This is a genomic window from Gilliamella sp. X-60 (assembly GCF_057063585.1).
Map to the genome: position 1 here is coordinate 1 of NZ_JBXSQJ010000001.1, position 57671 is coordinate 57671.

The following is a 57671-nucleotide window of genomic DNA, read 5'->3' on the forward strand; positions in this document are numbered from 1 at the left end:
TTATTCCTAAAATTCATACCGTTTATTTTTATTATGCTATTGGTTTATCGCGATATCATTGTTTTTATGCTGACTATTTTCAATATAAGCGATAATGCAAACAGAGTATAAACGATTTTAACGCAAAGTTTAACTTTTTTAATCAATATCTTTGTTTAATATGAATAATTTTAGTTAGTTAAAACGGTAAGTGATAGCGGCTTAACGCCTTTGTTGAACAAGGGATTTAAGCAATCTTATTTTTTATCAAAAATAATTTATTAAATGCTTGCATTTAAAAACACCTTTATTGAACAAGCAATGTAAGCAACTTTATTCTTTCTCAATAAAATTTATTAAATCATTAAATTTAAAATAATTTCACGCTGAAACGGTATAGAATCCTGAATATTTTTAACAAGAATTACGCCTTTTTTAATTTAGAAAGCCGTTCATGTCAATTAAAACAACTAATTAGATAAAAAATAAGGCACTCATTATTTGTGCCTTATTTTTAGTTATTTAATCTATTTTCAACACTGAAAGTTTTAACGGCTTATAGCTCATTTAACACTTCCCCCTCAAATAGCTTATCAAGCTCTTCGATAAACGCCTGCTCAGGTAGATGGTAAAAGATGCCATGCTCTGGCATACCACGCAAAAAGAGATAGTAAACACCCCCAAAATGGGTTTGATATTGGTAATTGGTTAAACGACCTTTTAAAAAGCGATGCAAGGCTAAACAGTAAAGTTGGTATTGTAGGTCGTAGCGATGTTCACACATCACTTTTTCTAGTGCTTCTTGATTATAAGAGTCAACGCATTCACCTAACCAATTTGATTTATAATCAACCACATAATATTTCCCTTCAAATTTAAACACTAAATCAATAAATCCCCTTAGCATGCCTTGTACCGAATCAAAATCTAATTTAGGGCATAATCTTGATAAACGATCATATTGTTTGCAAAGATTATCTAACTGCTGGCTAGTTACGGTTTTTCGTATAGGAAGATAAAATTGTAATTCGTTAATATGTTGCCCCATTAACACTTGCGATAATATTAAATTTGGAGCATGCAGTTGTGTAGTCAATACTTGTTGCATCCAATTCGTTACTACACCACTCCATGCTGGCTCTAAATTGAGTTTTTTTACCATTTGATTACATAATTCATCAAGGTTATCTGGTGTGATATCTTCCATAATGCTGTGCATTAATGTACCCACATATGCCCCTTTCGGAAAGTGGTGGATATCATATTGTATATCGGTTGACGGAGCACTAGCAGATTCAAGTTGGAGCTCATCCCAATCATTAATAATATCGGGATTGTAAGCCAATATGGTATGATTATGTTTTTGTAATTCAGTATAACTTGTGACTCGCCAACTGCTTGATAGCTTACGCGAAAACTCATTTGCCGATAATGATTGGCTTGGTAAAATTTGAGAAATATACTGTTCGTTCTCTATCGGTAATTGTACTTCAACTAAATTGGCCATATTGGCAATTGATCTTAGTTCATTTTTTAATAAATGATTAATCGCTGATTGACTTTTCTTCAACGACGCAAGCCCAATACTGCAATGATAAACCGATCGGGTCATTGCTACATATAATAACCGCAAATCTTCAGCAAGGCGTTCATTTTCTATCTGTTGTTTAATCTCGTCGGTCAGTAACCATGCATAGGTTGTTTGATAGTCATTGTCTTTATCATGATAAAATTGACTATCCGCCTCACGATACATCGAAATAAATGGCAACCACACAATTGGGAATTCTAGCCCTTTGGATTTATGAATAGTAATTATTTTGACAAGGTTTTCGTCACTTTCAAGGCGTTGCTGGTGATTTTCTAAATTAGGATCGGGGCTAACTATTTGTTTTGTCAACCAACGAATTAACGCATGCGGACTATCTAATTCATTTGATGCTTCTTGGAGTAACTCGCCTAAATGCATTAAATTGGTTAACGTTCGTTCACCATCTTGGCGAGCTAATATGTTTTCAGCTAAATGACGTTTTTTCATCATTCGGCGTAACATCACTAATACACCATAATATTGCCAAATTGCTTGGTATTGTTTGAATTCTTCAACTAAACTTTCCCATCTGTCTTGATCATCAGTGATTTGTTCAAGTTCAGTCATGCTTTGCCCTAATAATGATGTCATTAATGCTAGCCTTAATGTTGTTTCGTTTTCAGGCATTAAGACGGCTTGCAATAAACTCAATACATCATTGGCCTCAATTGAAGAAAAAACACTACTATTATTTGATAAATAGACGCTTTTAACACCGTAATTGGACAATTTTTGTTGAATAATTTCGGCTTCACGCCCTGTGCGCACTAAGATCGCAATATCAGCTGTAGTTACAGGACGTTGTTTTTCTTCATTATCAATTAATATTGAAGAATTAGACAATAAAGACACAATTTGATTAGCACAACAACTTGCTATATGTTCTTGATAATCTGTATTGGTTGCAATGCCATCAGGCAGTAAATAAGCTGTGAGTGCGGCAACTTCTTGGTTATTCACTTGCAAAGACTTTTGTTGATTCCTTTTTGCCGCATCCATGGGTAAAAACGGAATATCTTCAAATATAAATGGATTATTACAATTAGCGAACAATTGATTAACCGCTTTAACCATCGAAACCGATGAACGATGGTTGACATCCATAGTAAAATAATTTTCTCCAGTCGATTGTTTAGCTTTTAAATAAGTGAATATATCAGCACCCCGAAAGCTGTAAATCGCTTGCTTGGGATCGCCAATAAAGAGTAAACCTCGATCTGGCTGTTGGTTATCGTAAATACGGTTAAAAATTTGATACTGCGTGGGATCGGTATCTTGAAATTCGTCAATCAAAGCAACGCGGTATTTTGACGCTATAGATTGCGCTAATCGTTTACCTGTTTTTGCTTGTAACGCGCGATTAAGTTGCCCAATAAGATCATCAAAGCTCATTTCACCATGTTTGAGCTTTTCGTCATAAAGCCCTTTTTGAATCACGCTAACAATATCCATTAAGATTTGGCTACGCAAGTCCAACGACTGTGTATATAGATCGTCAATTTGTTCAAAAACAAAATGACATGGCGCATTCTTTCCTTCTTTTGTCTTTTCGATTAATACCGATTGCTTAAATTTTTTAAGTTCATCTGGTAATTCAAACGTTTGAGTTGCGCTGTTAGCCCATGCTGATACTTTAATGACCCAATTGGGTAAATGTCGGCTATTATAAGATTGTTTGCTGACACCTGATTGAGTAATGATATTGACTAATTCATCAGATAAATCTAACCAAGACTTTTTAACATTTTCAATTATTTCATAATTTTTTAGATAAAACGCCTTAATTGTTGTACCGATATCTGGATTTAGTTTGTTAGTATTGTTAAGATTTAAACCTAAATAAGGTGTGATATCTTTTAATAATGCGGCTGGATCTTGCCATGTAGCAAGTACCAAATAAGCAAGCTGTTTATCAAGTGGTGTAAAATAGTGACGCCAAAACTCTTGTGTTACCCTTAATTTCAGTTGAGATTCATCAGAAATTAGCTTTTGTTCAAATAAAACACCTGACTCAAACGCATGGCTAGTTAATATACGCTGACAAAAACTATGAATAGTATAAATTGCCGCGTCATCCATTGATTGTTGAGCTACAGTAAGTTGTTGTATTGCTAATTTGTGATCATCGATTAACTCAATGAGTTGTTGATAAATCGGATCTTTATGCTGCTGTTGTAATAGTCCAATTCGTAATTCTTGAATATTTTGTCTTATCCGTGAACGTAGCTCTTGAGTTGCAGCTTTAGTAAAAGTAACAACCAAAATTTCATTAACGTCTAAAGGTCTTGGGTAACTATTTTGACCAATACCAAGCAATAATCTTAAATAAATAAAGGCGAGCGAATAAGTTTTACCTGTTCCTGCCGATGCTTCAATTAAGGTTCGACCAGTTAAAGGTAAATCAAAAAGATTGAGTTTTTTTACTCTGCTTGATGAAACCATTCAAGTTTTCCTGCAGAGTCTGGCAATAAATTAACACAAGCAATTGCAGCAGTAGGAAACATAGGCGGAGAAACATGTGGACAAAGTTCATTAACTAAATATCCTACTAATGGCAAATGTGATACCACAATCACATTTTCAATCCCATCGGCTAACAATAATGTTAATATGTCAACAATATGAGATGGGCTACCACTAGGTACTAAAAATCGATTAGTTTCAACTTTGTCGACACGAACGTGCGATGATAATTCTGTCAATGTTTGTTGTGCTCGTAGATAAGGACTCACTAAACCAAAATCAAATTGATAATTTTGCTGTTTAAGCCATATTCCAGCTTGATTTGACTGAATAATACCATAATCTGTTAATGTTCGACTTGAATCTGATGAAGCAGAAAATCCTGCTTCACCATGTCTCATAATACAAACTTTCATCAATATTTAATTAACGTAATTTTAATTGGAAAATCATGGATTCTGCACCACAGCAAAAAGTGAATTTTACTGATAATTTAAAGCCATCATTAATTTTTTCAATATTACTCTCAATTTTGCAAGGCTCAGTTTCAACATCTTTGGCAGCTTGTGTTAATGATGCCAACTTTTGTTGAGCTTCAGATTCTGTCGCAAAAACACGCTCATATTCAGCGCTACAATCCTCGTTGTCAATTATTGTACCCACATCCACGCAACAACATGCTGCTGTTTCGTTTGCTTTACATTTGTTTAAAGAATCTGTCATGCTCTACACCTCTATTTACCAGTTTATATGGTCAATAGTATACTCTCAATCATAACTTAGGGCAAAGTGCTAACTCTGTTTTGTTTTAGTTATTTAAAATAACTCGATAGCTAACCGCTTTAACAAATTTTGATTGAGTTTGTAAGTCATATATCGGAATTATTCGCGTTGTTTAACGTAAGTTGAAAAACGACTGTATAACGCGTCTCCCAAACAAGCGATACGGCGCTTATCTCATAAAAAAATCACCGTCACCGATTTGGCTAACTGCTTTATGGTCAATCGTCCAACTATTTATCGCACTGAAAGACCTCATTAAACATTCAATAACATGACTCACATTGAATATTAAACAAGAAAACAGATAGCATCATTTTCTAGGTGAGTTGTGTGCTCAATATCGGATATTTATCCAACTATTCATCTTTTGGGTTATATTTTTTGTAAAAAATATTCAGGATTCTATACCGTTTCAGGATAAATTGAGGCTTTGCCATCTCTCATTTGTTCAAACGTGTGCTCGCATCGTATCCATTAGAAATTCACAAAACCAGCTAGCCCTAAAATAACTGGGTAAGTCAAAAGATAGAAAACGAAAAGTTTCAGCGATTGCAGGTAAAACGTTTTATGAGCTTTTTGGATGATTCATCATAAAGTGTAAACAACCCATTGTTTTCCTAGCTGTCATATAATTAGTTTTCTAAAGAAATGTTGGCAGAATATAACAATAAACTACTTTGACAATAGTTGTGCAAATAAGATGAAATGAACAAACCTCTGCCAGACGGCAGAGGTTACATTATTAAAATTTAGGCGCTGAAGGACGACCACGTTTTTTAGCAAATCCTTTATCTGATGTTTCAGATTTGCTACCTTTACGACTTCGCTTAGATTCAGACATGGTGCCATTAACCAAACTCATTTTCATTGGCTGATTAAGAACTCTTACTTTTTCAAAGTGTTTTAACATGTCTTTTGGCATGCCTTTTGGTAATTCAACAGTTGAATAAGTATCATAAAGTTTAATATTACCAATATAACGGCTACTAATATCGGCCTCATTGGCAATTGCACCAACGATATGCCGCACTTCAACACCGTTTTCTTTACCAAGTTCGATACGGTACATATCCATATCACCCACATCGCGACGCTCACGACGTTTTGGTGTTTCGCGATTATCTCCTCGTAGACGACGCTCACCACCACGGTTATCTCGATCACGAGTGTCACGAGATGGTTTAAATACCGGATCAGGTGGAAGAATCAGTGGACGTTCACCTTGCGCTAATTTGAGCAATGCAGTGGCAATTGTTTCAAGATCAGTACCACTTTCGGCTTGTATTTGCGCTAATAAATTTTGGTATTGATCTAAATCACTACTTTCTAACTGTTTTTGGACTTGCTCCGTAAATTTAGCTAAACGACGTTTTTCGAGCAACTCTTTAGATGGCAATCCAACTTCTGGAATTGGTTTTTTTATGGTATGTTCGATATTTTTAAGCAAGCGACGTTCACGACTATCAACGAATAAAATAGCACGACCTGCTCGGCCAGCTCGGCCAGTACGTCCGATACGGTGAACATAAGATTCTGAATCTAACGTAATATCATAATTGATAACTAAGCTGATGCGCTCAACATCTAAACCACGAGCCGCAACATCTGTTGCAATTAAGATATCTAATCGACCATTACGTAAACGATCTAATGTTTGTTCACGCAGTTGTTGTGTCATATCGCCATTTAAAGCGGCACAACTATAACCGTGTTTTTCAAGCACTTCTGCCACATCTAAAGTAGCCGATTTTGTTCGAACAAAAATAATCGCTGCATCAAAATCTTCAGCTTCTAAAAAGCGAACAATCGCTTCATTTTTACGCATACCTCGAACAAGCCAATAACTTTGGTCAATATCAGGCGCTGTTTGATTAGTACCTTTAATTTGAACTTCTTTTGGATTATGCATAAATCGTTTAGTAATACGACGAATTGGCGCTGGCATCGTTGCTGAAAATAATGCTGTTTGATGATTTTCGGGAATGGTTGCCATGATGCTTTCAACATCATCAATAAAGCCCATTCTTAACATTTCGTCAGCTTCATCAAGCACTAAACCTTTCAAATTAGAAAGATCTAATGTTTTACGATTTAAGTGATCAAGCAAACGCCCTGGTGTACCAACCACTATTTGTGGCCCTTGTTTTAACGCACGTAATTGCACGTCATAACGCTGCCCGCCATATAAAGCTAGTACTTTTACGCCTTTCATGTATTTTGAATATTCAGAACAAGCATCTGCAACTTGCATAGCTAGCTCGCGTGTTGGAGCTAGAACTAAAAGTTGTGGTGCTTTTAAGTTTGCATCAATATTCATTAAAAAAGGGATTGAAAATGCGGCAGTTTTACCACTACCAGTTTGCGCCATTCCCAATACATCGTTACCTTCTAATAATAGAGGTATACATTCAGATTGAATAGGTGATGGTTTGCTAAAACCAAGATCATTTAATGCATTAAGGATATCCTCGGATAAACCAAGGTCAATAAAAGAAACATCTTTTGTCATGTAAACTCGCTTATAAACTTTGAATATATAAGCTTGCTTAATTAGTCAGCAAAAAATTGATAATGATTAACTAATATCAATTAAGATTTCTCTTATTTTTGCTAAACCAAATAAAGAAAGCAGATATAAATTTATGCCAGCTCACTAAATTGAAAATTTACAACTCACCCCAATAACTAACTGCCGATATTGACTCAACAACTATTCGATATAGAAACAACTTAAATTTAAAGCTAATTAATGCTTATATAATCTAAGATAAAGTTATCTGCATGACAAATGTTGAGAATATATTATTTGGCAAATCAGAACTACGCTATAACAATATTTTCACTTTTAAAACTGGCATGACCCTTGTTACTTTTCTTCAAGTAACTTCATTTCATAGAGTGCCTGTTGATGTTCAACATAGTTATAAATATTATTGGCTAAAGCATATTTAAATAACATTTTGGCACGCTCGTTGTCACCTTTACTTTGATAATACTTACCTAAGTAAAAATAGACTTCACAAAGGCGCTCGGCTAACTGCCGATTATTTTCAGCACCTTGTTGAAGGTTCTGCATTAATTTAGACTCACTTATTTTGTCTAAATAAAATGCAATAATATTGCCACTATAAATCGTTTTATCATTAATCAGATCATAACGTTTTTGTAGCTCATTTTGGGCAGCTTTATTGTTGATCTCCTTCTCAATCAGATAAAGCCATAAAATCCTGATAGGTTCATTCACATCATATTGATAAAACTGCAATGCATCGCGCTCAGCAGCTTGATAATGCCCTGTACGATATAACGCAATTGCACGATTTAAGTAAGCATAAGCATAAGTAGGATCAAGCTCTAACGTTGTATTAAACGATGTTAAAGCTTCATCAAAATTACCTTCTCTGAGCGCATAAGTCCCTAAAAAATTATAAACATCAGGGATTTCTGGATTAAAATTTAACAAATACGAAAAATCGCTTTGTGCAAAGGCTTTAAAACCTAATGAATCGTAAACAATACCACGCTCAAAGATAAGTTGCATTCGCGTTACAGAATCAAGATCTTTTCGTGATAACTGTTGGCTGATCTGAGCAATTTTTAATTCGTCATCATATGAAACCTGCTCAGGAACAGCCAGCAAAGGCTGAGAGTGAGAACAACCCGACAAAAGAATAACAGCTAGCAAAAAGCAGTATACAGTCCTCAGGCTGAATAATTTCACTTTTACCCCCTAGTGAAGTGAATCACAGTTTTATTCTGCTGTCGGAGCAACGTCTACTGCCGACTCAACAGCATCTTTCATGCTTAAACGGATTCTACCTTGGCGATCAATTTCGAGTACTTTCACATTCACTTCTTGACCTAATTTTAAATAATCAGCCACTTTTTCGACTCGATGATCAGCAATTTGAGAAACATGGACAAGTCCTTCTTTCCCACCAATAACAGATACGAAAGCACCAAAATCAACGATTCTAGTAACTTTTCCTGTATAAATTTTACCAATTTCGACATCAGCAACTAAATTAGTAATGCGTGCCATGGCATCTTTCGCTTTATTGCCATCTGAAGCTGCAATCTTGACTGTACCATCGTCAGTAATTTCAATAGTAGTCCCTGTTTCTTCAGTTAAAGCGCGAATAGTTGCCCCACCTTTACCGATAATATCGCGGATTTTATCAGGATTAACATTCATCGTATAAATACGCGGTGCAAATTCCGAAATTTCTTGACGAGGTTTATTAATTGCTTGCTCCATTACACCTAAAATATGTAAACGTGCACCTTTTGCTTGATTAAGCGCTACTTGCATAATCTCTTTAGTGATACCTTCAATTTTGATATCCATTTGTAATGCACTAACGCCTTCACGCGTACCTGCTACTTTAAAGTCCATATCACCAAGATGATCTTCATCACCAAGAATATCTGACAATACCACAAATTGATCGCCTTCTTTGACTAGGCCCATCGCAATACCAGCAACAGATGATTTAATTGGCACGCCAGCATCCATAAGCGCAAGTGAAGCACCACAAACAGAAGCCATTGAAGATGAACCATTTGATTCGGTAATTTCTGATACCACTCGGACAGTATATGGAAATTCTTCACGACTTGGCATTACTGCCGCAACGCCACGTTTAGCTAAGCGACCATGGCCGATTTCACGACGTTTTGGAGATCCAACCATACCTGTTTCGCCAACAGAATATGGAGGAAAATTGTAATGAAGTAAAAAACGTTCAGTATATTCACCCGTTAGTTCATCAATGATTTGTGCATCACGTTCTGTACCTAATGTTGCCGTGACTAATGCTTGGGTTTCGCCACGTGTAAACAGTGCACTACCATGTGTTCTTGGTAAAACACCCGTACGGATATCAAGTGCACGAATCATATCTTTTTCGCGACCATCAATACGAGGTTCACCCGCAATAACACGTTTACGAACAATTTGGCTTTCTAAATCGACGATAATATTAAGCACTTCGTTTTCATCAACTTCTTCATTTTGTTCTTTTAGTGCGGCTAATACTTCTTCTTTGATTAAATCGATTTGAGCATAACGTGCTTGTTTTTCGGTTATACGATAAGCTTCACCTAAACGTTCTTTAGCGAGTTCAACAATGGCATTATATAGCACTTCGTTTTTAGCCGGTGCAACCCAATCCCATTTTTCGCAATTGGCTTTTTTTGCAAATTCATTAATATTATCAATAACAACTTGTTGTTGTTCATGACCAAATACCACCGCTGCTAACATTTGATCTTCAGTAAGTAAATCAGCTTCAGATTCAACCATTAATACTGCACTTTTAGTTCCAGCAACTACTAAATCTAAACGACTTGTAGCCAGTTCTTTTACAGATGGATTTAAGACAAATTCATCATTAATAAAGCCTACACGCGCAGCACCGATAGGGCCATGGAATGGCACTCCTGATAAGCAAAGCGCAGCAGAAGCGCCAATCATAGCAACTAAGTCTGGGCTCACATCAGGATTTACTGAAACAACGGTTGCAATAATTTGGATTTCATTAACAAATCCTTCAGGGAATAATGGGCGAAGTGGACGGTCAATCAAACGTGCAATTAAGGTTTCGCCTTCACTTGGACGACCTTCTCGTTTAAAAAAACCACCGGGAATACGCCCTGCTGCATAGGTACGTTCTTGGTAATTAACTGTTAGCGGGAAGAAGTCTTGACCTTCTTTCACTTTTTTATTGGCAACAACGGTAACAAATACGGCGGTATCATCCATATTAACCATAACCGCAGCAGTTGCTTGACGAGCCATAATACCTGTTTCTAAAGTAACAGTATGACGACCATATTGGAATTTTTGATGAGTCGGATTAAACAAAATAATGTCCTCTTGTTATTTATTATGTTGAAGTGTGATATTTCGACAGGAAGCAACATTATGCTGCACTTATTGATACTCTCTTCAACAATGTGGGGGTAAATTCAACAAAAAGATTATTTCACTGTCACGACTAATGACAAATCTATAAATTATAGAGCTCTCATTAGTCGCGCGAAACATGAGATACAATCTTTACTTTGTTGACTTACATAAAATATTAATTTTTTCGAGCTCTGTATTATATCAGAGTGTCAATTTTTCACAACGAAAAAGAGGCCTAAGCCTCTTTTCAAGTAGATGATGAATTAGCGACGTAAACCTAGCTTTTTAATTAATTGGCTATAACGTTCAATATCTTTACGACGTAAATAATCTAATAATTTACGACGGCTAGACACCATACGTAATAGACCGCGACGGCTATGGTGATCTTTTTTGTGCTCAGAAAAATGACCTTGTAAATCATTAATACGTGCAGTTAAAAGAGCAACTTGAACTTCAGTTGAACCTGTATCGTTAGTACCACGACCATATTCAGCAACGATTTTCGCTTTAGCTTCTACAGTTAGAGACATAATAAACCTCTTTAAATAAATATAAAATATAGAATGACCGATCTCTAATTCAGACATTCCTCAATATTCATATAGGAATATATGAACTGCGTAATTATACTGAAATTTGTTAAAATAGCAATTTGATTTACCTAGTTAACCACAGGATTTACTTAAGTTGAAAACCATATTCTTCTTGAATAAGTTTTTTTAATGCCTCAATATAATTTTGGGCTGATAGACTCAATTGAGCTTTTTGTGATGTGATCCAACCAATTAGGATTTTTTCATCTACATCTAAAGGTATTGATAAAATATCAGAACCATTTAAATCCGTACTTAACACCCCTGTACTAATGGTATAACCATTAAGTCCATGCAATAGATTAAACAAAGTTGCCCTATCACTCACATGAATACTTTTTTTATGGTAAACCGTACTTAAAATCTCTTCTGAAAAATAAAACGAATTATACTCCCCCTGCTCGAAAGAGAGATAAGGATAATCCTCTAAATCATCTAATGTTAATGACTTCATTCCCGCTAATGGATGATGAGTACTAATAAATACATGAGGATGTGCTTCAAAAAGTGGATTAAAGGTCAATCGATGTTCCTTCAGTAGTCGCAAAATTACCTTTTGGTTAAAATCAGTCAAATATAAGATGCCAACTTCGCTGCGTAAATTGGCGACATCGGTGATAATATCATATGTTCTTGTTTCTCTGAGTGTAAACTCGTATTCATCCGTATGATTTTTTTTTATTAAATTAACAAAAGCATTGACTGCAAAAGCATAATGTTGGGTAGATATACTACATAGCTGCTTAGACGGTGCTTTTTTTGAATAGTGTTGTTCCAATAACTCAGCTTGATCTAAAACTTGTTTAGCATAACCTAAAAACTCAACACCATCGGTCGAAAGTGAAACGCCTTTGGAGGTACGTACAAAAATCTCAATACCAAATTCAGCTTCTAAATCTTTTACCGCCGTTGATAAACTCGGTTGTGTAATGTACAAATTTTTAGCTGCCTCATTAATTGAGCCTGAACGTGCAATTTCTAAAATATAACGTAGTTGTTGAAGTTTCATAATATCAGTTAATGTCTTAACACAAACTATCTTGCTTAACACAAATATATACTAAATCATATTTAAGTGAAGTAAATAATTGTTATCGTTTTTATACTCAAACACATACTTTCCTGAAAGTTTTTAACAACGATTTTGTTGTGCTATTGTAAAATAGTGATGAAAAATAAATATTAATGATTAAAATGGTGAGCAATTAAAAGAAGTTTTCGTAAATTAATTTTATACTCATAAGCGTTGAAACAGTAATTAGCATTGGTCTGATTAATTTGCGACCTTTAGCAATGACCATCTTAGCACCAAGTCTTGCACCTATAAATTGACCAACTAACATGATAAGTCCAATTGACCATATTACTTCGCCACCAACAATAAAAAACAGTAAACCGGCTAAATTTGAAGTGAAGTTTAATACTTTGGTATGTGCTGTTGCTTTAGTTAAATTAAAGCCAGCCAGTGTAATATAGGCTAACGCATAAAATGAACCCGCACCTGGTCCAAAAAATCCATCATAAAAACCAATTGCCAAAGCTGGTATGAGTGCAAATTGGATAAGTGAAAAGCGACTTTTACGATCGTTTTCACCAATGGTTGGAGAAAGCAAGAAATAAAGTCCCACGCCAATGGTTAAAATAGGCAGTAATAGCTTTAAAAAATCAGCTTGGACATGCATAACCGACAATGTTCCAACTGCCGATCCAACAAAAGCAAACATGATTGAACACTTTTGCTGGTTTAAGTCGACCATTCGCTGACGAATAAAATATAAACTAGCAGAAAATGAACCACCACAGCTTTGTAATTTATTAGTCGCCAAGGCACTGGCTGGCGGCAGTCCAACAGCAAGTAAAGCAGGCACAGTTAATAAACCACCACCACCTGCAATTGAATCAATAAAACCAGCTAAAATAGCAATAATAAACAGTAAGATAAGTATTTCACAACTCATAGCGAATTGACATCATTACATTGAGCTCGATAGCGAAGATAATGATCCATTAGCACTATAGCAACCATCGCTTCAGCGATGGGCACGGCTCGTATTCCTACACATGGATCATGTCGACCATGGGTCGATACTGCAACAGTTTCGCCATGGATATTAATCGATTGCCCTGCAATTTCAATGCTTGGTGTTGGCTTTAAGGCGATACTAGCTAATATAGTTTGTCCTGAGCTAATACCCCCTAAAATACCGCCAGCATGGTTAGATAAAAAACCTTGCTTGGTTATTTCATCTCGATTTTCACTGCCTCGTTTATTAACAACCGCATAACCATCACCAATTTCAACGCCTTTCACTGCATTAATACTCATTAACGCATGTGCAAGTTCAGCATCTAATTTGTCAAATACGGGTTCGCCAAGTCCTACAGGAACGTTTTCGGCAACAATACAGACTTTAGCACCAATTGAGTCACCCTCTTTTTTCAGTGTTCTGAGCAACTGATCAAGTGCCTCTAATTGGCTTTCGTCAGCGCAAAAAAATGGATTTTGTTCAACTTGTTGCCAATCTTTTAATTCACATTTTACATCGCCCATCTGAGCCAAATAACCACGAATGGTTATACCAAGCTTTTCTTGCAGATATTTTTTTGCAATCGCGCCAGCGGCAACACGCATGGCAGTTTCACGAGCAGAAGAACGACCGCCACCACGATAATCGCGTATGCCATATTTATTTTGATAAGTATAATCTGCATGGCTTGGTCTAAAGATATCTTTAATTTTGCTATAATCTTGAGAACGTTGATCGGTGTTTTCAATAAGTAATCCAATACTTGTACCTGTTGTCACACCCTCAAATACACCTGATAAGATTTTGACTCGATCGGCTTCTCGGCGTTGAGTAGTATAACGAGAAGATCCTGGCCTACGACGGTCAAGGTCATGTTGCATATCTGATTCAGTTAATGCAAGTCCTGGTGGAACGCCATCGACAATACACCCTAATGCTACGCCGTGTGATTCACCAAATGTGGATACTTTGAATAATTTTCCGATTGAGTTTCCAGCCATAATAAATTTATTCCAATTATTAAAGGTAGCTTATTTAAAACAGTAATGATATTGAATCAACTCTTCACGAGTGATCGCAAACACGCCCAGACCACCATTCTTAAATTCAATCCAATTAAATGGGACATCTGGATATTGTTGCTTTAGGCTAATCCAGCTATTGCCAACTTCACAGACTAATATGCCCGCAGGTGCTAAATAATCTATCGCATCTCGTAAAATTGTTTTTACCAAATCTAAACCATCAAAACCCGCCTCTAATGCTAATTTAGGTTCATATAAAAACTCATCTGGCAAATCACTCATATCTTCACTATCAACATAAGGTGGATTTGTGACAATGAGATCATATTGTTTTACAGGCACATCATTAAATAGATCAGACAAAATAGGGGTAACTCGAAAATCCATTTCGTGCATTTCAATATTTGTTTGTGCAATATCTAATGCTTCTAATGAAATATCGGTGATATCAACTTGAGCATCAGCAAACTCATAAGCACAAGCAATACCAATACAACCACTGCCTGTGCACAAATCTAAAATATTTTTAGGCTCAGCGAATATTAGCTGTTCAAAATGGCTATTGATGAGTTCACCAATAGGAGAACGAGGAATTAATACGCGTTCATCAACGTAAAAAGAGTGGCCACAAAACCAAGCTTGATTAGTTAAATAAGGGGTTGGTACACGATCTTTAATTCGTTTTTGAATAACATCAAAAAGTTGATTTTTTTCATCATTAGTCAGATTTGCAGAATAAAATTCTGTAGGAATAAACAACGATAGCCCTAATGTTGCTAAAATGAGTTGTTTAGATTCATCAATAGGATTATCCGTACCATGTCCTAAAAAGACATCTGATAGATTAAGTTGCGATGCTGTCCAGCGTATAAAGTCCTGAACTGTGCGTAAGTTTTCCATAATGACTCCAAATGCTTTAGGAGAGGAAGGCGTTATTTGTCATTCTAGGCGACTGCCTGCAATGGGGTTTTGCTAGAGTAATCTTGACAGTATGCTTCTAACAACAATGTTGAACCTAATGTTCCACCCTTTAATGACTAACTATTTATGGCGGTGAGGAAGGGATTCGAACCCTTGATACGTTGCCGTATACACACTTTCCAGGCGTGCTCCTTCAACCACTCGGACACCTCACCTAATTATTAGAACCTGCTTTTTCAAGCAGGCTGCATACTATAATGATCACAAGATAATTAATCAAGCTTTTTTAATTCATACAAACAATAATACCAAATGTGGCTAAAACAGCGAGTATACCAACCGTTGTGATCAAAGCATATTTTATATCTGAACACATTTTATTATCTCCAATTATTTTTTATTATTAATTAGTCTTCTCGATTGGCAAATCAAACGAAATAATGTTGTTAATAGAACCATTACTTTCAATTTTTGGATATTTAGCCGCAAAATCAAGAAGTATCTCGATTGATTCATCTAAGTAAGCATCGGGTTGTTTATAATCCTTAGGTAAATCATCTAATTTAGTAATTGATGGTAAACCAGCTTTCTTTAGACGTTCATTCATTCTTGTTAAATCACGATCATCATTAGTTTTTTGTTCTGCTTCTCGTTTTTTCTTATTAAGCGAAACAATATATTGACGATCTTTTTTATCATTAAACCGCTTAATATCTTCATCAATATAGATAAATTCAGGATTTTTTGAAATCCTAGTCAAATGTTTCGCTTCTAAATCAGGTAACAACGGCTTAATATTGGCAAGAGTCAAATAATTAGCTGATGGTATTTTATCCCAAGGTAACGCATTGTCTAAGAACCGTTCACCTGTCTCATCAACATATTTCACTCTATTCATTTCAATATCTGGCTCAACACCTTTCAATTGTGTACTACCGCCATTAATACGATAAAACTTCTGTATAGTGTATTGAGCACCGCCCAGTTCAGGCCAATTTGGATGTAACCTTGCATCAACTGGATAAGAAATGTTACGTGATGTTTGTACAGTTCCTTTACCATAAGTCGTTTCACCAACGATTAATGCACGTCCATAATCCTGCATAGCGGCAGAAAATATTTCTGATGCTGATGCACTATAGCGATTAATCATCACAACAAGTGGACCAGTATATTCGATACCTTTATTTTTATCATCATAAGTAATGACTTTTTGCAAATTATCTCGAACTTGAACAACAGGCCCGCTATCAATAAACAAACCAGTTAAAGTGATAACTTCTACTAATGAACCACCACCATTATCACGTAAATCAATAACCAAACCTTGTAAATTTTCTTTATTTGCTTTCGATAAAAGAGATTCTACTTTTTCGGTTAATCCCATGTAGAAACTCGGTATTTCAATAACCCCTACTTTACCGCGCTGATTATCAATGATCTTCAATTTCGCTTCACGATCTTCAAAATGAATTTTATCACGAGTAAGCTCGATGACTTTGGCTTTACTATTGTTACCTGCTGGTAAAATTTCTAACTTAACTACAGTCCCTTTTGGTCCACGAATTTTATCGACAATATCATCTAAACGCCAACCAATAACATCTTCAACGGCAGAATTGCTTTGACCTACGCCAATAATCTTATCCCCAACAGTAAGTAGCTTACTTTTTTCAGCGGGCCCGCCAGTGACAAAAGACATAATCACAGTATAGTCGTCTTGCTGACTTAATGTTGCACCAATGCCTTCGAATGATAAACTCATTTCAGAGTCAAAATCGCGTTTTTTACGTGGCGCTAAGTAACTAGTATGGGGATCGATCTCTCTTGCAAATGCATTCATAAACACTTGGAAAGCATCTTCATTATTTGATTGCATTATCGTTTTCAAAACACGTTTGTAACGTTTAGTTAATATTTCTCGGATCTGTTTTTCATTTTTTCCTGATAAGGATAAACTGAGCTCGTCATATTTAACGCGTTTGTCCCAATAGGTATTGAGTTCAGCTTCAGAAGTCGGCCATGCAATTTCTTCACGATTGAAATCAACTTCATCATTGGCAGAAAAATCCATAGGACGCCGTAAAACTTCAAGAGCATATTGATAACGGTTATAGCGCTTTAGTAAAAAAAGATTATAGATGTCATAAGCCGTTTTTAGATCGCCATCAATTAATTCCTGACCTAAAAACTCTTGTCTGTTTCGGAATTTATCAACATCACCTTGAATAAATATAGATTTATTTCCATCTAATAGTTTGAAATAGCGATCAAAAATCTGAGCAGAAAAAACGCCATCTAAGGCAAAATTGCGGTAATGTGATTGTGTAAAAAAATTGGTTACACGTTTAGCGACAACCTGATGAATCTCATCTTGCTTCAAAACGGGGATTTGTTCTTTAGCTTGTGGTTTTGCTTGAACGTTTTGGCTAACAATTCCGAAAACAAGACTAAGTGCAATAATACCTTTCAGTAATTTATTCATTCAAATTCTCTACTTATTGATAATGTGTTCAGGTTTAACCGTTAACTCCATACCTACACCAACCTTTACTTTAATTTGTTCTTTCTCAATATTAATAATTTGTACTTTTATAGGTTTATTGCCTACAATAACTTTAACAAAATCACCAATTTTTGGAGTTTTAGATTTTTTAAAAGGTGCACGTGTCGTTTTACGTTTTTCTTTTGCGCGTTCTTTAAAGCGCGCTTTAGCCTTTTCTTTGCTCTCTTTTAATTGTTGTTGAGCATGATCCATCTGTTCTTGGTTAATGACTTCATGAGGGTTGCCATCTAAGTCAACACGGTTAGCCCCTTCTTTTATACTATACAAGTAGCGCCAACTCATGGTGTATGCGCGCAATGCAGCACGAAGTTTAGTTTTACTAATTACGTCACTGTTATCCAGACGAGACAGGATATCTTGAAAAATACCAATTTTTAATGGTTTTGCTTCACCTTCAAGGGTAAAACAATTCGGGAATTGTTGAGCTAAATAAGCAATAATCTCTTTACTATTTGTTAATTGAAACTGACTTTCCATTATTATATTCCATAGCAACTAAATTTTACGGACGTTAAAGTATATCGCAGCTTATACAATAACACTAATCATCTTTTTTCTGTTTATTAATAAAAGTAATAAAATCTTTAATACCGTTTCGCATCAACCATGAGGAGACAATAGATTGTTCATCAGCGGATAACTGTTCAAATGCAGTTATCCAAAGTTGTAAAGGTTCGATCGGCGAAATGATATAGTTAGCACTTTCTTCTTCACTATATAATGCTTTTTTAACATTAAGTGGTAAGCTACCAATATGATATTCCAAAGCTTTACCTCGAACACCCGCTCTTTTTCGAGCAGTCCAATTTTCAGCTCTGGCTTTACGATTAACACCTTGTATCGTTGACGGCATCCCTGCAATACTTGATAGCTCTTTTGATGAAAACCACTCTTTCATTTTTACTATCCCATTTTAACACATTTAAGAAAAAGTTATAGAAATTAAAGAAACTTTGATACAATAAATAAGAAACGCTTTATTATTAACAATTTCAGTTCAATTGCAAACTTACTTGTTTTAGTAACTTTAGAGCATAACATAGATATATAAGGTTATAAACTAGGAGGAAATAAAAAATGAAAATAAAGTCTAATGATTGGCATCCAGCAGACATTATCGCCGCCCTAAAAAAGAAAGGTACAACGCTTGCAAATCTATCGCGTCAATCGGGTTTAAGCTCATCAACACTCAGAAATGCATTAGTTAGACCATGGACGAAAGGAGAGATCATTATTGCCAAAGCATTAAATTTAGAACCCCATAAAATATGGCCTAGCCGTTATATCGATTCGAAAACAAAGCAACCAATAAAGCGTGTAATACGAAAGAGCAAAGAATAAATTTTACAATAAGCTGTAGGCAAGAAATGAATTTAAACAAAAAAAATAGAAAATATGGAAACATATAGAAACAAAAATCGTTGTTTCCATGTTTCTAGCTTAATAACAATTTTACTATAATTGAATATCAGTTAATTTTTCCCAGAAATTATAAATATTTCTTCATATTGAACGTTGCCCAACATGTGCTATTATTAGCGATTATTAATAAAAGCATTACCACCTCAGGCAACAATATAATGAAAAATGTAACAAAATACCTTATCGCATTATTTTCAATAATAATATTATCAAGCTGTTCACAAAAGAATTTTGTAGAACAGGGAACTCCGCTAAATAAAGAAAAAGTAAAAAATATAGTGGAAGGTTCAACGACAGAATCCCAAATCATTAGTCTATTTGGTAAACCAATAAGCCAAAAGGAACTTAATTCAAATGAAACACAATGGACTTATCAATACACGAAAAAGAGTTCAACCAGCCATATGTTAATTGGTGAAACTCAATACGATATTATTGAAGGAAAACTCGATATTATTATCTCTAAAGGTGTGGTAATTTGGTTTAATTATGACGAACACCAAAAACAGAAAAAGTGGTAATTAAAATTATCCAGTTTTATAGCACATCGTCAAGGTGTGCTAATCGCTTAATGTTTGCTCTTTATTGAACATACTTACCTTAAAAAACGTTTAAACTTCATTCAACTATTTTCTACATGATATACAATTCTGGACAAAATTGCGCATTAGGTTATACTCATCCAAGAAATTAACCAGACAATCGCTGCTTTGTTGCTGTCCTTGTATTAAAGGAGACAAACAGAGGGGAGGAAAGTCCGGGCTCCATAGGGCAGAGTGCCAGGTAACGCCTGGGGAGTTTTGGCGAGAGCGAAAATTCACGACTAGTGCAACAGAAAGTAAACCGCCGATGGCTTATTTTATAAGATCAGGTAAGGGTGAAAGGGTGTGGTAAGAGCACACCGCGCAACTGGTAACAGTTGTGGCACGGTAAACTCCACTCGGAGCAAGGTCAAATAGGGATTCATTGGCGCGGCCCGCGTTGAATCCGGGTAGACTGCTTGAGCTAATGCGTGAGCATTAGCCTAGAGGAATGATTGTCCACGACAGAACCCGGCTTATCGGTTAATTTCGCTTTCTATTTTTTATTGTGGTTTGATGCCGCTTTAGATTGTCTTTTATTATTTATCGAGCGTTTGACAGCAAGAAAAACTGAAAATAGCAATCCTAATACCAATAAAAAAACAGGTATTAACATTAGCAAAGACATAATTTGCTTTTCATACTCTTTGAAAATTGGCGATAATCCAAATAAATAACCTAACGTCACAATCAAGAAAATCCATAATGTTGCACTGATCAAATTATAGATATGGAATTTTCGACTATGTAATCCTGATAATCCTGCCATCATTGGTAATAATGTACGTACGAAAGCAATAAATCGTCCAATAAATAGCGCCTGTAATCCATACTTATGGAATAATACTTCAGATTTATGATGATATTTTTCAGGTATATGCGCCATCCAACCTTGTACAAGCTTAGTATTGCCAAGCCACAAACCTTGTGCATAACCTAACCAAGTTCCTAAAGCTGCGCCAGCAATTAAAATAAGATTAATTAGACCAAAATGAAATACATTTTGACTAATTAATACACCCGTTAAGAATAATAGGCTGTCTCCAGGCAAAAAAGCTGCTGGTAAAACGCCATTTTCTAAAAGGATAATAACAAACAACATACCATATAGTGCCCATAGCACATTAGGATTTGAAAGCGTTGCAATATCCAAATTAACAAACGCATGATAAAGTGTCATTATTGTTTCCATCTATTCTAAAATCCCATTGATGTATATTTATTAGTGGTTAATGGTACCACCAACGGTTAAATTATTCACTTTCAAAGTGGGTTGCCCAACCCCAACAGGAACACTCTGGCCAGCTTTACCACAAATGCCTACACCTGAATCGAGTTCAAGGTCGTTACCCACCATTGATACTTGTTGCATAGTTTCAATACCAGAACCAATTAGCGTTGCGCCTTTTACTGGCTTTGTTATTTTGCCTTTTTCAATCAAATAAGCTTCTGAAGCAGAAAAAACAAATTTACCGGAAGTGATATCAACTTGCCCACCAGCAAAATTCGGTGCATAAAGCCCGTAATCAACACTGCTTATGATATCGTCAAAAGAAGAACTGCCCGCCAACATATAGGTGTTTGTCATTCTTGGCATAGGTAAGCAAGCATATCCTTCACGACGCCCGTTTCCCGTTGAATATGTATTCATCAATTTTGCGTTGAGTTTATCAAATAGATATCCTTTTAGGATACCATTTTCAATAAGTACTGTTTTTTGACTTGGTGTTCCCTCATCATCAATTGAAATTGAACCACGCCGATTTTCAATCGTGCCATCATCGACAATAGTACAAACTTCTGAGGTGACTTGCTCGCCCATTTTTCCGGAAAATACTGAGCTATTTTTACGGTTAAAATCGCCTTCTAAACCATGGCCTACAGCTTCATGTAACAAAACACCTGGCCAACCTGCACCTAAAACAACCGGCATTGAGCCAGCGGGTGCAGCTTTAGCTGAAAGGGAAACGAGTGCTTGGCGTACAGCCTCTCGCGTGTAACTATCCGCATAACTTTCTGATGTTTTAGGATTGATCGTTAAGAAATATTCATACCCAAATCGTCCTCCTCCGCCACTACTGCCACGCTCGCGTTTACCTTCTTTTTCAACCAAAACTGAAACTGACAAACGAACCAAAGGACGAATATCGGCACATAGTGTACCATCTGTTGCTGCGATTAAAATGTCTTCGTAACTACCCGTTAAGCTAGCTGATACTTCAATAACGCTTGGATCAATTGAGCGCGCTAACTTATCAACTTGCTGCAACAACGCTATTTTCTGCTCTTGAAAAAACGAATTGATCGGATTTATTGATGGATAGATTGATACTGCTTGAGTAGATTTAAATGGCGTGACAGCGATAGGGGTTTGTAGTTTAGTGATAGAATTTGCAGCTAATACACTTTGTTCTAAACGTGCCAATGAAAGCTGATCAGTATAGGCAAAGCCCGTTTTTTCACCCACTACAGCCCTAACACCAACGCCTTGATCACGATGAAACGAGGCATTTTTTATAATACCGTCTTCAAGTACCCAACTTTCATAATAACCAGATAAGAAATATAAATCACCAAAATCAATTCGCCTTGAACTTAGCATATCAAGCAAATGCAGAAGATCTTGTTGGCTTAGATTGTTTGAATTGAGCAATCGTTCACTCACTTGAGTTAGTATCATAAATTCCTTAAATTTTAATTGTGGATGCTAGCTTTTTTGATGTTCGATTAAAAAACTCGAACATAATGATTGTTTAGCTTTCATCATTTTTATACTCAAACGCATAGTTTCCTGAATTTTTTTTACAAAATAGTGCTTATTACATTAACACCACGTCGTATTGTTCTTGAATATAAAGTGGTTCAACTTTTACTTCAACACGTTTGCCTACAAATACCTCAACTTCGGCTAAAGCATGAGACTCATCATGAGTTAAAGCATTAGCCACAGCGGCTGAGGCATAAACTAAAAAGTATTCAGAGTGATGCGCTTTATAAATACGAACTATTTCACGTAAAATTTCGTTGCAAACTGTTTCTACCGATTTGACCATACCACGGCCTTTACATGCTGGACATTCCTGACACAAAATATGCCCGATACTTTCGCGTGTTCGTTTGCGAGTCATTTCGACCAAACCTAAAGTCGAAAATAAATTAACAGTCGTTCTGGCTCTATCTTTAGATAAAGAATCTTGCAACGATTGTAACACCCGCTCTCGATGCAGCTCCTCTTGCATGTCAATAAAGTCGATAATAATAATACCACCTAAATTACGTAATCGTAACTGGCGTGCAATAGCAATGGTTGCTTCAATATTAGTATTAAAAATCGTTTCTTCTAAATTTCGATGACCAACAAATGCACCAGTATTAATATCAATTGTTGTCATGGCTTCGGTTTGATCAATAATTAAATATCCGCCTGATTTCAATTTAACTTTACGATCTAATGCTCTTTGTATCTCGTTTTCGGTATCATAAAGATCGAATATCGGTATATTACCACGATAATGTGATAATTTACTGGTCACTTCGGGCATAAATTCTTGCGTAAACTCAATCAGTAAATCATACGTTAATTTCGAGTCGACCAAAATTCGCTCAATCGGATCACCAACAAAATCACGTAATACACGCTGTGATAATGCCAATTCACCATAAACTAGATTTTTACTTACTGGACGAGCCATACGCTGTTGAATTTTAGTCCAAAGTCGTTTTAAAAAATTGGCATCTTGCTCTAACTCATGCGCGCTCGCACCCTCGGCTGCCGTTCTAACAATAAAGCCACCTTCGCATGTCACATATTGCTGAACAATATTTTTTAACCTTTCCCGTTCTTGTTCACTTTCTATGCGTTGCGACGTTGCCACATGTGCAGAATTTGGTCCAGGCATTAATACTAAATAACGCGACGGCAAAGTAATATCGGTTGTCAGTCTAGCGCCTTTGGTTCCTAGTGGATCTTTAACCACTTGCACCATTAAGTCCTGTCCTTGACGAACAAGTTCAGAGATATCTTTTACTTGAAATTGTTCTTGTTCAGAATCAGATACACACTCAGTATGAGGCATAATATCTGATGCATGTAAAAAAGCCGCTTTCTCAAGCCCAATGTCTACAAAGGCAGCTTGCATACCTGGCAAAATACGAATCACTTTACCTTTATAGATATTTCCAACAATACCACGCCTAGATTCGCGATCAACATGGATTTCTTGCAATACACCATCTTCTATATAGGCAACTCGTGTTTCAGATGGCGTCACATTCATTAATAGTTCAACAGACATAAGATTTCCTTTTAATTGATAGCAAAGCTTCGCCTTATTAGCCGCAATAATAGATAGATGACAATCCATAATAAGCCATCAATACAGCTTGATAGTAAAATTAATGGTGATATTGTTATTGTATGATAAATACTAACTTGGAATAAAAATACCAGTAAATTGTAACATACCGAAACACCAAAGATGATAAACGATTGTTGCCATAACGCTAAATTGCGTATTACTTGGAATTTAAAAATAATTAAATAAGCAATAAATGAATAAATAAAAGCATGGATCCCCAAAATCGAACCAGTACACAGATCCATCATAGCGCCAAATACAAAAGCGGTGCCAATCCCAACCCGATGAGGAAGAGCAATCAGCCAATAAGCAAAAATGAGGATCAGCAAATGGGGTTTAAACATATTATATAATGGCGACCACGGAATAATTTGTAAACATAAGCCAATGAATAGCGTTATCCAAATAATTAATATTCGATTACGACCCCTCATGTTTTACTCCTTGATTTCCCCACAATAACAATAAATAACGCAGCCGTTTCAAATCAGCGGTTGGTGTAGCTGAAATAATAGGGGTTGAATCGGTAATATCAAGTTTTACTGAACTGACTACGGCTACCGGATATCCCTCAGGGAAACGACCATCAAGTCCTGAGGTCACTAAAACATCACCGACTTTTATATCAACATTATTAGGCAAAAATTCTAACGTTAAATCATTACTACACCCATTACCTACAGCAACCATACCAATATCATTTCTCAATACTTGTACTGGAATGGCATGTTGATAATCACACACTAAAATTGCGCGACTTGTTGATTGCGCGGTTTCATAAATTTGTCCGACTATTCCTTTCTCATCGACAACAGGTTGCCCAACATAAACGCCATCTTGTTTGCCTTTATTGACAACAAATTGATAAACATACGGATCAGTATCTGCTAGCAATACTTGCGCAGCCATTTTATGCTCATCATGCCTTAATGGGGAACCAAGTAATTCACGAAGTCTACTATTTTCATGTTTTAAGTGCTCAAGTAATAATAGATCGTTTTTTTGTTGCAATAACTCTGCATGCAATTTTGCGTTTTCATTTATTAGGCTTTCTCGCGTTTTTGACATCTCGTAAAGCGAATCAAACGAAGATCTTGGCGCATTCGAAACATGATAAAGAGGCGAAATAATGGTATCGAGATAATAACGAACTTCTTTAAATGGGCGATAATTGACATCTAATACAATTAGAGCCAAGGCTAACGCTAGAGAAGTAAATAATTGCACACTGAGAGGCGAACGTTTAGAAAAAAGTAATTTCATTGTCCAGTACTTACCTGTTTTATGCTCAAGATCTAATTATTTCAAGATATGACTCCGCCGACAAAGTCGGCGGAAGAAAATATGAGATGTTTACTGACTAATTGTTTCATCAATATGAAACTAATTTACTTAACAATAAGGCAGCAATTACTCTTCACTAAATAGATCGCCACCATGCATGTCTACCATATCTAGTGCTTTGCCACCACCTCTTGCAACACATGTTAATGGATCTTCAGCCACAACAACATGAATACCGGTTTCAGCTGATAATAATTTATCAATATTACGTAATAAAGCACCACCGCCAGTTAAAACCATACCATGTTCTGAAATATCAGAAGCAAGTTCAGGAGGACACTGTTCTAATGCAACTTTGACCGCACTAACAATTCCACTTAATGGTTCTTGCAGGGCTTCTAAAATTTCGTTAGAGTTTAAAGTAAAGCTACGCGGAACACCTTCAGCAAGGTTACGTCCACGGACTTCTATTTCAAGCACTTCATCGCCAGGATAAGCACTACCAATAAAATGTTTGATTTTTTCGGCTGTTGCTTCACCAATTAAGGCACCATAATTACGACGAACATAGTTAATAATCGCTTCATCAAAGCGGTCACCACCAATACGTGCAGATGCAGAATAAACAACACCATTTAATGAAATAACAGCAACCTCTGTAGTACCACCACCAATATCAACGACCATTGAACCTGTCGGTGCAGATACTGGTAAATCAGCACCAATAGCCGCTGCCATTGGTTCTTCAATTAAATATACTTCACGCGCACCTGCGCCTAATGCTGACTCACGAATAGCACGACGCTCAACTTGTGTAGCGCCAACAGGTACACAAACAAGAACACGGGGGCTTGGTCTTAAAAAACTATGGCTATGAACTTGGCGAATAAAATACTGTAACATTTTTTCAGTGACAGAAAAGTCGGCAATAACGCCATCTTTCATTGGTCTAATAGCAGCAATATTACCAGGCGTTCGGCCTAACATCAGTTTCGCAGCTTGCCCAACAGCAGCAACACTTTTGGGTGTGCCAGTGCGATGATCTTGGCGGATCGCTACAACCGAAGGTTCGTTTAATACAATACCTTGTCCTTTTACATAAATAAGTGTGTTTGCTGTACCTAAATCGATCGATAAATCATTTGAAAACAAGCCGCGAACTTTTTTGAACATAATAAAAACTCTTCCTAGAATAAATCTTGTTTAAGTATATTTTAGTATTTAAAAACAAACCATGGAATCAAAAATATATATTTTCAGCTTTATTCAAGCTAAATAAGATATTATTTGACCTTTCCAAACCATAGCCAAACCCAATAGTAACTCACTTTCGTTATTGTATCGCAATTATAAAATAATACCTAGAAAATAGTATAACAAGTGTTTGTAAAGGAGATATATAATGACAAATTCAGTTTTACAGTGTATTCTTCCGCGTTAATGTTGAGTTACAACCTTATTATCGGCGAAAACAACACAGTTAGCCATTAATAAGGATGCATTAAAATCATTGTTACTTATATCAAATAAACACGGTGTAATTCATGGATATACGCAAAATTAAAAAATTAATTGAATTAGTTGAAGAGTCAGGTATTTCTGAACTTGAAATTTCTGAAGGTGAGGAATCAGTTCGAATTAGTCGTTCTGCTCCTACTACAAACTATTCGGCGCCAGTACAAAATATTCAAATTCCTCAACCCGCTCCTGTCGTTGTAGCTCCAACAGCTCAAACTGAAGTTGTAACAGAGACTGTTGTAACTGATGGCACAACAATCAAATCCCCAATGGTTGGAACTTTTTATCGTACACCAAGTCCAGAATCAAAAGCTTTTGTTGAAGTTGGTCAAACAGTAAATGTTGGCGATGTACTTTGCATCGTTGAAGCGATGAAAATGATGAACCAAATCGAGTCAGAAAAAGCTGGTACAATAAAAGCCATCTTGGTTGAAAATGGTCAACCAGTTGAATTTGATCAGCCACTATTCATTATTGAATAATCTGAATTTATTAATGACTATACGATTAAGAGATTGAATATGCTTGATAAAATTCTTATTGCGAATCGTGGAGAAATAGCTCTACGTATATTACGAGCATGTAAAGAACTTGGAATTAAAACTGTTGCAGTTCATTCTACGGCAGATAAAGATTTAAAACATGTATTACTAGCAGATGAAACCGTCTGTATTGGCTCTGCAGCTTCCGTAAAAAGTTACCTTAATGTGCCAGCACTAATTTCAGCTGCTGAAGTAACCGGTGCTGCTGCTATTCACCCAGGATATGGATTCTTATCTGAAAATGCAGACTTTGCTGAGCAAGTTGAGCGTTCAGGCTTTATTTTTGTTGGTCCAAAACCCGATACCATCCGTTTAATGGGCGATAAAGTATCGGCGATTCATGCCATGAAAAAAGCCGGTGTGCCTTGTGTGCCAGGTTCAGATGGACCACTAGGTAGTGATATTGAAGCCAATAAACAAATCGCTAAACAAATTGGCTATCCTGTGATTATTAAAGCTTCTGGTGGCGGTGGTGGTCGCGGTATGCGTATTGTTCGGGAAGAAAAGGATCTTGAACAATCCATCAAAATGACCAAATTGGAAGCCAAAACAGCTTTCAATAATGATATGGTTTACATGGAAAAATTCCTTGAGAACCCACGTCATATCGAAATTCAAGTACTTTCTGATGGTCAAGGTCATGCTGTTTATTTAGGTGAACGAGATTGCTCAATGCAAAGACGTCATCAAAAAGTGGTAGAAGAAGCACCAGCACTTGGCATCACACCTAAAATGCGTAAATTCATTGGTGAGCGTTGCGTTAATGCTTGTATTGAGATCGGCTATCGTGGTGCAGGTACTTTCGAATTCTTATTTGAAAATGGCGAGTTTTATTTCATTGAAATGAATACCCGTATTCAAGTAGAGCATCCGGTTACTGAAATGGTAACTGGTGTTGATTTAATAAGAGAGCAAATTTTGATCGCAGCTGGCAAGCCACTGTCAATTAAACAAAGTGATATTGTCATTAAAGGTCACGCGATTGAATGCCGAATTAACGCTGAAGATCCCAAAACCTTTATGCCATCACCAGGAAAAATTGCCCGTTTTCATGCACCAGGTGGCTTTGGTATTCGTTGGGAATCACATATCTATGCTGGTTATACTGTCCCGCCTTACTATGACTCAATGATTGGTAAATTAATCGCTTATGGTGAAACACGCGAAGTTGCCATTGCGCGGATGAAAAACGCCTTAGCAGAGCTAGTGATTGATGGAATCAAAACCAATATTGATCTTCATATTGAAATCATGAATGATGAAGGCTTCCAAAAAGGTGGTACCAATATTCATTATTTAGAAAAGAAATTAGGCATTTATGAGTAACAAAATAATCCCTATCTATTAGGGATTATTGCTATATTTAAGTATCAATAAGGTATGGGTAGATATAAATGAAAAATTGGAAAAAAAGCGCTGAAGAAATTTTAACCATGGGACCTGTTGTTCCGGTTATTGTGATTGAACGTATTGAAGATGCGGTACCGCTAGCCAAAGCGCTCATTGCTGGTGGAGTAAAAGTACTGGAAGTGACGTTACGAACAGCTTGCGCAATTGACGCAATAAAGAAAATCATCAAAGAAGTTCCTGAAGCTGTGGTTGGTGCAGGAACAGTGACAACTGTTGAACAACTAAAACAAGTCACCGAAGCTGGCGTTGAATTTGTCATCACTCCTGGTATTACTGACGCTATTTTAAAAGCTGCGGTTGAAGGCCCTATTCCTGTTATTCCTGGTATTGCAACTATTTCTGAACTATTAACAGCACAAGAATATGGTCTAACGGCACTAAAATTCTTCCCAGCTGAAATCAATGGTGGCGTTGCAGCATTAAAAGCTTTTGCTGGCCCTTGTGGATATATGAAGTTCTGTCCTACGGGGGGAGTAAACCCGAAAAACTATCGCGATTACCTTGCTCTTGATAATGTACTTTGTGTCGGTGGCACTTGGTTTATTCCAACCGATGCAATTGCAAAAGGGGATTTTGCTAAAATTACGGAAATGGCAAAACAAGCCGTTGCTGGTGCACAATAACTGCTATTATTCCGCCGATATAATATCGGCGGTTAACTATTCGTTGTCGATGCTTCTTAACTTCTTAACCCTCGCCCACTTTCAATAAGTCGCCATGCAATTACATAAAGTACGGTAACAAACAAAATCAGCATTGAAAACGTTATCCATAACGGCACGTCTGTCACGCCCAAAAATCCATAACGAAAACCGTTAATCATATAAACGATTGGATTAATTTTTGAAATCCACTGCCAAAAGTCTGGTAACATAGTAATGGAATAGAAAACACCTCCAAGGTAAGTTAATGGTGTTAATACAAATGTTGGAATAATGCTTATATCATCAAATGTTTTGGCAAATACCGCATTTAATAAACCAGCTAATGAAAATAGAATTGAGGTCAATAGTAATGTACAAACAACAAATAACCAAGAATGCACTTCATAACGAACAAAAAATAGTGATACGATCGTCACTAAAATACCAGTTAAAATACCACGCATCACGCCACCACCAACATATCCCAAAATAAGAATATGCGTGGGTACAGGCGCTACCAATAATTCTTCAATATTATGTTGAAATTTAGCGCTAAAAAAGGATGAACAAACATTGGTATAAGAATTGGTAATAACGGACATCATAATTAGTCCCGGCACAATAAATGCCATATAGCTAAATCCCCCCATGTCACCAACACGAGAGCCAATTAAATTACCAAAGATGATAAAATAAAGAGACATTGTAATTACGGGCGGAATTAGCGTTTGAACCCAAATTCTTAAAAATCGTGTCACTTCTTTACGCCAAATACTTTTTAAGGCAATCCAATATAAATTATTCATCAAATATCACCTTTTTGTTTAGTATCATTGTGCAATAGATCAACAAATAACTCTTCTAACCGATTTGCTTTATTTCGTACGCTGATCACTTTAATACTTTGTTGATTTAGTTGTTCAAATAATTGGTTTAATCCATGTTGCTTATCTACTTTGACTTCTAACATTCCGGCTTCAACATCAGAATAATTGTAGCCTTGCAATTTAATTGGCTCAGATGTAGGGACATAATCAATAACAATTGTTTCAGATTGGCTTTTAGCCAATAGATCACGCATTGAGGAGTTCGCAATCAATTGACCTCTCTGAATAATACCGATATTTCGACATAGCATTTCGGCTTCTTCTAAATAATGGGTGGTTAAAATAATTGTGATACCTTGCCGATTGATTTCACGTAAAAAATCCCACATAGAACGGCGTAATTCAATATCAACACCTGCGGTTGGTTCATCAAGGATTAATAATTTAGGCTCATGCACAAGCGCTCTGGCTATCATTAATCGCCTTTTCATGCCACCGGATAACATGCTAGCTCGACTGTGGCGTTTGTCCCATAAATCTAAAATTCGCAAATACTTTTCAGCACGCTCTAATGCAAGTTTTCTGGGCAATCCATAATAACCACCTTGATTAGTAACTATTTGTAGTACTTCTTCAAATTGATTAAAATTAAATTCTTGTGGCACAAGCCCTAATTGTCTTTTAGCATTGACAACATCTTTATCTAAATCATAACCAAAAATTTTAACTTGTCCCGCTGTTTTGGTGACTAATGAGCTAATAATGCCTATGGTTGTTGACTTCCCAGCACCATTAGGCCCCAATAAGGCATAAAAATCGCCAGCTTGTACAGTTAAATCGATACCTTTTAATGCTTCTATACCATTTTTATAAATTTTTTTGAGTGATATTAGCTCAAGTGCAGGAATTGATGGCATAAATATATCCTAAGTGAATCAATTGCTATTTGAATAATATGATATCATGTTAAATCAATTGACAATAAAATCAATCAATGTAAAGGTCTTTTTAATTTTATTTATATCAATGCGAATAAATTATCATTGTAAGATCATAGCGCATATTATTATTGGTTGGGCACAAACAGTGTAGTTTTAATTTTCAAGCTGTGTGCCTTTATCGTTGAAGGAATAAGTAGCATGTTTAAAATTGGGTTAGTTTCAGTATCAGATAGAGCTTCAAGTGGCGTTTACCAAGATGAAGGCATTCCATCATTAGTTTCATGGTTACAAACCGCATTGAAAACGCCTTTTGTAACCGAAAATCGTATTATTCCCGATGAGCAAGCTATCATTGAACAAACATTATGTGAGCTTGTTGATAATCTACATTGCCATTTAATTTTAACCACCGGAGGCACTGGTCCTGCAATTAGAGATGTAACACCTGATGCAACACTGGCGATTTCCGATCGGGTGATGCCGGGATATGGAGAGCAAATGCGTCAAATCAGCTTACATTTTGTACCAACAGCAATTTTATCAAGACAAGTTGGTGTTATTCGCAAAAAATGTTTGATCATAAACCTACCAGGCAGACCAAAATCAATAAGAGAAACCCTTGAGGGAGTTAAAGATAACCAAGGCAATGTCATTGTTAGTGGCATTTTTGCTAGCATCCCCTATTGTATACAACTATTAGAAGGACCTTACATTGAAACCCATGAACAAGTTATAAAGTCTTTTCGCCCTAAAGATGCAATAAAACCAACTCTTTAATTTTATGCCAATTTAACTCATAATTATCTATAACGAAATTATTATTCATGCTATCTAAAATTGCTGGCGTTATTTTAATTTGAATAGCAAGCAAATTTTATTATAAGTATTATGACTGCATATATTGGCACACTATCAGTAACAAATTAAAAACCAAGGAACATTATGAAACAAGCCGATCTCACTAAAACATTTAAAGAGATACTTCGTCAAGAGAAGTTTAGTTCACAAGTAGAAATCGTACAAGCGCTACAAGAACAAGGTTTTGATAACATCAATCAATCCAAAGTTTCGCGTATGCTAACCAAATTTGGCGCAGTGAGAACCCGCAATGCAAAATCCGAAATGGTCTATTGTTTACCTGCAGAAATAAGTGTGCCTACAACGAGTAGTCCATTAAAAAATTTAGTGATTGATATTGATTTCAATAGTTCAATGGTGGTGATAAGAACCAGCCCTGGTGCCGCTCAACTCATTGCTCGATTACTTGACTCAATTGGTAAATCAGAAGGCATTTTAGGTTCAATTGCGGGCGATGACACTATATTTAGTACACCTACTAAAGAATATACAGTAAAAAAATTATATCAAACCATTATTGAATTGTTTGAACGTGAGTTATAGGTTTTTCCATTTCCCCTATTGCTAGCAAATAATTTTAATATTTAACCTATTGACACAATTAATAAAATCGTTAATCCTATATAACGCTGATTTCGTAACTGAAGTTGCAAAAACGAAGAGGCGCATTACTCAGGTAAATCATTTTAGGGACTGGAACCACGAATAAATGATCGAGGGGATGTAATGCCGAGGTTTGATTGCCAATCCAGAAGCGATCAAATCGACTGCAAGGGCTGAATCCCTTGGGTTGTCACCTTAACAGGTGGAGCGCTTCATGGTCTGTATTTTTTAATTGTAAATAGGACACACCCGCTCTAACTCTGTTAAAAATAAAAATTTTTAATATGAGGAATTTATGGAAACATCATTTGTAATTGCTAAATTTGGTGGTACTAGTGTTGCCGATTATCCTTCAATGGTAAATAGTGCCAATATTGTAATAGCTAATCCTAACGTAAAAGTTGTAGTACTATCGGCATCTGCTGGCGTAACAAATTTACTAGTCGCATTAGCAGAAGGACGTGATGCCGATGTTCGAACTCAACATATTGCCAAAATCCAATCAATCCAATACAACATCTTAGAACAATTACCTGAAAATCCCGAACTACGAACTGAAATTGACAAAATCATTGCTAATATAGCCTCTTTGTCTGAAGCCGCAAGTTTAGCTACATCACCAGCATTAACTGATGAGCTAGTTAGTCACGGTGAAATTATGTCTTCAAAACTGTTTGTTGAAATATTGAAAGAAAAACAAAAAAATGCCATATGGTTTGACGTCCGTAAAGTTATGCGCACCGATGATAAATTTGGTAAAGCCACACCTAAAATTGAAGATATTAAACAGCTTTGCTGTGCACATTTAAAATCACTAAACGATCGTAGCGTCATTGTAACACAAGGGTTTATCGGTAGTGAAAGTTCTGGTAAAACGACCACCTTAGGCCGTGGAGGAAGCGATTATACCGCAGCGTTATTAGGTGAAGCATTGAATGCCACTCAAATTGACATTTGGACTGATGTTGCAGGGATTTATACTAACGATCCGCGCATTACACCTGCGGCTAAACGCATTGATGAGATATCTTTTGCTGAAGCAACCGAAATGGCAACGTTTGGCGCGAAGGTACTACACCCAGCAACACTAGTCCCAGCTGTGCGTAGTAATATCCCGGTTTTTGTTGGTTCAAGTAAAGCGCCTCAAGAAGGAGGAACCATTGTTTACAACACTAATAGCATTACATCTAAATTACCCGTATTTAGAGCGTTAGCCCTGCGTCGCAAGCAAACATTATTAACACTTACTAGTTTAAATATGCTGCATGCACAAGGTTTTTTAGCTAATGTGTTTACGATATTAGCCAAACATAATATTTCGGTTGATTTAGTCACAACCTCTGAAGTCAGTATCGCATTAACTATTGATACCACAGGCACTAACACTAACGGCAACAGTTTATTAACAAAAGCATTATTTGATGAACTGTCAACAATGTGTCATGTCACAGTTGAAGAAGACTTAGCACTAATTGCTATTATTGGCAATAACCTAACATCAACACAAGGTATAGCAAAAGAGGTGTTTGGTGTATTAGATGATTTTATTATTAGACTTTGCTGTTATGGGGCAAGTACTCACAATCTTTGCCTATTAGCAAAAAGCAATGACGCAGAATCCATTATTAAAATTCTACATAACACAATTTTTGAACAATAATGTTATAAGGGAGATTTAATCTCCCTTATACTTAGCGCTAATTATCAGCTTATCTTTTTTAATATATGTTAAGAGAACGAAAACAGGGCAAAACATTATTAACTTTTATTATCCATAATTATAAAATGTAAAAATATTTATGAACTCACAATATTTTATTGGTATAGTGAGTTTTTAAATTAAATCCCTATTTTCTTTAGTAGTATTAGCTATTAATATATTTTGCATATTATTTATGACTCTTAATTAATCGATTAAAACTATTTCATTGAACATTATCTTCTGTTAGATTTTTTAATTAATTTAAGTAAACTAAAGTTAATTTCAATCACAAGAGGAAATTATCATGGGTATTATAAGTTGGATAATTCTAGGATTAATTGCCGGCTGGATTGCCAAGTTTTTTATGCCACTAGGAAGTGTAGGTGTATTTAAAACTATTTTATTAGGCATTGCAGGTGCTTTAGTGGGTGGCTATATTAGCACCTTCTTTGGTTGGGGTAGTGTGACTGGATTTAACTTCCCTAGTTTGTTAATTTCAGTACTTGGTTCGATTATACTCATTTATATCTATCGTCACATAAAAAAATAATTTGTTCCTGTTAAATTGGCGGGTTTCCCGCCAATTTAAATACACTTCATGCTTAATATTTCTAGATATATCATCCTTATCTCCATTTGTAGTGATTGCCTTACTTGCGTTGTTTCCCCCCTAACTTGAGCAACGACTGTAATAAATACTTATAAAAACGAAACTAATACGAAAAGACCTGGTGAGGCATTAAATAACATAATACCTATTGAATATAAAACACTAAAACAGGCAGCGTAATTTTCTATATCAGTTTTGTACTCACTATGAGGTATTTCCCCAGTGGTTCACTTCTTAGGTTCTATTTTTTGTAAAAAATATTCAGGATTCTATACCGTTTCGTGATTAATTGAGAATTTGCAGTACCTATCGGTTAAAACATGCGATAACTAACGTATCAATCAAAAATTCACAAACTCAGCCTACCCTCTAACAAATAGGAAAGATAAAAACACGATATGCATTTTAATGAAGATATGGCATAATCAGAAAATAGTTGGCGATGCAAAAGGTAGAAAAGATTTATTCACTAAATAAAGCAATTTTGGGAAAAACGCCTTATGCGTTATTAAAGAATTATTCCACACATAAAGTGTAAAAAAACTGAGCGACTTACAATATATTATTTTTAATTAAATCCATTATATTGAACACCAGCATCTATTAGATTTTTTAATTTAGTAAACTAATTATAATTTCAATAACCAAAGGAATTTATTATGAAAATTATAAGTTTGATAATTGCTCTAGGATTAGTTGCTGGCTTTATTGCCAAGCTTTTTATGCCACTAGGACGTATTGGTATAATTAAAACGACTTTATTAGGCTTGACAGGAGCCTTAATGGGCGAGTGTATTAGCTCCTTATTTGGCTGGGGTAGTATAACAGGTTTTAACTTTCCTAGTTTGTTAATTTCAGTACTTGGGGCGATTATGCTCATTTATTTCTATCGAATTTAAAACAATAATGCGTTTTAAGCTTATATTTTTACTTTCAGATATATCTTCTTTATCCTCATTTATTAAGGCACATACCAAAACGATAAACCAAAAGCTATTATTTTGGTTTATGCATATTCACTCTATTTCTTTACAAAGTTTAGAATAAGTAATTTCGCCATATCCAGATTTTTGTTATATTATTTAACAAAATCCATTAATTTTAACCTGTAGATAATAATGTTAAAAATATTCAATACATTAACCCGCGAGAAAGAAACATTTCAACCTATTACCCCTAATAAAGTTGGGCTTTATGTTTGTGGAGTAACCATTTACGATCTTTGCCATATTGGTCACGGGCGTACTTTTGTTGCATTTGATGTTGTCACACGTTATTTACGTTTTTTAGGTTATGATTTAACTTATGTGCGTAATATTACTGATGTTGATGACAAAATCATCAAGCGTGCACTCGAAAATGGCGAAAGTTGTGATCAACTTACTGATCGAATGCTTCAAGAAATGTATGCAGATTTTGATGCACTTAATATAAAACGCCCGGATATAGAACCACGTGCTACTCATCACATGCCACAAATTATCCAATTAGTTGAAGAATTAATTGCCAAAAATCATGCCTATATTGCCGATAATGGCGATGTGATGTTTTCAGTAGACAGTGATCCAAATTATGGTATTTTATCGCGACAAAATTTAGAACAGCTACAAGCCGGTGCGCGTGTTGATGTAGTTGATGTTAAACGTAATCCAATGGATTTTGTGTTATGGAAAATGTCAAAACCGAATGAACCAAGTTGGGATTCGCCATGGGGTAAAGGTCGCCCAGGTTGGCACATTGAATGTTCGGCGATGAATAGTTATCAATTAGGTAATCACTTTGATATCCACGGTGGTGGTTCTGATTTAATGTTTCCACATCATGAAAATGAAATTGCCCAATCAACCTGTGCGCATGATGGTCAATATGTCAATTATTGGATGCATTCAGGCATGGTTATGATAGACCAAGAAAAAATGTCAAAATCACTTAATAATTTTTTCACAATTCGCGATGTACTAAAACATTATGATGCCGAAACAGTGCGTTACTTTTTACTATCAGGTCATTATCGTAGCCAACTCAATTATAGCGAAGAAAATTTAAAGCAAGCGAGAATAGCACTAGAGAGACTCTATACAGCCCTACGAGGCACTGATCCAACTCATCCACACATGACGCCTGACAGTAATTATTATCGCCAATTTTGTGATGCTATGGATGATGACTTTAATACGCCAGAAGCTTATTCAACTCTTTTTGATTTAGCTCGTGAAATTAATAAAGCCAAAGCTGATAATAATATGTCACTTGCTAATGAATTAGCTGCTGAATTACGTTATTTATCCGCTGTACTTGGACTATTAGAGCAAGATCCCATTAAATTTTTACAAGGTGATCAGCAAGATGATGTTGATGTTGCATTAGTTGAGGCATTAATAAAACAACGCAATGAAGCCAGAGTAAGTAAAAATTGGGCACAAGCCGACGAAGCTCGCGACAAATTAAATGCAATGAATATTGTGCTTGAAGATGGCGCGAATGGAACAACATGGCGCAAAAAAAGTTAATATTCTCAAAATCGAAATTTTGATGAATAAATAAAATAACGCACTAAGCAGTGTCAATTAAAAATAACACCCACAATTCTGTGGGTGTTTCTATTTGTGATCATCGTAACGTTTTATCAATCGAAGTTAAAATACCACGCAAAATATTCAGTTCCTGTTGTTCAATGCGTGCGCGAGTAAACAATCGTCGCAAACGTCCCATAATTTGCCCCGGATGGTTGGCATTAATAAAGCCAGTGTGTAATAAAGTTTGTTCTAAATGCTGGTAAAAACGCTCTATATCGGCATCAATAGGAAATTCAGTTTCGGACAGATTTGCATTTGTTTGCTCTGATATGTTATTTTCAAGATTTAACATTGACATACGAATTTCATAACACAAAACTTGTACCGACATGGCAAGGTTTAAAGAACTATAATCAGGATTAGCAGGAATGCCAACATGATAATGGCACTTTTGCAATTCTTCATTGGTTAAACCGACTCGCTCGCGACCAAAGACCAAAGCAACCTGAGCGCTGGCATTAGTTGCTTCTTGAATAATCTTATCACCACATGTTTTTGGGGTTAAGTGTGGCCATTGCAAACTACGAGAGCGGGCGCTAGTGCCAATCACTAAAGTACAGTCGGCAATCGCTTGTTCAAGTGACGAAAAAATTTGCGCGTTTTTAATAATATCACTCGCACCTGCCGCTAACGAAATCGATTGAGAATCGGGCTTGATGACTGGATTAACTAAACAAAGATTCGTTAATCCCATGGTTTTCATTGCTCTTGCAGCAGAGCCCATATTACCTGTATGAGATGTTTCAACCAAAACAATCTTTACATTATCTAAATAACTCACATTATCCTCATTCATTGAAAATATCTTATAACGCATAATAAACTAAATACTTATTGACACAGTATATAGTAAAATCAGTTTCAGCCCCACTGTTATGCAATAGCTAATTAATAGAATCTATTTTTAAATTAAATTCACAAAAATGTGATCAATAATAAATATCTTATTGACGAGAATAAAATAATTTGCCAATGTAGTAATAACAACATTTAAAAATGTTAGATTTATTGATAAAAAACGGAGGTCAACTATGGCTTTAAGTATTACCAGTAAACAAATGGATATTACCCCTGCAATTCGTAGCTACCTAGAAGATAAGTTTTCGAAGTTAGATAAATGGAGAGCACAGCTAATCAATCCTCATTTTATTTTATCCAAAGAACCAAATGGATTTATTGTTGATGCAACAATTGCTACTAAAGGAACGCCATTAGTTGCGTCTGCCAAACATATTGATATGTATGCCGCAATTAATGATCTTATTGATAAACTAGAAAAACAACTCAATAAACTGCAACATAAAGGCGAAGCTCGTCGGGCATTTAATAGCATAAAAGAAGCCATACCAGAAGGGGAATAATTCCCCTTTTATACAGTAAATCACAATAACAGTGATATTAAATATAAGTATGTTCGGATAAAACGATAACAATACTCATTCTCAATTTAGAAAATATAGTATTATGGGCTCACACAGACATCGCCGACTTTATCATATTGGTCTTTTTCGATTACTCTAGTGGTATATGCCGAGCAATTAACGTTACCAAACATTGAGTTAGCAAATAGTATTTCAGAATCAGATCGGCAGATGTTATTCGACTGGGTAACCCAATATCCATGATTCAAGAAAGCGTTGTTAGGGGTATCAGTAATATAGCCCCACTCATTAAGTATCCCGCCAATCCAGCGATTACTATCACGATAACTTAAACGCCTTTGGTAACTGTTAACATTTCTGCCCGGTATACCTCCGGTCCAACCATCCCCATTTGCATTAGTTAAATCATTTGCATCAGGAACTCGATAGCCATTACCTAAATTACGACAAAATTTTTGGATATCGTCATAAGTGCGACTCCGTTGAATCGGAATTATATACCAACGCTCTATTTTGAAACTGTATAACAATTCTAAATGGGTACTATCTGCATAAATATTAAATAATGAAGGGGTAAATGCCTTATTATTTGAGCTTATATCAGGTCCATTTAGTTCTATCTTTAATGCTGCTTCACCTAAAGGTGTGTCTCGCCAACCTGTTGTACTCTTGCTTAATGATAATGTCACACCCATACCATTTGTTGCACTCACCTTTGTACCATTTGCAGCTATAACCTGTTCTGGGGTTATATTTTTTAAGAGTAAAAAGAAATACAATTTGTTTGCTCCCGTAGTCGGGAAGTTCTTTGTTGTGTCACTCACATCGGCGACTTTAAACCCTTTTTGATCATTCCATAAATCTGGCGATTCATCTCCAGCAGAAAACAATAAATTGGGCTGAGCAAAAGCAACGGAAGGACATGGCTTATCCATATTAGGAACAACAATATGATATGTATAACGATCACCTATAAAGGTATTGCTCTTTGGCTGACCATACTTCGTTGATATACTAACGTTTGTTGCCGTTAGTGTCAGTTTATAAGGTGCGCTACACGCGCTTAATGTTGCTTTTTGGTGATTTTTGACTTGTGTTGTAATATCTTGACCTTTTTTGTCTTGCCATTGGATCATCAAGCTCCCCGTTGCACTTATTTCAACATCACCATCGTCATCTTTCCCGTAATTATACGGTGAATTGACCAATTTATTTAACTCAATGCTAGGATAACTTGCCACTGGCACCATTGTTTGTATATCAGCAAACGTTGTGTTACTTGGTAACTCAATAGGATTGCTTGCGCTTGAAGTATCTATAGTCGCATTAGGATAAAGCGCACTATTAACCCCAGGTGGAATATAATGCCCATTAGGTAACGTTATTCCTAATAGTCCTTCAGCACTATTTATTTTAGTTTCCCCACCATCCAAACTTAAGTACGGAGCGCTTCCATTTACCACATTTGCTGTCGCTGCCGATAATGCATTCGCATTATTAACGAATAACATAGGATAAATAACAATCAATAGAATTAAACGTAAATTGCAACATTTTGACAATGAAAAAGTACATTCAACTAACTTAGTTACTACATAGGAGCGATAATTAAAATAAGAAGCTAAACATGTAAAAAGAGAAGCATTTTTTGAAATTAATTTTTGTGGGTGATCAAGAAATGTGTTTGATTCCTTCATTTTATAATTACCTATTCCTTTTGATAATTCTTAACTTATTTTCAATTTTCTAGAATAAAATTCTATAGGTGCCTTTTTTATCATTAATTAATGATATTTTTCCATGCAAATAATAAGAACTGTGCAAATTAGCATATAGAACTTGCATTATAAATAAAAAACAGTTATTTGAAAGTAAAAAACTAGATTTTTGTTAAGATTTGTAAATATATTGTACAAACTCTACACGTTTATACCAAAGACTTGAGATAGATTTTTTGAATATATTATGATGACCTAAAAATCTTGGTAATTTAGACACTTTTTATATCATGATAATAAACAGAAAATAAAAACTTTTGTTATATCGAGTCCACAGTAGGTATATCTTTATTCTATCATAAAAATAGACTTTGATAGTGTCTTTATTTTTTTGCTTGTTATAATACAAACTATCTTTTTTTAAATATCTAATGAAAATGACAGCAAACCCTTTATTACCTTTACGAGATAAGATTAATGAGCTAGATAAAACGTTGTTAGAACTTATTGCTGAACGACGCAAACTCTCAACACAAGTAATTCATACTAAAATTGATGCGAACATTCCGGTACGCGATATGGAGCGTGAGCGTTCACTGATAAAATCCTTAATCAATCAAGGCAAAAACTATCATCTTGATGATGTATTTATTAAACGCTTATATCAATTAATTATCGAAGATTCAGTACTATTACAACAAAAAATATTACAAGAAAAGCTTAATCACGGCACTAGTGCCACTGCCAAAGTTGCCTTTTTAGGTCCCAAAGGATCTTATTCACATTCAGCTGCTCGCCGCTATGCTAGCGCTCACTTAGATGAAATGATTGAATTAGGCTGTTCAACCTTTAAAGATATTTTTGAACAAGTCGAAAATGGTGCGGTAGATTATGGCATTTTACCAATAGAAAATTCTAGCTCAGGCTCGATTAATGAGGTTTATGATTTATTGCAAAAAACCAATTTGCACATTATTGGTGAGCTTTCTTTACCTATCGATCATTGCGTTCTCGCTATACCAAATTCACAACTTGAGCAAATTAATACTATTTATAGTCATCCACAACCATTCCAGCAATGCAGTAACTTCCTAGAAAACTACCCTCATTGGAAGATTGTATATTGCGACAGTACCTCATCAGCAATGGAAACTGTTGTTAAATTAAATCAACCTAATGTTGCAGCAATCGGTAATAAAGATGGCGGTGAATTATATGGACTGCAAGTCCTTGAACATAACTTTGCTAATCAAAAAGAAAACATTACGCGTTTTATTGTGTTGGCACGCCAGCCGTTTGAGGTTTCGGATCAAATTCCAGCTAAAACCACAATTTTAATGAAGACTGGCCAACAAGCAGGTGCTTTAGTTGATGCCCTATTAGTATTACGTAATCATAATATCGTCATGACTAAACTTGAGTCGCGTCCAATTCATGGTACACCATGGGAAGAAATGTTTTATATTGATTTGCAAGGCAACATCCATTCTTATGAAATGCAAACAGCACTCAAAGAACTAGCATCAATGACGCTATATACTAAGGTGCTCGGATGCTATCCAAGTGATTCAATTGTTGCGGTAATGTAATGACTATGGCAATGCAACATTTTTCACAAGCGGTACTTAACTGGTATGAACAGTATGGTAGAAAATCACTACCTTGGCAAATCGAAAAAAGCCCTTATCATGTTTGGTTATCAGAAGTCATGTTGCAACAAACTCAAGTTGCAACTGTTATCCCTTACTTTAACCGTTTTATTGAACAATTCCCCAAGGTAACTGACCTAGCAAAAGCTTCAATAGATGATGTATTGCATCTTTGGACAGGTCTTGGCTATTATGCAAGGGCACGTAACTTACATAAAGCAGCCCAAATGATTGCTGAAAAGTTTAATGGTGAATTCCCAACACAATTTGACGATGTCATTGCACTACCCGGCATAGGGCGTTCAACTGCTGGGGCAATTTTATCACTTTCACAAAATCAGCATTATCCCATTTTAGATGGCAATGTAAAACGTGTTTTAACCCGATATTTTGCAGTTGAAGGCTGGCCTGGTATTAAAACTGTTGAAAATAATCTCTGGCAATTGAGTGAGCAAGTTACACCAAAAAATGATGTTGCAAAATTTAATCAAGCCATGATGGATATTGGAGCAACGGTTTGTACTCGCTCTAAACCTAAATGCACTTTATGTCCTTTACATAATCATTGTCTTGCCTATAAAACTGAAAGTTGGCAACAATACCCAACCAAAAAACCTAAAAATACTATTCCTGAAAAAATAGCTTATTTTTTAATGCTTGAATATAACCAAACTATTTGGCTCGAAAAAAGACCTGCGTCTGGCATTTGGGGAGGCCTATATTGTTTACCTCAGTTTTCAAGTAAACAAGCGTTAACTGACTGGTTAAAAAAATACGGAATTGAAACAACCAAACCAAAGCAACTCATTGCCTTTCGCCACACATTTAGCCATTTTCACTTAGATATTATTCCTATCCATTGTGTTATCACTAAATATAAAAAATGTTGGGATGAATCTTGTGGCTATTGGTATAACCTTAAAGCTGACAATGCCAAAATAGGACTAGCAACGCCTATTTATAACTTATTAAAACAAACGGCTTACTAACGCTTCTTTATCAGTATCTAGGTTATTTTTCGTATATAATTATCGATTATTTTTAACGATATTCTGTTATGCAAAGCAAACCACATCAAAGTTTATCTAGCTACTTAGTCTTTTTAATGGCATTTGCTATTGGTATTACTATTGCCAGCAATTATTATGCGCAGCCGCTATTACATTCGATTACACATGATCTGCATATAAAAGTAGAAAATGCAGGATCAATCATTATGGCTGCGCAATTTAGTTATGCTGTTGGCTTACTTTTTATCGCACCACTTGGCGATAAATTGGAGCGTAAAAGGCTGATTATTATTTTAATGATATTATCCACTTGTGGACTTATGGTAAGCGCATTATCTCAAAATATAGGCATGCTTATAATAGGCACAGCTATGACAGGGCTATTTTCAACGGTGGCTCAAGTTTTAATTCCTTTTGCCGCTACGCTATCAAAACCAGAGCATCGTGGTAAAATTGTGGGCATGTTAATGAGCGGTATGCTACTAGGTATTTTATTAGGTAGAACCTTTGCTGGCATCATTTCAACAATTGCTGATTGGCATGACGTGTATTGGATTGCAACAGGTATGATGACCATTGTGACGCTATTACTCTGGATTTCTCTACCTAGTTACCGTAGTGATATTAACATTAATTATTTTAAGCTGTTATGGTCGATTGCTTTATTATATAAACAAGAACCAACGCTTAGAATTCGTTCACTATTAGCCATTATATCATTTGCACTATTTTCACTATTATGGACACCGCTTGCCTTTTTGTTAACTAATGCACCATACCACTATTCTGATTTTATTATTGGCTTATTTGGACTTGCTGGTGCGGCTGGGGCAATGGGATCACCAATAGTAGGAAAATTGTCAGACAAAGGCAAAGGTTTTATTGCAACCACTATTGGGTTATGCTTATTACTGTTATCTTGGTTGCCACTCTCGTTAGCCCAATATTCAATTTATGCCTTAATTATTGGCGTGATTTTATTAGATTTTGCCGTACAAGTTACCCACGTCTCAAGTATGAATGCCATTTATCAAATTAGACCCGAAGCACGCAGCCGAATGAATACAGGTTATATGGTATGTTATTTTATTGGCGGAATGCTAGGATCTGTGGGTTCGACCTATTTATTTAGTCATTACGGATGGATAGCGATAATCATTGCAAGCACGTCTTTGGCAATATTAGGTATCATTTGCTGGCTTTTTTATACTAAAACGCATTCCTATTAGAAACTTTTTGACAAAAATCACAGTAATAAAATGTCAACCTAGATCAAATATGCATAGCATATTTGATCAATTGTTTTTTTAATAATGAGCTATGATTAATAGCATTCATACCAATGGTTCTTAATGTCTTTTTCAGCACATTATCACCATTAAACATATCTTGAATAGTTCGCATGGCTGTTAACATAACTAACGTATCTTTACGACGGTTAAACTCAAATGACTTCAAATTATTTACAAGTCCAATATCTTTTTGTGTATCAATTAATTGTTTAATGGTCGAAACTAATAAAGCGGAGTCTTGAAACCCTAAATTGACACCTTGTCCTGCTAAAGGATGAATCGTGTGCGCAGCATCACCAATAAGTACTAGGCGATGTTTAACAAATTGTTTTGCAAAACGCGCTTTTAATGGAAATACCATGCGCGGGTTAATTAATTTGCATTTGCCTACCTTATCGCCTGTTAACGCTGATAATTGATTTGAAAATTCAGATTCACAAAGCGAAGTCAAAATTGCTGCATTATCAGGTTTAGTCGACCAAACTAAGCAACTTTTATATTCATCCCAAAGAGGAAGAAAAGCGATAATCCCATTGGGATAAAATACTTGTCTAGCACAAGATTGATGTGGATACTCAGTTTCAACAGTTGTAATAACAGCATGATGAATATAATCGCGCTCAAAAACAGAAATATTTTCGCATCTACGCACCCAAGAATGAGCACCATCTGCACCTACCATTAATTTAGATTGTAAAACAGTTTTATCAGCAAGCGTCAAAAAGGCAAAGTCATCATTAAATGTACAATCAATGGCTTCACAACTAAAAATATTGATATTGGAGCAATTTAAAGCATATTGGTAAAGATAATGAGAAATGACATTATTTTCGATTATATATCCAAGGTTAGGATAATCATAATCTTTGGCATGAGCAGACAAATGAGCTTGACCATATTTTTCCCATACACCTATTTCGCTAAACTCTTGTACACGTTGACTTGCGCACAAATCATCCCATATACCGATTTGCGAAAAATACCGTTGACTTGCGCCATTAATAGCTGAAGCTCTAATACCAACATCTTCATATGACAAGGATGCATGCTGATGAATTTTAGTATCTATAATTGCAATGTTTAGAGCATATTGACTAAGTGCGCACGCCGTTGCTAAACCCACTAACCCACCACCAACAATTGCTACATCAAAATGAGTATTCATACCTATAAGTACAACTATTTATTATCTAACTTATCATCATTTTTCGATTCAACTTCGTCATCATTCATCGCCTTTTTAAAGCCTTTTAATGCTGAACCCAGATCCGAGCCTAAATTACGTAATTTTTTAGTCCCAAATAATAAAATAACTACGGCCAAAAACACTAAAAGGTGTGGAATGCTAAAAGACATAATCAAATCCTCTCAATAAATATAACGCTCTATATTAGGGTGGGCTTTAAAATAGATTTTATAAAGTGCTCATTATACTCTTTTTATGACGTGATTTCATGAATAGTTAAAGAATAAAAAAAGACCTGTATAAAATTATACAGGCCAACATGAAATATAAGGAATATAAGGAAAGAAAACAATGAAAAATCCTTACCCTGCTTATTATCCATTTTTTTTCGCTTTAGTCAACGTTTTTATTTGTTTTCTAGCTTATTTAACAATTTCATAAAAAATAAACAAATTAAATAAAAACATAATGATAACTAAAATTTAACCACTAAAAATCACCTGACAAACATCAATTTTAATAAAAAAAACACTTACAAAACATTAAAATAAGTAAATTTCGCAGAAAAATATAAGAAATCAAGCAGAAAAAACAAAAGATAATCGTTTTTTTTAACAACACGATAAATCTTATATTAAAAAAAGAAAAAAAACATAAAATCGAATATATAAAATTAAAAAAGCACAATTAACATAGAATAAAAACCACTGAATTGATTTTATATATTATTTTCATATACAAAATCACAAAAAAATGCACTATAATTAATGAATTTATGCGAGAAATAATGGATCAAAGATGAATTCAATTAAAAATAATAATGTTAAAACTTTCAAAGATAGATTACACAGCTCAATGCAAGGTTTATCTGTTTCTGCATTCGCGAAAAAATGCGATATGTCAGAAACTGTAATTAGAGATTATCTATCTGGTAAAACGTACCCATCACTTACCCGTTTAGAAGTCATTGCTGAAAAATGTAATGTTTCTTTTAATTGGCTGGCCACTGGGCATAGGCTAGAATTTGTAGATTCTAAAAATGAAGAAGATGTTTACAACGAAAACATTTATCGAATCCCTGTTTATAAAAAACAATTACCAACCAAAGAAGAAGCGCAAAAAGAACGTTTTGTTAGAGAAACACCGCCATTAATGAACTATCCTATTATTGAGGGTTGGGCTAAGCATCGCGGTTTAGATGCTAAAAAATTAATTATATACTGGGCAAAAGGTGATTTAATGTCTCCAGAAATAGAAAACAATAATGGGCTAATTCTAAATACTGAAATAACTGATATTGTTGATGGTGCAATATACCTAATTGAATATGAAGATATTACCTTTTTAAGGAAAGTACGTTTAACACTCGATGGGTGGTTGTTAATTTGTAATAATAGTCAGAATCCAACTATTGAAGTTTCTAAGATAGATTTTCATAAATACCATATTGTTGGGCGTGTGGTGCTTATTATTAAAGACATTTTTTAATACAACTAATCGCTATATATTAACTTTCAAGATATAATCCAAAACCGAGGAAATATAAAACATTTTATTTCCTCACTAACTTCTTTGATATTGATAAATTTAGCAATAACAAGTATATAGCTAAGTAATGCTTATTTAAATTTCATATAAAATTTGCGTGTAAAAATAATTTATAGCTATTTGCACTCACCCCATTTTTCTATATCATTGACAATATAATCAAAGAAAACCTTATTATTAATTAGGTCTAAATATGTATCAATTCTTCGAAAAATTGGTGTCATCTTATCCGAAAGATGAACCTCAACCTATGGCTAAAAACTTTTTTAGTTTCATATGGCAATCAACTAAAGGAACTCGTTTATTTCTACTGTTATTAATTATTTTTAGTGCATTAGGTGGAGCTTTTGAAGCCTTTTTATATGCAGCTCTTGGTAAAGTCATTGATTGGCTTGCAGTTGTTGAACCTAGCAAATTTTGGCAACAAGAAAAAACAACATTAGTCTTATTAGCCTTAATCATCTTAGCAAGTACCATTATCATTGGACTACAAACGATTATTAAACACCAGTGCTTAGCTGGGAATTTTCCAATGCGAATGCGTTGGAACCTACATCGACTAATACTTAATCAAAGTATGCGCTTTTTTCAAGATGAATTTGCGGGAAGGATATCTGCAAAAGTCATGCAAACGGCACTAGCAGTTCGTGATACTTGCTTTTTAGTAGCGGATATTTTCATCTATGTCCTAATTTCGTTTATTACTATGGCAACAATCATTGGGAAATTAGATATTTGGTTATTAATACCATTTATGAGCTGGTGTCTACTTTATGGTATTGCCATGTATTATTTTATTCCCCGATTAAGTAAAGTTGCAAGTATGCAGGCTGATGCTCGTTCTACAATGACAGGACGAGTAACCGATGCCTATACTAACATTATGACAGTAAAACTATTTTCTCATGCAGGCAATGAGGCAAAATATGCCCAAGAATCAATGGATGAATTTTTAGTTACTGTTAATAAACAAATGCGCCTAGTGAGTAGTTTTGAAATTGTTAATCACTTATTGTCTATTTCGTTAGTACTAAGTACCACAGGCGTTGCACTTTGGTTATGGACAGATCAATTAATTGGCGTTGGCGCAATTGCAACAACAACGGCTGTTGCACTTCGTTTAAATGGTTTTTCACATTGGATCATGTGGGAAATAGCAGCTCTATTTGAAAATATTGGGGTTGTTAAAGACGGTATTAATACTTTTTCAGCAACTAAAACGGTTGTTGATCAACCCAATGCAACATCGCTTGATGTTACTCAAGGTAAAATCGAATTTAAACATATTCATTTTACATATGACAAGAAGCAGCATCATTCAGTCATTGAAAATTTAGATTTAACAATTAAATCAGGTGAAAAAATTGGATTAGTTGGTCGTTCAGGGGCAGGTAAATCAACACTTATCAATTTATTGCTTCGCTTTTACGATTTACAAAGTGGCAAGATTGTTATTGACGGTCAAGATATTACCACTGTAAGTCAAGAAAGCCTGCGCGCGCAAATTGGTATGGTGACACAAGATACTTCATTATTGCATCGAACAGTACGAGAAAACTTGCTCTATGGTAACAATCACGCAACCGAAGAACAAATGATTGAAGCAGCTCAAAAGGCACATGCTGATAACTTTATTCAAACGCTTGTTGATGCAAGAGGTCGAACTGGTTATGACGCATTTGTCGGTGAGCGAGGCATAAAATTATCCGGTGGACAAAGGCAGCGTATTGCAATTGCTCGCGTTATTCTTAAAAATGCCCCTATATTATTATTAGATGAAGCAACAAGTGCGTTGGATTCTGAAATAGAGCAAGCCATTCAAGAAAGCCTATACTCTTTAATGGAGGGAAAAACCGTTATAGCCATTGCTCACCGGTTATCAACTATTGCAGCAATGGATAGGTTGGTTGTACTTGATCAAGGTAAAATCATTGAACAAGGAACACACCAAGAATTACTCAAGAAAAATGGATTATATGCACAGCTTTGGAAACATCAAAGTGGTGGATTTTTAGGAAATAATCTTTAATTTAATACATTTTACTGACAATAAATCAGGACACATATTTCATTTTCATATCAAACCTATGTGTCCTTTTAGTCCTTAATTAATGAAATTTTTATAAAACTCTGATTCAAATCGCATAATTGCACTATTTTTTGGCTCATTTTGCCTATCGGCGTGGTAACCCGATATTAACTGTACAAAAGCCACATATCTACCATCAGACTTTTGGATAAATCCAGCTAAATTATAACATCCTTGAATATAACCTGTTTTGGCTCGTATTGTCTCTTTAAAAGGTGCTTGGTTAAAACTCTTACGATTTTGCAATGTACCATCAACCCCGGCAATTGGTAACATTTCAATAATCCTTAATTGCGTATTATGGGCAGCAATGTATTGCAAAATTTCCATTAATTTGTCAGCACTCACCAAGTTTAATCGAGATAAACCAGAACCATCAGCAATAACTAAGTTTTCAAGGTTAATACCTGCTTTTTTGCGTAAAATTTGCTTAACAGCATCACCACCATTACGCCATGTACCTTGAACATTATAATAATGAGCACCTAAAGTTCTAAAAATAGCATCTGCATATAAATTATTCGATTTTTTAAGCATCACGGTTAACAGTTCAGAAAGTGGTGCTGACTGATTAGAAGCTAACAAAGACAACTGTTCACTAGTCCTCTGATTGCGTTCAAAGAGTGATCCGGTATAAGTGATTTTTTGTTGCTTAAGTTCATTTTTAAAAATAGTAGAAAAATATTCAACACCATCAATTACCGCAAATTTTAGCGGCGTTTTATCAGAACTTGAGGCAATACACCCTGATAGATAATAACGATTTTTATCTAAATAGCTTACATCTAATTCACAATACTTATCATTGAGATCTTTACTGTTTTTTGCGATCGTTTTCACATCACCTGTCACAACAACAGGAATATTCGATGACTTAGAAATAGAGGCTTTCGCTCCTACTTTACCTGGGGTCAATGTTGCATAGAAACAATTATCATCAATAATCACTGCAGATGGTGGAGCATTGTAACAAGCTGTTAGATTATTCCATGACCACCCCTGAGCTTTGTCATGACTTGTAAATATTGAAGTATCGAGAATTACATTTCCTGCAATTTTTTCAATACCTTTTTGACGTAGCTCTGCAATCATATTTTTTAATTGTGCGCGAGTAAAAGTAGGATCGCCACTAAACTGAATAATCAGATCACCATTTAACTGACTATTACTAACCGTGCCATTAGTTTGCATGCGCGTTATAAATCGGAAATCACTCCCTAATTCAAGCTCAGCTGCCAAAGCGGTTATTACTTTTTGAGTACTTGCAGGTTGTTTAAACTGATCACTTTTATATTTTGCTAATGTCTTAGGATTACTTCCTACAGACTGAATCAAAATGGATAAATCACTTCCTTTAGGTAAAGAAGATACGTAAGGTTCCACTGATTGTGCATGTAATAACCCTGAAAAAAGAGGAAGAAAAAAGAAAATAATTACCCTAAATTTTATCATGAATGTTGGCTCAAAAAGTTATTAAATTAAAACAGTTAAACGAGACCTGCAAATATAACTTTTTTTGATTTAGCTAGCAATATATACTCAATCACTTTTATAATTATGATCTATTTAATAATTCAGCATAACAAGAAACAAAATTCACTCCATATAGCATTTAATACTAGGTAATATAATTATGATTCAAGACTCATTAGGTTTTCCAATAGAAACTATATTGGTATTTATTGGGCTAGCCCTAGCCGCAATTATTATTGATTTATATGCTCACCATAACGATAAACCAATTAGTTTAAGCAATGCCATTGTTTGGTCTCTATTTTGGATAATGGTTGCCCTGGGGTTTGCGCTATACTTGTACCTTCATCATGGCAGTGCTATAGCCAGCTTATTTATTACAGGTTATGTCCTTGAAAAAGCATTATCGGTCGATAATTTGTTTGTGATTATGGCTATTTTTTCGTGGTTTGCAGTACCTAATAATTATCGTCATCGCTTACTTTATTGGGGAGTTATTGGTGCTATTATATTTCGCGCCATTTTTGTCGTAATTGGTACAGGTTTGTTATATTTGGGGCCGTGGATGGAATTTGTATTTTCAATCTTGGTGGCTTGCACAGGAATAATGATGTTGAAAAATCAAGACAATGACCAAGATATCAAAGATTACTCAAATCACTTTGCGTTTCGCATAGCCAAACGTATTTTTCCATCTTATCCCAAAGTTGTCGGCCATCACTTTTTATTATCTCAAAAACAACTTGATACAGAACTTACTAAACCTGAAAACAAAAATTTAGTCGATAAAATACCTAAAAGCAGGTTTTATGCTACACCGCTATTTTTATGTATTATTGTAATTGAACTCAGTGACGTTATGTTTGCCTTTGATTCTGTTCCTGCAGTGATTGCTGTCAGCCAAGAGCCACTAATCGTCTATAGTGCCATGATCTTTGCTATTTTAGGCCTTAGAACGATGTACTTTATTTTACAAGCCATGAAACAGTATTTAGTTCACCTTAGTAAGGCTGTTATCTGCTTACTCTTTTTTATTGCCGGAAAATTAGCTTTAAATGCAAGCAACCATTTATTGGGATATGGTGTTGATATCGATCCAACCACAAGTCTCTATATCGTTTTAGGTATACTTGCTTTGGGTATTATTGCCAGTATTATCTGGCCAGAAAAAAATAAATCTCAATAACTGCAATAATGATATTGGCAGGGTTCCCTGCCATTTTGAGTTTAGATTCATTGGCGTTTTAAAGAGCGAATAAAATAGCTCACACCTAAAATAGCAAACCAAATAGGTGTGGCTACTAATGCTTGGCGGGTATCAGCCTCAAAAGTAAGTAACACAATCATGAAAGCAAAAAAAGCTAAACAGACACCGCACATCAAAATCCCGCCAGGCATTTTAAATTGAGATTGTTCATGCAAGTTTAATTTTTTACGACGATAAGCAATATAAGAAATAAGAATCATTGACCAAATAAACATAAATAAAATAGCCGAAATTGTGGTTACTATGGTAAAGGCCTCCATAACATCAGGCACTAAATAAATCAAAACCACACCACCAAATAAACAAGCACACGAAAATACTAAACCATTCGCTGGCACTGAACGACTTGATAATTTACCAAAAGGTTCTGGCGCATCTTGTTTTTTAGCAAGTCCAAATAGCATTCTGCTTGTTGAGTAAATACCGCTATTAGCTGAAGATGCTGCTGATGTCAGTACTACAAAATTAATAATACTTGCGGCAGCTGGTAAACCAACTAAAGTAAATAATTCAACAAACGGACTTTTATTTGGAGAAATTAACGTCCACGGTGTGACACTCATAATAATAATTAAAGCAAAAACATAGAAAAAAATAATACGTGCTGGCACAGAGTTAATAGCACGAGGTAAATTTTTGCTCGGATCAACTGTTTCTGCAGCGGTTGTACCAACTAATTCAATTCCCACAAAAGCAAAAATGGCAATTTGAAATCCAGCAAAAAAACCCATAGTACCATGAGGGAAAAAACCACCGTATTGCCATAGATTTGAAAATGTAGCTGTGGTATCAGTTTGTTCGGAATGGAAAGCCGTTACAATAAGCATGAGTCCAATACCAATCAGAGCTAAAATTGCAACAATCTTAATCATTGAAAACCAAAACTCTGTCTCACCAAACATTTTTACAGTTAACAGGTTTAAGGTTAATAGTAAAACAACCGTTAATAACATTGGTATCCAAGATTGTAATTCTGGGAACCAATGTTGAGCATAACCAGCAATTGCGATAACATCGGCAACACCTGTAACCACCCAACAAAACCAATAAGTCCAACCAGTAAAAAAACCCGCCCAAGGGCCTAAAAGGTCGTTGGCAAAATCACTAAAAGACTTGTACTTCAAATTAGAAAGCAGAATTTCCCCCATCGCGCGCATAACAAAAAAAAGGATAAAACCAATAATCATATACACAAAAATAATAGAAGGTCCAGCAAGGCTAATTGTTTTTCCTGAGCCCATAAATAAGCCTGTGCCAATTGCGCCACTGATTGCAATTAATTGAATATGACGGTTAGAAAGGTTTCGCTTTAGATCATGCTTTGAGGATGTAATGCTCATCGCTTTTATTACCTTTAGTTTTCAAAATGTTCTAATATCTCTTTTATTATAGGACTATAAAGTCTCCAACGTTAAATCGCAAGCTGAATCTTTATGAAAAATTTTTATGGTTACTTCATAATTATTGGTAGTTTCTTATAATAGAATTGTGTAGCATAACTAGTTATATTACTTAACATATTATATATGATTTACCAAAATGAAAGAAAACAGCCATTATTATCGTTTTTATTTTTTATGTGTTTTACTTGTCTTATCTCTTCTAATTGGTAGCCAATACAATTCAAATAAACCAATCAATCAAGGTCAACAATATAAAGATGGAAAACTATCTTTACCACTTAACATAAATCACCCTCAATTAAGTATTCCAGTGAATATATCAGACTACATTATTCAAATTGAAAAAATTAAATCATCATCCCCATCTTTATATCGTAAAAATGAACAAGTTTATAAGGCTATAGATGAATGGATAAACCACTCTTTAAGGACTGATGAATTTTACAAAGTTGGACTTAACAGTTATGAAATGGCTGGACAAGATGAATACGGTAATGTGCATTTGACAGGCTACTACACCCCGATAATCAAAGCAAGGCATCAACCAACCGCAGAATTTAAATATCCTATTTACAAAATGCCTGATAACAGTGGCGAACAATTACCAAATCGCGAACAAATTTATGATGGTGCATTAGCTGGAAAGGATCTTGAAATTGCTTATAGTAACTCTTTAATGGATAACTTCATTATGGAAGTACAAGGTAGTGCTTATGTTGATTTTGAAGATGGCTCGCCTTTAGTTTTCTTCTGCTATGGGGGTAAAAATAATCATGGTTATTCAAGTATAGGAAGATTATTAGTAGAACAAGGTGAAATTGCAAAAGAAAACATGTCTATACAATCAATTAAAGCTTGGGCTGAAAATAAACATGAAAAGCAACTTAAAGATTTATTAATTCAAAACCATTCATTCGTTTTTTTCAAACCACAATATCATGCTGAGGTTACAGGCGCAGCAGAAGTACCTTTGATTGCAAATGCATCAGTTGCTTCAGATAAATCTATTATTCCTATAGGGTCTGTAGTATTAGTCGATGTACCACTTCTTGATGAAGATGGACAATATCGAGGTAGACGAGAAACTCGACTGATGGTAGCACTCGATGTTGGCGGTGCGATAAAAGGACAACATTTTGACCTTTATTTGGGCATTGGTGATAAACCAGGTAAATTAGCAGGATATTATAACCACTATGGACGTGCATGGGTGCTAAAGCCTTAAACGACTAACATCGACGCCATTAAAAGAACCTGTTAGAATAAAGCAATACAAGCTGAATTGAGGATAACTCATGAGATTATGCGACAGAGATATCGAAGCGTATTTGCAAAATGGTAAATTAAAAATAACACCACAACCTGCTAAAAGCAGTATTAATGGTGCGACAGTTGATGTTAGATTAGGTAACCAATTTAGAACTTTCCGAGAACATACCACACCTTATATAGATTTAAGTGGACCTAAAGAAGAAGTATCAGCTGTGTTAGAACGAGTAATGAGTGAAGAAATGATATTACCTGAGGGGGATGCCTTTTACCTACACCCTGGTGAATTAGCATTAGCTGTAACATTAGAATCAGTCACTATTCCTGACGATTTGGTTGGTTGGTTAGATGGACGTTCATCGCTTGCCAGACTAGGACTTATGGTTCACGTTACAGCTCATCGTATCGATCCGGGTTGGCAAGGACAAATTGTTTTAGAATTTTATAATTCAGGAAAAATTCCATTAGCACTTAGGCCTGGCATGACAATCGGAGCCCTCAGTTTTGAAACACTTACAGGATCTGCTGCAAGGCCATATAATAGAAGGCAAGATGCAAAATATAAAGACCAACATGGCGCTGTCGCCAGTCGTATTGATAAAGACTAAGCGGTTTATAACTATAACAAAGGAACGTTAATATGATCAAAAAAATATTGGTTATTCTTTTTGCCTTAATTTTACTTATCACAATTAGTATTTTTTCGCTTATTGTTTTTGTCGATCCTAACAACTTTCGTGGGTTTATCTCTGATACAGTGAAAGATAAAACAAGTTATGAGTTATCTATTGATGGCAATTTGCGCTGGCATATATGGCCACAAGTAAGTATTCTAACCGATTCAGTAAAACTATATGATACTGGCGCTCAAAAGCCGATTTTGATAGCAGATAATATGAGACTAGATGTTGAATTATTACCTCTTTTCTCAAAAAAATTATCAGTTAAAAATGTATTTATCAAATCAGCAATCATCAACATTACAGATGAAAGTAAAGGCAATATTGCAAAAAATGATACTAATAGACTATCTATTAATGCGAATACTCATGAGACATCCGATTCAAAAAATCAAAAAAATTCATCTAGTTGGAAATTTAGCTTAAATAAATTTGAAGTTGCTGATAGTACTGTGGTGCTTCAACATAAAAATGATCTCATTAACTTCAGAAATATCAATCTAGTAGTAGAACAAAATAAAGATAAAAACATTTCAATCGATCTAAGTGGTAATATAGATAAAAATCAACAAGATGTATCATACATAGCCCATGCTTATGTCGATTTAAATCAATTCCCTGAACAAGCAATAATTAATTTAAAAAAATTTGATTTCACTTATAAAGGCGTCGCTAATTCTACCAAAGAACTAAAAGGTAATATAAATGGCGTATTTAACTATCAGCAGTCGCCTACCTTGCTGAAAAGCCAAAATTTATCTTTTTCAATTAATGACAATTATTTTACTGGTACTATCAATGCTGAGTTAGCAAATAAACCGTACATAGATGTGCAGATAAATTCAGATAAAATCGATCTCTCCTCATTTTTGAAAATAGATGAAAAATCGAATAAAAAGACAACGACTCAACAAACTTCACCTGTGGTGTCAAATATTACTAAAACCAATAATGAATTAAGCTTTCTAAATACTTTTAATGCTAAAGCTAAGTTAAATATTAAACAGTTCAATGCTAACAAAATAACATTAAATAATATTAACATTGATATGACTAATAATGACGGTATTGCAATATTTAAAAACATCAGTTTAGATTTTGCTAAGGGTCATATAGTTGCAACAGGTGTTGCAAATGGCAAACAAAAAAATACACTCGTAAAGCTTAATACCAAGATAACTGATGTTGATTTAAATACATTTTTTAACCAACTGGATACGGCACATGATCTAGAAGGCTTATTTAACGCTACAGGGGATTTAGAGAGTAACAGCTTATCAGGTTCCAAACTTTTAGCTAACTTGCAAGGAAATGTCGCTATTGTTGTAAATAATGCAAGACTCAATAATCTGAATATTCAAAGTATTATCCAAAATGCAGCAGCACATTATTCAAAAGATGTCATGACACCTGAAAATCAAAAAAAATATACCGAATTTCATACAATTTCGGCCAATGCTGAATTGAAACAGGGAAATTTGGAGTTTTCGACATTAAACGCTAATTCTGAAACACTTGATGTCATTGACGGTTCAGGAAGAGTCGGAATATTAAAACAGGACTTGGATATAAATTTGAACTTAAAAATGCTAGGTGGTTGGAATGCTAAAAATGAAACTATTGCAAAACTACAAAAGTTAACAATACCGCTGCGCATTTATGGTCAATTTACTAAACTTCGTTACCAAATTGATATTGGTAAATTAGTTACCGATGTGTTAAGTGATAAATTACAAGAACGTTTAGAAAAACTTCGCGATAAATTAGAGAATCATAATTCTAAAGATCATTCGAAATCTAAATCAAGAGCTACCGATATCTTAGGAGAATTACTAAGAAAATAAGAATAAAAAAGGTGAGTAAAACTCACCTTTTTATGCCTAACATAAGCTAATTATAAAATAAACTTACTTAAATCCTCATCTGCAACAAGTTTATCTAAATGATCACCAACATATTTAGCATCA

Annotated in this window: 51 protein-coding genes, 1 tRNA gene, 1 other RNA gene and 1 riboswitch (1 of these 54 running past the window's edge); of the genes, 22 read left to right on the forward strand and 31 right to left on the reverse strand. The window is 35.2% G+C overall.

Features of this window, described 5'->3' with window-relative positions:
* Positions 1–535: 535 nt before the first annotated feature.
* The 16 genes from recB to ACYIAM_RS00080 all read right to left on the reverse strand — a co-directional run bounded on the left by recB (position 536) and on the right by ACYIAM_RS00080 (position 18760).
* On the reverse strand, positions 536–4012 hold the full coding sequence (gene recB, locus ACYIAM_RS00005; protein ID WP_483746828.1) for an exodeoxyribonuclease V subunit beta: 3477 nt from the start codon (positions 4010–4012) through the stop codon (positions 536–538).
* Positions 3991–4434 carry a phosphohistidine phosphatase SixA gene (sixA, locus tag ACYIAM_RS00010; protein ID WP_483746829.1) on the reverse strand — a complete coding sequence of 148 codons (444 nt, stop codon included), beginning with the start codon at positions 4432–4434 and terminating at the stop codon, positions 3991–3993. The genes recB and sixA overlap by 22 nt, the downstream gene beginning before the upstream one ends.
* Before the next feature lie 25 nt (positions 4435–4459).
* On the reverse strand, positions 4460–4756 hold the full coding sequence (locus ACYIAM_RS00015; protein ID WP_085247387.1) for a YfcZ/YiiS family protein: 297 nt from the start codon (positions 4754–4756) through the stop codon (positions 4460–4462).
* Between the two features lie 802 nt (positions 4757–5558).
* A complete protein-coding gene (locus ACYIAM_RS00020) occupies positions 5559–7325 on the reverse strand; it encodes a DEAD/DEAH family ATP-dependent RNA helicase (protein WP_483746830.1) in 1767 nt (588 codons plus the stop codon).
* 357 nt (positions 7326–7682) lie between these two features.
* The gene (gene nlpI / locus ACYIAM_RS00025; protein WP_483746831.1) at positions 7683–8537 is read right to left on the reverse strand and encodes a lipoprotein NlpI; all 855 of its coding nucleotides are present in this window, start codon (positions 8535–8537) and stop codon (positions 7683–7685) included.
* A 30-nt stretch (positions 8538–8567) separates the two neighbouring features.
* A complete protein-coding gene (gene pnp / locus ACYIAM_RS00030) occupies positions 8568–10682 on the reverse strand; it encodes a polyribonucleotide nucleotidyltransferase (RefSeq protein WP_174797308.1) in 2115 nt (704 codons plus the stop codon).
* A gap of 308 nt (positions 10683–10990) precedes the next feature.
* The gene (gene rpsO / locus ACYIAM_RS00035; RefSeq protein WP_065567223.1) at positions 10991–11260 is read right to left on the reverse strand and encodes a 30S ribosomal protein S15; all 270 of its coding nucleotides are present in this window, start codon (positions 11258–11260) and stop codon (positions 10991–10993) included.
* A gap of 148 nt (positions 11261–11408) precedes the next feature.
* Entirely contained in the window at positions 11409–12332 is a 924-nt protein-coding gene (locus ACYIAM_RS00040) for a LysR family transcriptional regulator (protein ID WP_483746832.1), read from the reverse strand.
* A gap of 196 nt (positions 12333–12528) precedes the next feature.
* Complete coding sequence (locus ACYIAM_RS00045) at positions 12529–13281, reverse strand: TSUP family transporter (RefSeq protein WP_483746833.1); 753 nt, start codon at positions 13279–13281, stop codon at positions 12529–12531.
* Entirely contained in the window at positions 13278–14351 is a 1074-nt protein-coding gene (gene aroC, locus ACYIAM_RS00050) for a chorismate synthase (protein ID WP_174797311.1), read from the reverse strand. The genes ACYIAM_RS00045 and aroC overlap by 4 nt, the downstream gene beginning before the upstream one ends.
* Before the next feature lie 30 nt (positions 14352–14381).
* Positions 14382–15275, reverse strand: coding sequence for a 50S ribosomal protein L3 N(5)-glutamine methyltransferase (gene prmB / locus ACYIAM_RS00055; protein ID WP_483746834.1), 894 nt, complete (start codon positions 15273–15275; stop codon positions 14382–14384).
* Positions 15276–15423: 148 nt separating this feature from the next.
* Positions 15424–15511 (reverse strand) — tRNA-Ser (locus tag ACYIAM_RS00060).
* A 71-nt stretch (positions 15512–15582) separates the two neighbouring features.
* Positions 15583–15672: a cytochrome bd-I oxidase subunit CydH gene (gene cydH, locus ACYIAM_RS00065; protein ID WP_174797313.1), complete on the reverse strand. Its 90-nt coding sequence runs from the start codon at positions 15670–15672 to the stop codon at positions 15583–15585.
* Positions 15673–15699: 27 nt separating this feature from the next.
* Positions 15700–17781, reverse strand: coding sequence for a carboxy terminal-processing peptidase (prc, locus tag ACYIAM_RS00070; protein WP_483746835.1), 2082 nt, complete (start codon positions 17779–17781; stop codon positions 15700–15702).
* A 9-nt stretch (positions 17782–17790) separates the two neighbouring features.
* Positions 17791–18339, reverse strand: a complete 549-nt coding sequence (gene proQ, locus ACYIAM_RS00075) for an RNA chaperone ProQ (protein ID WP_174797315.1) — start codon at positions 18337–18339, stop codon at positions 17791–17793.
* 64 nt (positions 18340–18403) lie between these two features.
* Positions 18404–18760, reverse strand: a complete 357-nt coding sequence (locus ACYIAM_RS00080) for a DNA-binding protein (protein WP_483746836.1) — start codon at positions 18758–18760, stop codon at positions 18404–18406.
* Positions 18761–18939: 179 nt separating this feature from the next.
* Between ACYIAM_RS00080 and ACYIAM_RS00085 the strand changes: the two genes are divergently transcribed.
* The 3 genes from ACYIAM_RS00085 to rnpB all read left to right on the forward strand — a co-directional run bounded on the left by ACYIAM_RS00085 (position 18940) and on the right by rnpB (position 20360).
* Complete coding sequence (locus ACYIAM_RS00085) at positions 18940–19203, forward strand: helix-turn-helix domain-containing protein (RefSeq protein WP_483746837.1); 264 nt, start codon at positions 18940–18942, stop codon at positions 19201–19203.
* Between the two features lie 239 nt (positions 19204–19442).
* Positions 19443–19805 (forward strand): outer membrane protein assembly factor BamE domain-containing protein, encoded by a 363-nt coding sequence (gene bamE, locus ACYIAM_RS00090; RefSeq protein WP_483746838.1) that lies wholly within the window; start codon positions 19443–19445, stop codon positions 19803–19805.
* A gap of 165 nt (positions 19806–19970) precedes the next feature.
* Positions 19971–20360: RNase P RNA component class A (gene rnpB, locus ACYIAM_RS00095), an RNA gene on the forward strand.
* A 1-nt stretch (position 20361) separates the two neighbouring features.
* Here the strand turns inward: rnpB and ACYIAM_RS00100 are convergent.
* The 6 genes from ACYIAM_RS00100 to ACYIAM_RS00125 all read right to left on the reverse strand — a co-directional run bounded on the left by ACYIAM_RS00100 (position 20362) and on the right by ACYIAM_RS00125 (position 26680).
* On the reverse strand, positions 20362–21057 hold the full coding sequence (locus ACYIAM_RS00100; RefSeq protein WP_483746839.1) for a DedA family protein: 696 nt from the start codon (positions 21055–21057) through the stop codon (positions 20362–20364).
* Positions 21058–21087: 30 nt separating this feature from the next.
* Positions 21088–22545 carry a metalloprotease TldD gene (gene tldD, locus ACYIAM_RS00105; protein WP_483746840.1) on the reverse strand — a complete coding sequence of 486 codons (1458 nt, stop codon included), beginning with the start codon at positions 22543–22545 and terminating at the stop codon, positions 21088–21090.
* 139 nt (positions 22546–22684) lie between these two features.
* Positions 22685–24160: a ribonuclease G gene (rng, locus tag ACYIAM_RS00110; protein ID WP_174797321.1), complete on the reverse strand. Its 1476-nt coding sequence runs from the start codon at positions 24158–24160 to the stop codon at positions 22685–22687.
* A gap of 11 nt (positions 24161–24171) precedes the next feature.
* Complete coding sequence (gene mreD / locus ACYIAM_RS00115) at positions 24172–24657, reverse strand: rod shape-determining protein MreD (protein ID WP_174797322.1); 486 nt, start codon at positions 24655–24657, stop codon at positions 24172–24174.
* A complete protein-coding gene (gene mreC / locus ACYIAM_RS00120; RefSeq protein ID WP_174797323.1) occupies positions 24644–25486 on the reverse strand; it encodes a rod shape-determining protein MreC in 843 nt (280 codons plus the stop codon). Before mreC ends, mreD begins: the two co-directional genes overlap by 14 nt.
* Positions 25487–25633: 147 nt before the next feature.
* Positions 25634–26680 carry a rod shape-determining protein gene (locus tag ACYIAM_RS00125; RefSeq protein ID WP_174797324.1) on the reverse strand — a complete coding sequence of 349 codons (1047 nt, stop codon included), beginning with the start codon at positions 26678–26680 and terminating at the stop codon, positions 25634–25636.
* Positions 26681–27051: 371 nt separating this feature from the next.
* Here ACYIAM_RS00125 and accB point away from each other — a divergent pair, with 371 nt between their 5' ends.
* The 3 genes from accB (at position 27052) to ACYIAM_RS00140 (ending at position 29600) form a co-directional block, all read left to right on the forward strand.
* A complete protein-coding gene (accB, locus tag ACYIAM_RS00130) occupies positions 27052–27507 on the forward strand; it encodes an acetyl-CoA carboxylase biotin carboxyl carrier protein (RefSeq protein ID WP_160430128.1) in 456 nt (151 codons plus the stop codon).
* A gap of 39 nt (positions 27508–27546) precedes the next feature.
* The gene (accC, locus tag ACYIAM_RS00135) at positions 27547–28893 is read left to right on the forward strand and encodes an acetyl-CoA carboxylase biotin carboxylase subunit (protein ID WP_483746841.1); all 1347 of its coding nucleotides are present in this window, start codon (positions 27547–27549) and stop codon (positions 28891–28893) included.
* 68 nt (positions 28894–28961) lie between these two features.
* A complete protein-coding gene (locus tag ACYIAM_RS00140; RefSeq protein WP_174797326.1) occupies positions 28962–29600 on the forward strand; it encodes a bifunctional 4-hydroxy-2-oxoglutarate aldolase/2-dehydro-3-deoxy-phosphogluconate aldolase in 639 nt (212 codons plus the stop codon).
* A gap of 56 nt (positions 29601–29656) precedes the next feature.
* Here the strand turns inward: ACYIAM_RS00140 and ACYIAM_RS00145 are convergent, their stop codons facing one another.
* The gene (locus ACYIAM_RS00145) at positions 29657–30427 is read right to left on the reverse strand and encodes an ABC transporter permease (RefSeq protein WP_483746842.1); all 771 of its coding nucleotides are present in this window, start codon (positions 30425–30427) and stop codon (positions 29657–29659) included.
* Positions 30427–31365, reverse strand: a complete 939-nt coding sequence (locus tag ACYIAM_RS00150; RefSeq protein WP_174797328.1) for an ABC transporter ATP-binding protein — start codon at positions 31363–31365, stop codon at positions 30427–30429. The genes ACYIAM_RS00145 and ACYIAM_RS00150 overlap by 1 nt, the downstream gene beginning before the upstream one ends.
* 222 nt (positions 31366–31587) lie before the next feature.
* Here ACYIAM_RS00150 and mog point away from each other — a divergent pair, with 222 nt between their 5' ends.
* From mog to cysS, 6 genes are all read left to right on the forward strand, one after another.
* Entirely contained in the window at positions 31588–32166 is a 579-nt protein-coding gene (gene mog / locus ACYIAM_RS00155) for a molybdopterin adenylyltransferase (RefSeq protein WP_483746843.1), read from the forward strand.
* 165 nt (positions 32167–32331) lie between these two features.
* Positions 32332–32790 (forward strand): transcriptional regulator ArgR, encoded by a 459-nt coding sequence (argR, locus tag ACYIAM_RS00160; protein ID WP_065637320.1) that lies wholly within the window; start codon positions 32332–32334, stop codon positions 32788–32790.
* 107 nt (positions 32791–32897) lie between these two features.
* A riboswitch (Lysine riboswitch) is annotated at positions 32898–33071 on the forward strand.
* A gap of 74 nt (positions 33072–33145) precedes the next feature.
* Positions 33146–34510, forward strand: a complete 1365-nt coding sequence (lysC, locus tag ACYIAM_RS00165; protein WP_174797330.1) for a lysine-sensitive aspartokinase 3 — start codon at positions 33146–33148, stop codon at positions 34508–34510.
* Positions 34511–34856: 346 nt separating this feature from the next.
* The gene (locus tag ACYIAM_RS00170) at positions 34857–35102 is read left to right on the forward strand and encodes a GlsB/YeaQ/YmgE family stress response membrane protein (protein WP_065637322.1); all 246 of its coding nucleotides are present in this window, start codon (positions 34857–34859) and stop codon (positions 35100–35102) included.
* A gap of 719 nt (positions 35103–35821) precedes the next feature.
* On the forward strand, positions 35822–36061 hold the full coding sequence (locus ACYIAM_RS00175) for a GlsB/YeaQ/YmgE family stress response membrane protein (RefSeq protein WP_483746844.1): 240 nt from the start codon (positions 35822–35824) through the stop codon (positions 36059–36061).
* Between the two features lie 219 nt (positions 36062–36280).
* Positions 36281–37672: a cysteine--tRNA ligase gene (gene cysS, locus ACYIAM_RS00180; RefSeq protein WP_483746845.1), complete on the forward strand. Its 1392-nt coding sequence runs from the start codon at positions 36281–36283 to the stop codon at positions 37670–37672.
* A 100-nt stretch (positions 37673–37772) separates the two neighbouring features.
* Here the strand turns inward: cysS and trmJ are convergent, their stop codons facing one another.
* Positions 37773–38534: a tRNA (cytosine(32)/uridine(32)-2'-O)-methyltransferase TrmJ gene (gene trmJ / locus ACYIAM_RS00185; protein WP_174797333.1), complete on the reverse strand. Its 762-nt coding sequence runs from the start codon at positions 38532–38534 to the stop codon at positions 37773–37775.
* A gap of 235 nt (positions 38535–38769) precedes the next feature.
* Here trmJ and raiA point away from each other — a divergent pair, with 235 nt between their 5' ends.
* Positions 38770–39099, forward strand: a complete 330-nt coding sequence (raiA, locus tag ACYIAM_RS00190; RefSeq protein WP_483746846.1) for a ribosome-associated translation inhibitor RaiA — start codon at positions 38770–38772, stop codon at positions 39097–39099.
* Positions 39100–39200: 101 nt separating this feature from the next.
* Here raiA and ACYIAM_RS00195 read toward each other — a convergent pair whose 3' ends face one another.
* Positions 39201–40817, reverse strand: a complete 1617-nt coding sequence (locus ACYIAM_RS00195; protein ID WP_483746847.1) for a hypothetical protein — start codon at positions 40815–40817, stop codon at positions 39201–39203.
* A gap of 458 nt (positions 40818–41275) precedes the next feature.
* Between ACYIAM_RS00195 and pheA the strand changes: the two genes are divergently transcribed.
* The 3 genes from pheA to ACYIAM_RS00210 all read left to right on the forward strand — a co-directional run bounded on the left by pheA (position 41276) and on the right by ACYIAM_RS00210 (position 44726).
* Positions 41276–42427 carry a bifunctional chorismate mutase/prephenate dehydratase gene (pheA, locus tag ACYIAM_RS00200; protein ID WP_483746848.1) on the forward strand — a complete coding sequence of 384 codons (1152 nt, stop codon included), beginning with the start codon at positions 41276–41278 and terminating at the stop codon, positions 42425–42427.
* 5 nt (positions 42428–42432) lie between these two features.
* Complete coding sequence (gene mutY / locus ACYIAM_RS00205; RefSeq protein ID WP_483746953.1) at positions 42433–43476, forward strand: A/G-specific adenine glycosylase; 1044 nt, start codon at positions 42433–42435, stop codon at positions 43474–43476.
* Positions 43477–43544: 68 nt separating this feature from the next.
* A complete protein-coding gene (locus tag ACYIAM_RS00210) occupies positions 43545–44726 on the forward strand; it encodes an MFS transporter (protein WP_174797336.1) in 1182 nt (393 codons plus the stop codon).
* Between the two features lie 43 nt (positions 44727–44769).
* Here the strand turns inward: ACYIAM_RS00210 and ACYIAM_RS00215 are convergent, their stop codons facing one another.
* On the reverse strand, positions 44770–45954 hold the full coding sequence (locus tag ACYIAM_RS00215) for an FAD-dependent monooxygenase (protein WP_174797337.1): 1185 nt from the start codon (positions 45952–45954) through the stop codon (positions 44770–44772).
* A gap of 14 nt (positions 45955–45968) precedes the next feature.
* Positions 45969–46145: a Sec-independent protein translocase subunit TatA gene (locus ACYIAM_RS00220; protein ID WP_065637331.1), complete on the reverse strand. Its 177-nt coding sequence runs from the start codon at positions 46143–46145 to the stop codon at positions 45969–45971.
* A gap of 628 nt (positions 46146–46773) precedes the next feature.
* On the opposite strand from ACYIAM_RS00220, the gene ACYIAM_RS00225 reads away from it, so the two are divergent.
* Together ACYIAM_RS00225 and ACYIAM_RS00230 are read left to right on the forward strand one after the other, a co-directional pair.
* Positions 46774–47463 carry a LexA family transcriptional regulator gene (locus tag ACYIAM_RS00225; RefSeq protein ID WP_174797338.1) on the forward strand — a complete coding sequence of 230 codons (690 nt, stop codon included), beginning with the start codon at positions 46774–46776 and terminating at the stop codon, positions 47461–47463.
* Between the two features lie 253 nt (positions 47464–47716).
* Positions 47717–49552 (forward strand): ABC transporter ATP-binding protein, encoded by a 1836-nt coding sequence (locus ACYIAM_RS00230; protein WP_483746849.1) that lies wholly within the window; start codon positions 47717–47719, stop codon positions 49550–49552.
* Between the two features lie 75 nt (positions 49553–49627).
* On the opposite strand, the gene dacB is transcribed toward ACYIAM_RS00230, so the two are convergent.
* Positions 49628–51064, reverse strand: a complete 1437-nt coding sequence (gene dacB / locus ACYIAM_RS00235) for a serine-type D-Ala-D-Ala carboxypeptidase (RefSeq protein WP_483746850.1) — start codon at positions 51062–51064, stop codon at positions 49628–49630.
* Between the two features lie 181 nt (positions 51065–51245).
* On the opposite strand from dacB, the gene ACYIAM_RS00240 reads away from it, so the two are divergent.
* Complete coding sequence (locus tag ACYIAM_RS00240; protein WP_174797341.1) at positions 51246–52271, forward strand: TerC/Alx family metal homeostasis membrane protein; 1026 nt, start codon at positions 51246–51248, stop codon at positions 52269–52271.
* Positions 52272–52318: 47 nt separating this feature from the next.
* On the opposite strand, the gene cycA is transcribed toward ACYIAM_RS00240, so the two are convergent.
* On the reverse strand, positions 52319–53692 hold the full coding sequence (gene cycA / locus ACYIAM_RS00245) for a D-serine/D-alanine/glycine transporter (protein WP_483746851.1): 1374 nt from the start codon (positions 53690–53692) through the stop codon (positions 52319–52321).
* A 199-nt stretch (positions 53693–53891) separates the two neighbouring features.
* On the opposite strand from cycA, the gene mltA reads away from it, so the two are divergent.
* From mltA to asmA, 3 genes are all read left to right on the forward strand, one after another.
* Complete coding sequence (gene mltA / locus ACYIAM_RS00250; RefSeq protein ID WP_483746852.1) at positions 53892–54980, forward strand: murein transglycosylase A; 1089 nt, start codon at positions 53892–53894, stop codon at positions 54978–54980.
* Between the two features lie 70 nt (positions 54981–55050).
* Positions 55051–55632, forward strand: coding sequence for a dCTP deaminase (gene dcd / locus ACYIAM_RS00255; protein ID WP_174797344.1), 582 nt, complete (start codon positions 55051–55053; stop codon positions 55630–55632).
* Positions 55633–55664: 32 nt separating this feature from the next.
* Positions 55665–57548: an outer membrane assembly protein AsmA gene (asmA, locus tag ACYIAM_RS00260; RefSeq protein ID WP_483746853.1), complete on the forward strand. Its 1884-nt coding sequence runs from the start codon at positions 55665–55667 to the stop codon at positions 57546–57548.
* Between the two features lie 50 nt (positions 57549–57598).
* Here asmA and hslU read toward each other — a convergent pair whose 3' ends face one another.
* Positions 57599–57671, reverse strand: partial view of an HslU--HslV peptidase ATPase subunit gene (hslU, locus tag ACYIAM_RS00265; protein ID WP_065637340.1) — the 3' portion only. 1256 nt of this gene lie beyond the right edge of the window; only the last 73 of its 1329 coding nucleotides appear in the window; its start codon lies off the right edge, out of view; it ends in the stop codon at positions 57599–57601.

What these genes read in the sequence shown, in the direction of transcription:
- recB (WP_483746828.1), bottom strand. Translation starts at nt 4,012, where the DNA reads ATGGTTTCATCAAGCAGAGTAAAAAAACTCAATCTTTTTGATTTACCT.
- sixA (WP_483746829.1), bottom strand. Translation starts at nt 4,434, where the DNA reads ATGAGACATGGTGAAGCAGGATTTTCTGCTTCATCAGATTCAAGTCGA.
- ACYIAM_RS00015 (WP_085247387.1), bottom strand. Translation starts at nt 4,756, where the DNA reads ATGACAGATTCTTTAAACAAATGTAAAGCAAACGAAACAGCAGCATGT.
- ACYIAM_RS00020 (WP_483746830.1), bottom strand. Translation starts at nt 7,325, where the DNA reads ATGACAAAAGATGTTTCTTTTATTGACCTTGGTTTATCCGAGGATATC.
- rpsO (WP_065567223.1), bottom strand. Translation starts at nt 11,260, where the DNA reads ATGTCTCTAACTGTAGAAGCTAAAGCGAAAATCGTTGCTGAATATGGT.
- ACYIAM_RS00040 (WP_483746832.1), bottom strand. Translation starts at nt 12,332, where the DNA reads ATGAAACTTCAACAACTACGTTATATTTTAGAAATTGCACGTTCAGGC.
- ACYIAM_RS00045 (WP_483746833.1), bottom strand. Translation starts at nt 13,281, where the DNA reads ATGAGTTGTGAAATACTTATCTTACTGTTTATTATTGCTATTTTAGCT.
- aroC (WP_174797311.1), bottom strand. Translation starts at nt 14,351, where the DNA reads ATGGCTGGAAACTCAATCGGAAAATTATTCAAAGTATCCACATTTGGT.
- prmB (WP_483746834.1), bottom strand. Translation starts at nt 15,275, where the DNA reads ATGGAAAACTTACGCACAGTTCAGGACTTTATACGCTGGACAGCATCG.
- cydH (WP_174797313.1), bottom strand. Translation starts at nt 15,672, where the DNA reads ATGTGTTCAGATATAAAATATGCTTTGATCACAACGGTTGGTATACTC.
- prc (WP_483746835.1), bottom strand. Translation starts at nt 17,781, where the DNA reads ATGAATAAATTACTGAAAGGTATTATTGCACTTAGTCTTGTTTTCGGA.
- proQ (WP_174797315.1), bottom strand. Translation starts at nt 18,339, where the DNA reads ATGGAAAGTCAGTTTCAATTAACAAATAGTAAAGAGATTATTGCTTAT.
- ACYIAM_RS00080 (WP_483746836.1), bottom strand. Translation starts at nt 18,760, where the DNA reads ATGAAAGAGTGGTTTTCATCAAAAGAGCTATCAAGTATTGCAGGGATG.
- ACYIAM_RS00085 (WP_483746837.1), top strand. Translation starts at nt 18,940, where the DNA reads ATGAAAATAAAGTCTAATGATTGGCATCCAGCAGACATTATCGCCGCC.
- bamE (WP_483746838.1), top strand. Translation starts at nt 19,443, where the DNA reads ATGAAAAATGTAACAAAATACCTTATCGCATTATTTTCAATAATAATA.
- ACYIAM_RS00100 (WP_483746839.1), bottom strand. Translation starts at nt 21,057, where the DNA reads ATGGAAACAATAATGACACTTTATCATGCGTTTGTTAATTTGGATATT.
- tldD (WP_483746840.1), bottom strand. Translation starts at nt 22,545, where the DNA reads ATGATACTAACTCAAGTGAGTGAACGATTGCTCAATTCAAACAATCTA.
- rng (WP_174797321.1), bottom strand. Translation starts at nt 24,160, where the DNA reads ATGTCTGTTGAACTATTAATGAATGTGACGCCATCTGAAACACGAGTT.
- mreD (WP_174797322.1), bottom strand. Translation starts at nt 24,657, where the DNA reads ATGAGGGGTCGTAATCGAATATTAATTATTTGGATAACGCTATTCATT.
- mreC (WP_174797323.1), bottom strand. Translation starts at nt 25,486, where the DNA reads ATGAAATTACTTTTTTCTAAACGTTCGCCTCTCAGTGTGCAATTATTT.
- ACYIAM_RS00125 (WP_174797324.1), bottom strand. Translation starts at nt 26,680, where the DNA reads ATGTTCAAAAAAGTTCGCGGCTTGTTTTCAAATGATTTATCGATCGAT.
- accB (WP_160430128.1), top strand. Translation starts at nt 27,052, where the DNA reads ATGGATATACGCAAAATTAAAAAATTAATTGAATTAGTTGAAGAGTCA.
- accC (WP_483746841.1), top strand. Translation starts at nt 27,547, where the DNA reads ATGCTTGATAAAATTCTTATTGCGAATCGTGGAGAAATAGCTCTACGT.
- ACYIAM_RS00140 (WP_174797326.1), top strand. Translation starts at nt 28,962, where the DNA reads ATGAAAAATTGGAAAAAAAGCGCTGAAGAAATTTTAACCATGGGACCT.
- ACYIAM_RS00145 (WP_483746842.1), bottom strand. Translation starts at nt 30,427, where the DNA reads ATGAATAATTTATATTGGATTGCCTTAAAAAGTATTTGGCGTAAAGAA.
- ACYIAM_RS00150 (WP_174797328.1), bottom strand. Translation starts at nt 31,365, where the DNA reads ATGCCATCAATTCCTGCACTTGAGCTAATATCACTCAAAAAAATTTAT.
- mog (WP_483746843.1), top strand. Translation starts at nt 31,588, where the DNA reads ATGTTTAAAATTGGGTTAGTTTCAGTATCAGATAGAGCTTCAAGTGGC.
- argR (WP_065637320.1), top strand. Translation starts at nt 32,332, where the DNA reads ATGAAACAAGCCGATCTCACTAAAACATTTAAAGAGATACTTCGTCAA.
- lysC (WP_174797330.1), top strand. Translation starts at nt 33,146, where the DNA reads ATGGAAACATCATTTGTAATTGCTAAATTTGGTGGTACTAGTGTTGCC.
- ACYIAM_RS00170 (WP_065637322.1), top strand. Translation starts at nt 34,857, where the DNA reads ATGGGTATTATAAGTTGGATAATTCTAGGATTAATTGCCGGCTGGATT.
- ACYIAM_RS00175 (WP_483746844.1), top strand. Translation starts at nt 35,822, where the DNA reads ATGAAAATTATAAGTTTGATAATTGCTCTAGGATTAGTTGCTGGCTTT.
- cysS (WP_483746845.1), top strand. Translation starts at nt 36,281, where the DNA reads ATGTTAAAAATATTCAATACATTAACCCGCGAGAAAGAAACATTTCAA.
- trmJ (WP_174797333.1), bottom strand. Translation starts at nt 38,534, where the DNA reads ATGAATGAGGATAATGTGAGTTATTTAGATAATGTAAAGATTGTTTTG.
- raiA (WP_483746846.1), top strand. Translation starts at nt 38,770, where the DNA reads ATGGCTTTAAGTATTACCAGTAAACAAATGGATATTACCCCTGCAATT.
- ACYIAM_RS00195 (WP_483746847.1), bottom strand. Translation starts at nt 40,817, where the DNA reads ATGAAGGAATCAAACACATTTCTTGATCACCCACAAAAATTAATTTCA.
- pheA (WP_483746848.1), top strand. Translation starts at nt 41,276, where the DNA reads ATGACAGCAAACCCTTTATTACCTTTACGAGATAAGATTAATGAGCTA.
- mutY (WP_483746953.1), top strand. Translation starts at nt 42,433, where the DNA reads ATGGCAATGCAACATTTTTCACAAGCGGTACTTAACTGGTATGAACAG.
- ACYIAM_RS00210 (WP_174797336.1), top strand. Translation starts at nt 43,545, where the DNA reads ATGCAAAGCAAACCACATCAAAGTTTATCTAGCTACTTAGTCTTTTTA.
- ACYIAM_RS00215 (WP_174797337.1), bottom strand. Translation starts at nt 45,954, where the DNA reads ATGAATACTCATTTTGATGTAGCAATTGTTGGTGGTGGGTTAGTGGGT.
- ACYIAM_RS00220 (WP_065637331.1), bottom strand. Translation starts at nt 46,145, where the DNA reads ATGTCTTTTAGCATTCCACACCTTTTAGTGTTTTTGGCCGTAGTTATT.
- ACYIAM_RS00225 (WP_174797338.1), top strand. Translation starts at nt 46,774, where the DNA reads ATGAATTCAATTAAAAATAATAATGTTAAAACTTTCAAAGATAGATTA.
- ACYIAM_RS00230 (WP_483746849.1), top strand. Translation starts at nt 47,717, where the DNA reads ATGTATCAATTCTTCGAAAAATTGGTGTCATCTTATCCGAAAGATGAA.
- dacB (WP_483746850.1), bottom strand. Translation starts at nt 51,064, where the DNA reads ATGATAAAATTTAGGGTAATTATTTTCTTTTTTCTTCCTCTTTTTTCA.
- ACYIAM_RS00240 (WP_174797341.1), top strand. Translation starts at nt 51,246, where the DNA reads ATGATTCAAGACTCATTAGGTTTTCCAATAGAAACTATATTGGTATTT.
- cycA (WP_483746851.1), bottom strand. Translation starts at nt 53,692, where the DNA reads ATGAGCATTACATCCTCAAAGCATGATCTAAAGCGAAACCTTTCTAAC.
- mltA (WP_483746852.1), top strand. Translation starts at nt 53,892, where the DNA reads ATGAAAGAAAACAGCCATTATTATCGTTTTTATTTTTTATGTGTTTTA.
- dcd (WP_174797344.1), top strand. Translation starts at nt 55,051, where the DNA reads ATGAGATTATGCGACAGAGATATCGAAGCGTATTTGCAAAATGGTAAA.
- asmA (WP_483746853.1), top strand. Translation starts at nt 55,665, where the DNA reads ATGATCAAAAAAATATTGGTTATTCTTTTTGCCTTAATTTTACTTATC.